58 protein-coding genes and 2 riboswitches (2 of these 60 only partly in view) are annotated in these 57,512 nt (G+C 48.2%); of the genes, 28 read left to right on the top strand and 30 right to left on the bottom strand.

From position 1 onward, the window contains the following. Positions 1-823, bottom strand: the 5' portion of a protein-coding gene (gene rlmF / locus J3B89_RS16025; RefSeq protein WP_215398606.1) for a 23S rRNA (adenine(1618)-N(6))-methyltransferase RlmF. It extends 107 nt beyond the left edge of the window; the window shows 823 of its 930 coding nt (coding positions 1-823); its start codon is at positions 821-823; the stop codon falls past the left edge of the window. A 137-nt stretch (positions 824-960) separates the two neighbouring features. On the opposite strand from rlmF, the gene J3B89_RS16020 reads away from it, so the two are divergent. Then, positions 961-1,794 (top strand): CvfB family protein, encoded by an 834-nt coding sequence (locus J3B89_RS16020; protein ID WP_215398605.1) that lies wholly within the window; start codon positions 961-963, stop codon positions 1,792-1,794. Between the two features lie 33 nt (positions 1,795-1,827). Here the strand turns inward: J3B89_RS16020 and J3B89_RS16015 are convergent, their stop codons facing one another. The 15 genes from J3B89_RS16015 to dapA form a co-directional block, all read right to left on the bottom strand. Continuing rightward, positions 1,828-2,019 (bottom strand): CsbD family protein, encoded by a 192-nt coding sequence (locus tag J3B89_RS16015; protein WP_215398604.1) that lies wholly within the window; start codon positions 2,017-2,019, stop codon positions 1,828-1,830. 229 nt (positions 2,020-2,248) lie between these two features. Beyond that, entirely contained in the window at positions 2,249-3,490 is a 1,242-nt protein-coding gene (locus J3B89_RS16010; RefSeq protein ID WP_215398603.1) for an SAM-dependent methyltransferase, read from the bottom strand. Continuing rightward, positions 3,487-4,251 carry a DUF1365 domain-containing protein gene (locus tag J3B89_RS16005; RefSeq protein WP_215398602.1) on the bottom strand — a complete coding sequence of 255 codons (765 nt, stop codon included), beginning with the start codon at positions 4,249-4,251 and terminating at the stop codon, positions 3,487-3,489. The genes J3B89_RS16010 and J3B89_RS16005 overlap by 4 nt, the downstream gene beginning before the upstream one ends. Further along, positions 4,251-5,507, bottom strand: a complete 1,257-nt coding sequence (locus tag J3B89_RS16000; RefSeq protein WP_215398601.1) for an NAD(P)/FAD-dependent oxidoreductase — start codon at positions 5,505-5,507, stop codon at positions 4,251-4,253. Before J3B89_RS16000 ends, J3B89_RS16005 begins: the two co-directional genes overlap by 1 nt. Before the next feature lie 35 nt (positions 5,508-5,542). Further along, the gene (locus tag J3B89_RS15995) at positions 5,543-5,986 is read right to left on the bottom strand and encodes a nuclear transport factor 2 family protein (protein WP_215398600.1); all 444 of its coding nucleotides are present in this window, start codon (positions 5,984-5,986) and stop codon (positions 5,543-5,545) included. Beyond that, positions 5,983-7,404: a deoxyribodipyrimidine photo-lyase gene (phrB, locus tag J3B89_RS15990; RefSeq protein WP_215398599.1), complete on the bottom strand. Its 1,422-nt coding sequence runs from the start codon at positions 7,402-7,404 to the stop codon at positions 5,983-5,985. The genes J3B89_RS15995 and phrB overlap by 4 nt, the downstream gene beginning before the upstream one ends. 1 nt (position 7,405) lies before the next feature. Next, positions 7,406-8,347, bottom strand: coding sequence for a YbgA family protein (locus tag J3B89_RS15985; RefSeq protein ID WP_215398598.1), 942 nt, complete (start codon positions 8,345-8,347; stop codon positions 7,406-7,408). Between the two features lie 147 nt (positions 8,348-8,494). Further along, positions 8,495-8,791, bottom strand: coding sequence for an integration host factor subunit alpha (gene ihfA, locus J3B89_RS15980; protein WP_068235786.1), 297 nt, complete (start codon positions 8,789-8,791; stop codon positions 8,495-8,497). A 2-nt stretch (positions 8,792-8,793) separates the two neighbouring features. Beyond that, entirely contained in the window at positions 8,794-11,181 is a 2,388-nt protein-coding gene (gene pheT / locus J3B89_RS15975; protein WP_215398597.1) for a phenylalanine--tRNA ligase subunit beta, read from the bottom strand. A 15-nt stretch (positions 11,182-11,196) separates the two neighbouring features. Then, positions 11,197-12,177, bottom strand: a complete 981-nt coding sequence (pheS, locus tag J3B89_RS15970; protein WP_068235781.1) for a phenylalanine--tRNA ligase subunit alpha — start codon at positions 12,175-12,177, stop codon at positions 11,197-11,199. A gap of 124 nt (positions 12,178-12,301) precedes the next feature. After that, positions 12,302-12,997, bottom strand: coding sequence for a DnaA inactivator Hda (hda, locus tag J3B89_RS15965; protein ID WP_215398596.1), 696 nt, complete (start codon positions 12,995-12,997; stop codon positions 12,302-12,304). Continuing rightward, a complete protein-coding gene (locus J3B89_RS15960) occupies positions 12,997-14,055 on the bottom strand; it encodes a DUF2066 domain-containing protein (protein ID WP_215398595.1) in 1,059 nt (352 codons plus the stop codon). Before J3B89_RS15960 ends, hda begins: the two co-directional genes overlap by 1 nt. 85 nt (positions 14,056-14,140) lie before the next feature. After that, positions 14,141-14,857, bottom strand: coding sequence for a phosphoribosylaminoimidazolesuccinocarboxamide synthase (gene purC / locus J3B89_RS15955; protein WP_092796529.1), 717 nt, complete (start codon positions 14,855-14,857; stop codon positions 14,141-14,143). A gap of 91 nt (positions 14,858-14,948) precedes the next feature. Continuing rightward, on the bottom strand, positions 14,949-16,007 hold the full coding sequence (gene bamC / locus J3B89_RS15950) for an NlpB/DapX family lipoprotein (RefSeq protein WP_215398594.1): 1,059 nt from the start codon (positions 16,005-16,007) through the stop codon (positions 14,949-14,951). Positions 16,008-16,037: 30 nt separating this feature from the next. Further along, the gene (gene dapA / locus J3B89_RS15945) at positions 16,038-16,922 is read right to left on the bottom strand and encodes a 4-hydroxy-tetrahydrodipicolinate synthase (protein ID WP_215398593.1); all 885 of its coding nucleotides are present in this window, start codon (positions 16,920-16,922) and stop codon (positions 16,038-16,040) included. 179 nt (positions 16,923-17,101) lie between these two features. Here dapA and J3B89_RS15940 point away from each other — a divergent pair, with 179 nt between their 5' ends. The 4 genes from J3B89_RS15940 to J3B89_RS15925 all read left to right on the top strand — a co-directional run bounded on the left by J3B89_RS15940 (position 17,102) and on the right by J3B89_RS15925 (position 21,388). After that, entirely contained in the window at positions 17,102-17,629 is a 528-nt protein-coding gene (locus J3B89_RS15940; RefSeq protein WP_215398592.1) for a glycine cleavage system transcriptional repressor, read from the top strand. Positions 17,630-17,642: 13 nt separating this feature from the next. Next, positions 17,643-18,107 (top strand): thioredoxin-dependent thiol peroxidase, encoded by a 465-nt coding sequence (bcp, locus tag J3B89_RS15935; protein WP_215398591.1) that lies wholly within the window; start codon positions 17,643-17,645, stop codon positions 18,105-18,107. 133 nt (positions 18,108-18,240) lie between these two features. Next, a complete protein-coding gene (locus tag J3B89_RS15930) occupies positions 18,241-19,347 on the top strand; it encodes a PQQ-dependent sugar dehydrogenase (protein WP_215398590.1) in 1,107 nt (368 codons plus the stop codon). A gap of 4 nt (positions 19,348-19,351) precedes the next feature. Beyond that, positions 19,352-21,388 carry a TonB-dependent receptor family protein gene (locus J3B89_RS15925; protein WP_349814230.1) on the top strand — a complete coding sequence of 679 codons (2,037 nt, stop codon included), beginning with the start codon at positions 19,352-19,354 and terminating at the stop codon, positions 21,386-21,388. Between the two features lie 22 nt (positions 21,389-21,410). On the opposite strand, the gene J3B89_RS15920 is transcribed toward J3B89_RS15925, so the two are convergent. Beyond that, a complete protein-coding gene (locus tag J3B89_RS15920) occupies positions 21,411-22,484 on the bottom strand; it encodes an AI-2E family transporter (protein WP_215398589.1) in 1,074 nt (357 codons plus the stop codon). A gap of 205 nt (positions 22,485-22,689) precedes the next feature. On the opposite strand from J3B89_RS15920, the gene bepA reads away from it, so the two are divergent. From bepA to J3B89_RS15900, 4 genes are read left to right on the top strand one after another with little or no spacing between them, the layout of a single operon-like run. Next, positions 22,690-24,135: a beta-barrel assembly-enhancing protease gene (gene bepA, locus J3B89_RS15915; RefSeq protein ID WP_215398588.1), complete on the top strand. Its 1,446-nt coding sequence runs from the start codon at positions 22,690-22,692 to the stop codon at positions 24,133-24,135. 32 nt (positions 24,136-24,167) lie between these two features. Continuing rightward, positions 24,168-24,515, top strand: a complete 348-nt coding sequence (arsC, locus tag J3B89_RS15910; protein ID WP_215398587.1) for an arsenate reductase (glutaredoxin) — start codon at positions 24,168-24,170, stop codon at positions 24,513-24,515. Further along, positions 24,512-25,090, top strand: coding sequence for an NAD(P)H:quinone oxidoreductase (wrbA, locus tag J3B89_RS15905; protein ID WP_215398586.1), 579 nt, complete (start codon positions 24,512-24,514; stop codon positions 25,088-25,090). The genes arsC and wrbA overlap by 4 nt, the downstream gene beginning before the upstream one ends. 3 nt (positions 25,091-25,093) lie before the next feature. Further along, positions 25,094-25,513 (top strand): DUF2069 domain-containing protein, encoded by a 420-nt coding sequence (locus J3B89_RS15900; RefSeq protein WP_251372484.1) that lies wholly within the window; start codon positions 25,094-25,096, stop codon positions 25,511-25,513. Here the strand turns inward: J3B89_RS15900 and J3B89_RS15895 are convergent. Beyond that, positions 25,510-26,262, bottom strand: a complete 753-nt coding sequence (locus tag J3B89_RS15895; RefSeq protein ID WP_215398585.1) for a substrate-binding periplasmic protein — start codon at positions 26,260-26,262, stop codon at positions 25,510-25,512. The genes J3B89_RS15900 and J3B89_RS15895 overlap by 4 nt on opposite strands. A gap of 76 nt (positions 26,263-26,338) precedes the next feature. Continuing rightward, positions 26,339-27,538, bottom strand: a complete 1,200-nt coding sequence (locus J3B89_RS15890; RefSeq protein WP_215398584.1) for a DNA recombination protein RmuC — start codon at positions 27,536-27,538, stop codon at positions 26,339-26,341. A 77-nt stretch (positions 27,539-27,615) separates the two neighbouring features. On the opposite strand from J3B89_RS15890, the gene J3B89_RS15885 reads away from it, so the two are divergent. Further along, positions 27,616-28,194 (top strand): LON peptidase substrate-binding domain-containing protein, encoded by a 579-nt coding sequence (locus tag J3B89_RS15885; RefSeq protein WP_215398583.1) that lies wholly within the window; start codon positions 27,616-27,618, stop codon positions 28,192-28,194. On the opposite strand, the gene J3B89_RS15880 is transcribed toward J3B89_RS15885, so the two are convergent. Both J3B89_RS15880 and queE read right to left on the bottom strand, forming a co-directional pair. After that, complete coding sequence (locus tag J3B89_RS15880) at positions 28,185-28,598, bottom strand: DUF6841 family protein (RefSeq protein WP_215398582.1); 414 nt, start codon at positions 28,596-28,598, stop codon at positions 28,185-28,187. The two genes, J3B89_RS15885 and J3B89_RS15880, sit on opposite strands and share 10 nt — an antisense overlap. Further along, on the bottom strand, positions 28,599-29,264 hold the full coding sequence (gene queE / locus J3B89_RS15875; RefSeq protein ID WP_215398581.1) for a 7-carboxy-7-deazaguanine synthase QueE: 666 nt from the start codon (positions 29,262-29,264) through the stop codon (positions 28,599-28,601). A 113-nt stretch (positions 29,265-29,377) separates the two neighbouring features. On the opposite strand from queE, the gene queC reads away from it, so the two are divergent. Next, the gene (gene queC, locus J3B89_RS15870) at positions 29,378-30,046 is read left to right on the top strand and encodes a 7-cyano-7-deazaguanine synthase QueC (RefSeq protein WP_215398580.1); all 669 of its coding nucleotides are present in this window, start codon (positions 29,378-29,380) and stop codon (positions 30,044-30,046) included. Between the two features lie 94 nt (positions 30,047-30,140). Further along, positions 30,141-31,385, top strand: a complete 1,245-nt coding sequence (locus J3B89_RS15865; RefSeq protein ID WP_215398579.1) for a dicarboxylate/amino acid:cation symporter — start codon at positions 30,141-30,143, stop codon at positions 31,383-31,385. 21 nt (positions 31,386-31,406) lie between these two features. Here J3B89_RS15865 and lysC read toward each other — a convergent pair whose 3' ends face one another. Both lysC and J3B89_RS15855 read right to left on the bottom strand, forming a co-directional pair. Beyond that, positions 31,407-32,759, bottom strand: a complete 1,353-nt coding sequence (gene lysC, locus J3B89_RS15860; protein WP_215398578.1) for a lysine-sensitive aspartokinase 3 — start codon at positions 32,757-32,759, stop codon at positions 31,407-31,409. A 91-nt stretch (positions 32,760-32,850) separates the two neighbouring features. Beyond that, positions 32,851-33,023, bottom strand: a riboswitch (Lysine riboswitch). A gap of 177 nt (positions 33,024-33,200) precedes the next feature. Next, positions 33,201-33,470, bottom strand: a complete 270-nt coding sequence (locus J3B89_RS15855) for a DUF3081 family protein (RefSeq protein WP_068235709.1) — start codon at positions 33,468-33,470, stop codon at positions 33,201-33,203. 98 nt (positions 33,471-33,568) lie between these two features. Between J3B89_RS15855 and J3B89_RS15850 the strand changes: the two genes are divergently transcribed. The 9 genes from J3B89_RS15850 to J3B89_RS15810 all read left to right on the top strand — a co-directional run bounded on the left by J3B89_RS15850 (position 33,569) and on the right by J3B89_RS15810 (position 44,363). Beyond that, on the top strand, positions 33,569-34,171 hold the full coding sequence (locus J3B89_RS15850) for a hypothetical protein (protein WP_215398577.1): 603 nt from the start codon (positions 33,569-33,571) through the stop codon (positions 34,169-34,171). A gap of 134 nt (positions 34,172-34,305) precedes the next feature. Further along, a complete protein-coding gene (locus tag J3B89_RS15845) occupies positions 34,306-36,021 on the top strand; it encodes a M28 family metallopeptidase (RefSeq protein ID WP_215398576.1) in 1,716 nt (571 codons plus the stop codon). Between the two features lie 157 nt (positions 36,022-36,178). Further along, positions 36,179-38,797 carry an intermembrane phospholipid transport YdbH family protein gene (locus J3B89_RS15840; protein WP_215398575.1) on the top strand — a complete coding sequence of 873 codons (2,619 nt, stop codon included), beginning with the start codon at positions 36,179-36,181 and terminating at the stop codon, positions 38,795-38,797. Further along, positions 38,794-38,982, top strand: coding sequence for a YnbE family lipoprotein (locus J3B89_RS15835; RefSeq protein ID WP_215398574.1), 189 nt, complete (start codon positions 38,794-38,796; stop codon positions 38,980-38,982). The genes J3B89_RS15840 and J3B89_RS15835 overlap by 4 nt, the downstream gene beginning before the upstream one ends. Before the next feature lie 10 nt (positions 38,983-38,992). Next, entirely contained in the window at positions 38,993-39,346 is a 354-nt protein-coding gene (locus J3B89_RS15830) for a YdbL family probable chaperone protein (RefSeq protein WP_215398573.1), read from the top strand. An 88-nt stretch (positions 39,347-39,434) separates the two neighbouring features. Beyond that, positions 39,435-41,324, top strand: a complete 1,890-nt coding sequence (locus J3B89_RS15825) for a tetratricopeptide repeat-containing diguanylate cyclase (RefSeq protein ID WP_215398572.1) — start codon at positions 39,435-39,437, stop codon at positions 41,322-41,324. A gap of 95 nt (positions 41,325-41,419) precedes the next feature. Continuing rightward, positions 41,420-43,099, top strand: a complete 1,680-nt coding sequence (locus J3B89_RS15820) for a carbon starvation CstA family protein (RefSeq protein ID WP_215398571.1) — start codon at positions 41,420-41,422, stop codon at positions 43,097-43,099. Beyond that, entirely contained in the window at positions 43,096-43,368 is a 273-nt protein-coding gene (locus J3B89_RS15815) for a cory-CC-star protein (RefSeq protein WP_215398570.1), read from the top strand. Before J3B89_RS15820 ends, J3B89_RS15815 begins: the two co-directional genes overlap by 4 nt. Beyond that, the gene (locus tag J3B89_RS15810) at positions 43,359-44,363 is read left to right on the top strand and encodes an ArsA family ATPase (RefSeq protein WP_215398569.1); all 1,005 of its coding nucleotides are present in this window, start codon (positions 43,359-43,361) and stop codon (positions 44,361-44,363) included. Before J3B89_RS15815 ends, J3B89_RS15810 begins: the two co-directional genes overlap by 10 nt. Positions 44,364-44,708: 345 nt before the next feature. Here J3B89_RS15810 and J3B89_RS15800 read toward each other — a convergent pair whose 3' ends face one another. From J3B89_RS15800 to J3B89_RS15780, 6 genes are all read right to left on the bottom strand, one after another. Next, positions 44,709-45,086 carry a cupin domain-containing protein gene (locus tag J3B89_RS15800; RefSeq protein WP_251372482.1) on the bottom strand — a complete coding sequence of 126 codons (378 nt, stop codon included), beginning with the start codon at positions 45,084-45,086 and terminating at the stop codon, positions 44,709-44,711. A gap of 77 nt (positions 45,087-45,163) precedes the next feature. Next, entirely contained in the window at positions 45,164-45,409 is a 246-nt protein-coding gene (locus J3B89_RS21605; RefSeq protein ID WP_491009107.1) for a DUF8617 domain-containing protein, read from the bottom strand. 254 nt (positions 45,410-45,663) lie between these two features. Further along, positions 45,664-46,086 (bottom strand): hypothetical protein, encoded by a 423-nt coding sequence (locus J3B89_RS15795; protein ID WP_215398568.1) that lies wholly within the window; start codon positions 46,084-46,086, stop codon positions 45,664-45,666. A gap of 47 nt (positions 46,087-46,133) precedes the next feature. After that, entirely contained in the window at positions 46,134-46,793 is a 660-nt protein-coding gene (locus J3B89_RS15790) for a DUF6000 family protein (protein WP_215398567.1), read from the bottom strand. Between the two features lie 760 nt (positions 46,794-47,553). Continuing rightward, on the bottom strand, positions 47,554-48,093 hold the full coding sequence (locus tag J3B89_RS15785) for a hypothetical protein (protein ID WP_215398566.1): 540 nt from the start codon (positions 48,091-48,093) through the stop codon (positions 47,554-47,556). Between the two features lie 100 nt (positions 48,094-48,193). Then, positions 48,194-49,120: a DUF3667 domain-containing protein gene (locus tag J3B89_RS15780; RefSeq protein WP_215398565.1), complete on the bottom strand. Its 927-nt coding sequence runs from the start codon at positions 49,118-49,120 to the stop codon at positions 48,194-48,196. Between the two features lie 217 nt (positions 49,121-49,337). On the opposite strand from J3B89_RS15780, the gene J3B89_RS15775 reads away from it, so the two are divergent. The 6 genes from J3B89_RS15775 to J3B89_RS15750 are packed head-to-tail and all read left to right on the top strand — an operon-like array spanning position 49,338 to position 56,511. Further along, complete coding sequence (locus J3B89_RS15775; protein ID WP_215398564.1) at positions 49,338-50,606, top strand: efflux RND transporter periplasmic adaptor subunit; 1,269 nt, start codon at positions 49,338-49,340, stop codon at positions 50,604-50,606. 31 nt (positions 50,607-50,637) lie between these two features. Continuing rightward, on the top strand, positions 50,638-51,336 hold the full coding sequence (locus J3B89_RS15770) for an ABC transporter ATP-binding protein (RefSeq protein ID WP_215398563.1): 699 nt from the start codon (positions 50,638-50,640) through the stop codon (positions 51,334-51,336). A 9-nt stretch (positions 51,337-51,345) separates the two neighbouring features. Next, positions 51,346-52,644 (top strand): ABC transporter permease, encoded by a 1,299-nt coding sequence (locus J3B89_RS15765; RefSeq protein ID WP_215398562.1) that lies wholly within the window; start codon positions 51,346-51,348, stop codon positions 52,642-52,644. Between the two features lie 5 nt (positions 52,645-52,649). Beyond that, a complete protein-coding gene (locus J3B89_RS15760; protein ID WP_215398561.1) occupies positions 52,650-53,843 on the top strand; it encodes an FtsX-like permease family protein in 1,194 nt (397 codons plus the stop codon). Positions 53,844-53,846: 3 nt separating this feature from the next. Next, positions 53,847-55,187: a sigma-54-dependent transcriptional regulator gene (locus tag J3B89_RS15755; RefSeq protein WP_215398560.1), complete on the top strand. Its 1,341-nt coding sequence runs from the start codon at positions 53,847-53,849 to the stop codon at positions 55,185-55,187. Further along, the gene (locus tag J3B89_RS15750) at positions 55,111-56,511 is read left to right on the top strand and encodes a sensor histidine kinase (protein WP_349814229.1); all 1,401 of its coding nucleotides are present in this window, start codon (positions 55,111-55,113) and stop codon (positions 56,509-56,511) included. Before J3B89_RS15755 ends, J3B89_RS15750 begins: the two co-directional genes overlap by 77 nt. 7 nt (positions 56,512-56,518) lie before the next feature. Here J3B89_RS15750 and J3B89_RS15745 read toward each other — a convergent pair whose 3' ends face one another. Beyond that, entirely contained in the window at positions 56,519-56,848 is a 330-nt protein-coding gene (locus J3B89_RS15745; protein WP_215398559.1) for a DUF1840 domain-containing protein, read from the bottom strand. Positions 56,849-57,094: 246 nt separating this feature from the next. Further along, a riboswitch (cyclic di-GMP riboswitch) is annotated at positions 57,095-57,190 on the top strand. A gap of 129 nt (positions 57,191-57,319) precedes the next feature. Between J3B89_RS15745 and J3B89_RS15740 the strand changes: the two genes are divergently transcribed. Further along, positions 57,320-57,512, top strand: partial view of a DUF3718 domain-containing protein gene (locus tag J3B89_RS15740; RefSeq protein WP_215398558.1) — the 5' portion only. Its footprint extends 179 nt past the window's final position; 193 of the gene's 372 nt are visible here — the first part of the coding sequence; its start codon is at positions 57,320-57,322; its stop codon lies off the right edge, out of view.

Here is a 57,512-nt window from a genome sequence, read left to right as displayed (position 1 = left end):
CAGCGCCGACACTGCGCAACAACTTTTTCAGTATACTCACATGCTTTTGCTGTGACACCAAAGTACTGAACCAGCACACCTGCTGTTTGAACAGCTGGCTTTCAATGATCATCTGGCTGATAAATTTAAGCTCTCCGCCTTCGCACCACAGCTCATGTTGTTGTCCGGCAAAGTTACGTTGATGCCCCTGATCGGCTTTACCAAGATTAGTCCATTTTCTGCGACTTGCCGCTTCAGCTTCTGCCTCGGATGCAAAAAACGGCGGATTACACATTGTCAGGTTAAACCGTTGCCCGCTTTTTATTACCCCACTGAAAATTGCCTTTGTGTCGTGCTGCTGCACAATATTAATATGCGATTTAAGCGCCGGGTTAGCCGCAACAATAAGTGCTGCTGCCTTAACAGCCACGGCATCAATATCGGTGCCATATACCTGCCAGCCATAGCTCTGGCTGGCAATAACCGGGTAAATCACATTAGCTCCGGTGCCAATATCAAGTAATTTAATGCGCTTGCCCTTTGGTAAATCGCTATAGCTGCGCGCCAGTAAATCTGCCAGATAATGCACGTAATCTGCCCGTCCCGGGATCGGCGGGCATAAATAGCCTGGCGGTAATTGCCAGTACTTCACCTGATAATATTTTGCCAGCAAAGCCTGGTTAAGCAGTAACACGGCCTGGTTATCGGTAAAATCGATGGTAGCCTCTGCCGACGGGGTCAACCTTACATAAGTTGCCAGTTCAGGCAAGGCAGTAATAAGCGCAGCAAAGTCGTAACGGCCCTGATGAAGATTTCGCGGATGGAGTAACGATAGTGAAGACACTTGATGGCAGAGCCTGTATCAGGAAAAATTGCGCTAAGTTTACCATGCTATGGCTAATATGAAGCAGTACCGCAAAAAAACCGCTACAATAGCCGCCATTGTAATCTGCCCGCTTGGGGCGCACTTTTGGATACGGCATGCTGGCTCTTGGAAAAATTAACCGTTTAACGGTAAAAAAACAGGTTAAATTTGGCTTTTATCTGGATGGTTTAAGCTGGGGTGAAATTCTGCTGCCCAATAACGTAGCACCAGCGGGCCTGGAGATTGGCCAGCAGTTGGATGTCTTTTTATATCTGGATTCAGAAGATCAGCTTATTGCAACGACTGAACAACCGAAAATTAAAGTGGGCGAAGTGGCACAGCTGCAGGTTATTGCTACCACTAAAGTAGGCGCTTTTGTTAACTGGGGCCTGAAAAAAGACCTGCTGGTGCCTTTTAGTGAACAGCAAATTCCACTAAAAGAAGGCAATAAATACTTACTGTATTGCTATGTCGATAACAGCAACCGCATCGTGGCATCCAGCAAACTCGACCGGCACTTGCACAAAACCACTCCTGAATATAAGCCTGGAGATAAAGTCGACATTATTGTCAGTGAACAAACCGACATTGGCTATAAAGCCATTGTGAATCATCAGCACTGGGGCGTATTGTACAAAAATGAGGTGTTTAAACCGCTACGCCGCGGCGAAAAAATGCAGGCATTTATTGTTAAAGTACGCGACGATGGCAAAATTGATCTGCGCTTAAACGCCACTACTTATAAACAAGCACTGGAGCTTACCGAGCTGGTGCTGAAAAAGCTGCAACAAAACGGTGGCAAACTGGCGTTAACCGACAAGAGTTCTCCGGAGCTGATTTATGCAACCTTTGGTGTTAGCAAAAAGGCTTATAAGCAAGCTATTGGTACTTTATACAAAGACAAGAAAATCGTTATTCTGGAAGCTGGCATCATTCTGGTAAACAGTTAAAAAGGGCCATACGGCCCTTTTTAACTGGTGGCATCACTCTGTGAAGCGCCTGAACTCATCTTCAGCTTCTTCGCGGGTCATGCCATAATGTTCCTGCATTTTGCCACAGAACTTTTCAAAGCGGCCGTTTACTTCTGTCAGATCGTCATCGGTTAACTTACCCCATTTCTCTTTAACAGAGCCTTTCACCTGACGCCATTTGCCTTCTGCAATATCACTATTCATAATTTGCTCCACTGTTAGTTACCAAACACTGCAAATACGTGTGAATTACCCAGCCGCGTATTGCAGTAGCCACTTGAATAAAGCAAAGCATGTACCATAAATAAAAATAGAAATAACACTCTGTTTTTCATAGTGTTATTTGTTAACCTTGCTTAGTGGTTAAATGCGGTTTAATAAAGGTAAGTAGCTTTTACCGGCGTCATTGCAACTTTTGCCGACTAATCAACAGTTAAGCACTGCGGTTTTGTGGTTTAGACAACACCAAATGTACCGCACTGGTTGCCCGCTCTCTAAACCCGCCCTCACAGTAGCAAAGATAAAAGTGCCATAGCCGGACAAAGTTATCGTCATACCCCAACTGATGCACCTTGTCGCGGGCATGCATAAAATTATCGCACCAGTCTCTTAGCGTTCTGGCGTAATCAAAACCTATATCCTGCAAATGACGCAAAGCAAAGTCTGTTTTACGGCTAATGGCATCGGTCATCCGACTGACTGACGGTAAACAGCCACCGGGAAATACATAGCGTTTAATAAAATCAACCTCACGCACATACTGGCTATAACGTTGGTCAACGATAGTAATAGCCTGCAATACCATTAAACCATCAGGTTTTAGCAGACTGGCGCATTTTTCAAAATAAGTATCCAGATAGTCTTCACCGACAGCTTCTATCATTTCTATCGACACTAATTTGTCATATTGGCCTGTCAGATCGCGGTAATCATGCAGCAATAATGTAATTTGCTGCTGTAGCCCCAACGTTTCAATACGGGCCTTGGCGTAGTCATACTGCTGCTGTGAAATAGTTGTAGTGGTGACTTTGCAGCCATAGTGCTGAGCGGCAAATATCGCCATACCGCCCCAACCTGTGCCAATTTCAAGCAAATGATCTTCGGGTTTTAACTGCAATTTTTCGCAAATTATCTGCAGTTTATGCTGCTGTGCCCGGGCCAGATCAGCTGTCATATCAGGATAAACAGCGCTGGAATACATCATGCTACTGTCTAAAAACAGCCGGTACATATCGTTGCCAAGATCATAGTGTGCTGCAATGTTCTTTCTGGCTTGCTGTTTCGAGTTACGGTTGCGCCAATTCAGTAGCTTTAGCAACGGGCGCCCTAAACGGGTCATCGCCGAATCCAGTTTGTCCAGAGCAGTCAGGTTAAGAGCAAAAATACGCACCAGTGCTGTTAAGTTGTCGCAACGCCACCAGCCATAAATATAAGCTTCGCCTCCGCCTACAGAACCTGCCATGACTATTTTCTGGTAAAAGCCGGGATCAACGACGGTAATAACAGCCTTTAATTCAGCGTGCTCATCACCAAAACGCAGACGTTGATTACCTTCTACCACGGTAATATCGCCATGTTTCAGCTGGTTGATAAAATCCAGCGCAAATTTCCGGCATAAGCGGTCAAACCAGCTCAGATTGTCAAAAACTGAAACTTCAGTAAGGCTCATGGTCATGCATTGGTATCCTTCGTTTTGGGGTGGGCATGCACAGGGATCCCTTTAAAATAAAGCTTTACAGCATGCCAGTATATTCGCAGTACTATCTGTACGTTTTGCCATGGCTGACGGATCAGCCATTTTCGCCGCCATAACGCACTGAGCTCATACCGCGTTAAGTTAATCCAGGCGCTGAAAATGTGTTTATCTGCCTCAGTATTGCGAATACTGCACTGCAGACTCTGAGCCGGAGTGCTGATTTGCCAGTGGTATTGCATATTCATTGGATGAAATGGCGATACATGAAAGGCTTTATCGTGCACAAAATGATGTAAACCGGTGTCTGTTGCTTGCAGCGGTATGGTCTGTAAATAATAATGCCGCTCGTTCCAGGGTGTGTTGCTTACTTCGGCCAGTAAATAACAAAAACGCCCCTGTTCGTCATAGCAGTAGTACAGTGTCAACGGGCTGAAATACAGGCCCCAGTTGGCCAGCGGCGTGAGTATAAATACCCTTGCCACCGGAAGAGTACCGCCAAGCTCAGCAACCTTTTGGCACACAGCGCTATATACACTGCCGCTGCCAGGCAGATAATCTTTGCGCCTAAAGCTCAGCGCGCCAAAGCGTTCATACTTAATGCCACAGGCTTGCAGTGCGGTTTGCTCCAGCTTGCTGCAATCAAGCCAATATTGCGCCAGCGGGTAACTAAAACCATGTTCGCGCGGGGCCAGCCGTAAATGCCCTACCTCGCCCTGATATACCGCATGACCAGAGTACATTAATAATCCACTCCTAATAACGCAGCAACTTCTACTGCGCTTCTGGCGCCGTCCTCATGAAAACCGTTATGCCAGTATGCACCGCAGTAATAGGTATGATGATGACCATTGATTTTATGCCGTTGCTGCTGTGCAGCCAGAGTGTAATGGTTGTATACCGGATGGTCGTACTGGAAAACACGGATAATTTTAGCCGGATCAATAGCCTGAGTATTATTCAGCGTGACACAAAATGTGACCGGGGCGCTGATACCCTGCAGCAGGTTCATGTTATACGTAAGCGTGGCGCGATCATTGGTATTAGCATCCAGGTTATAATTCCAGGCAGCCCAGGCCCGCTTGCGTTTGGGTAATAAACGGGTATCGGTATGCAACACAACCTCGTTCTGCTGATACGCAATACCACCTAATATTACACGCTCTTGCTCTGTGGCATTATCTCCAAGCAATCGTAGCGCCTGGTCGCTGTGGCAGGCCAGAATCAACTTGTCATATTGTTCGGTGCGTCCGTCAGCAAAGCTTAATGTGACACCATGTTCATTGCGCGAAATATCACTAATCTGCTGCTGCAGTTTTACTTTATCCTGCCCCAGTTTTGCTAACAAAGCCTGCACGTAGCTTCTGGAACCCCCTTTAATAACTGACCACTGCGGCCTGTCGGTAATATTCAGCAGACCATGATTATTAAAAAAGCGCAGAAAAAAACGTACCGGAAATGCCGGCATATCTGCCAGGCCAGCCGACCAGATTGCGGCACCCATTGGCATTAGGTAGTTATCACGAATGCCATTACCAAAATTATGCTTTAGTAAAAAATCCCCCAGGGCCAGATCCAGATCGGCGTCATTAGCTGCCAGCAGGCGTTTACCCAGTTTATTAAAACGCACAATGTCGCTAAGCATTAACCAGAACGATGGCCGCAGTATATTGCGGCGCTGAGCAAATAAACTGGCAAGGGTATTTCCGTTATACTCCAGGTTTTGTGCACTGTTTTTGACTGAAAAGCTCATTGTAGTGTGGTTAAATGCAACACCAAGCTCTGCAATAAAGCGGTTAAATATAGGATAAGTCCAGTTATTAAACACAATAAAGCCGGTATCAATGGCGTACGACTTGCCGGCAACTTCAACATCTGTTGTTGCTGTATGGCCACCAAGGTAATCGTTCGCTTCAAGCAGCGTTACATCATGCTTTTGCTGCAACAAATACCACGCCATCATGCCCGAAATACCACCACCCACTACCGCTATACGCATACTGCTCCTTTATACCACTCTATGTTCTGGCTGCTTTACTGACCGTTGGCCATGCGTTGTTTTACTTTATCGGTTAACCAGCCAATAACCGGTAAGTGCTGGTACACCATTTCACTTAAGTCATAGTAATCACGGTGATAAATAATCAAACCATCCTGCCAGCGTAATACGCTGCAACCGTTTACTACTATAGTTTTACCTTTACCTATTGCCGGATGGCTAAACTGCATCAACCAGCTGATAAACCCTTGGTCTTCCTGCTCCATTTGCTGCAAAGCAGTAAACTCACAGCACTGTAAACGGGCATACGCATGAGCAAAATATTCTGTCAGTGCGTTGCGGCCATGTAGCTCGTGTACCGGATCAATAAAGCTGACATCAGCATGATACAGCTGTGGCAGTGTCTGCATATTCTGGCCGGACAAGCCATTATAAAATGCCAGAAATTGTTCAATGCGTGGGGCTGCTGCAGTACTCATGCTGTTTTCTTTACCTCTGCAAAAAGCGCTAATGTATGTTTACGGGCTTCAGCGTGATCAACAACCGGCGCAGGATACCCGATAGCAATGCCTGCTCCATGTGGCCAATGTATCGCTTTACCTTGTAGTCTACTTAGCTCTGGCACATAGAAACGGATAAAATCACCGTTTGGATCAAACTTTTCACTCTGGCTGACCGGATTAAAAATACGGAAATAAGGTGCTGCGTCGGTGCCGGTAGAAGCGGCCCACTGCCAGCCGCCATTATTGGCAGCAAAGTCACCATCAATCAGCTTTGACATAAAGTAACGCTCACCCCAACGCCAGTCGATGTGCAAATCTTTAACCAGAAAACTGGCCGTGATCATGCGCAGCCGGTTATGCATCCAGCCGGTTTGGTTTAACTGCCGCATCGCTGCATCAACAATCGGATACCCGGTCATACCCTCACACCAGGCTTTAAACAGCGAAGGATGGTTACTCCAACGAATAGTGGCAGTTTCAGCCTGAAATGGCTGATGTTTTATTAAATCGGGGTAAGCCAGCAAAATATGTTTATAAAACTCACGCCAGATAAGTTCAGACAGCCAGACTTCAGCACCGCTTTTATCTTGCTGCCAGCTGTCGGCAGCTTCCAGTTGCAAACGTGCTATACACTGCGCTGCAGAAACAACGCCGATAGCCAGATAAGCCGACAGCTTTGATGTACCTTCTATGGCCGGAAAATCACGGGCATTTTGGTAGTCGTGTACTTTTTCACGGCAAAAAGCCCGCATTAACTGCAATACCTCATGCTCTGCTACCGGCCAGGCCGCAGAGCTGTTATCGCCTGGTTTTAACGCCGGAAAATCAGGCAATTGCAGTTCCGTCTGCACCAATGCATTGGGACGGGCATAGCAGCTTATACCTTGCTGCTTTAACTGCGCCAGCCAACTGCGTTTAAACGGGGTAAACACTTTATAGATATCCCCCTGCTGGGTACGCACAGAGCCCGGAGGCATAATGCACTGCGTATCAAAACGGATAAACTGGCCATTTAGTTCCCGCACAACATGCTCCACTGCGTTATCACGCAACTGCTCGCGCAACTCGTACTCACTTTGCACAAATACTTTTAATAAAAAGTGCTGGCCAAGCCGGGTAAAAATTGCGGGAATTTGCTGGTAACTGCTGCCTTCTATGGCTAACAAAGGGATATTAAGCGTTGCCAGTTCTTGTTGTAGTTGCTTAACCCGCCGGCGAAGCAAATCCTGCTTAATGGCTGCCATATCATGTAACTGCCAGGTGTCTGGCGCAGCGATATAAAGAGCCAGTACAGCCGCTCCGGTTCTGGCTGCATCTTCTGTTGCACTGCTTAATACTGCATTATCAAAACTACGTAAATCGTTGCGTAACCACACCACATTCAGCTGCTGCATATCAGGCCCTCAGCCCAAGATTTTCCGGATAAGGTGAAAAATACCGCTGGGCGCCGATATAAGCATTAGGGTATTGCTTTAAATGGTGCTGTAACAGCGTAAGTGGAGCCATAAGCGGCACAAAGCCCTGACGGTAGCGATGGATCAGCTCAGACAGCTCCTGCTTTGCCGCAGAAGTTAAACCATGTTTTAAAAAGCCCTGTAAATGCTGCAGCACATTGGTGTGTTGTTTACGGGTAGCGATATTCTTCAGCGCCTGCATTAAATCATGCAGATAACGCTGCTGTAATTCCTGCGCTGAAAACAGTTTAGCCCTGGCTACCAACCGGCCGAGCTCACGGTATGCTACCGGGCTGTGCGCCATAACCAGAAATTTATAACGGCTGTGAAATGCCACCAGCTTACCGACGGAAAAACCATCCTGCATACTCTGCTGATAGTCGTAGCAACTAAACACCCGGCAGATAAAATTTTCTTTTAGCTCCGGATCAAATAAACGGCCATCTTCTTCTACCGGCAACCAGGGGTAGTGCTGCATCAATTGGCGGGTATAAAGACCTACCCCCAATTTACCAAGCGGCTGGCCTGAGGCATCAAATAACCTTACCCGCTCCATACCACAGCTGGGTGATTTAGCGCAGACAATATAACCGCTAAGATCAGCTAACTGCGGCAGCTTTTTCGCAGTAAAATCCAGCATGGCTGCCGTGTGGTCAATGGCGCTGTTATTGCTTTGCACCAGATGAACACCATGCCCGGCATCTAACTGCAGCCTGATTGCCGGTCGCGGTGAGCTCATACCAATGGCCATTTCCGGACATACCGCTACATATTCAACCCAGGGAGCCAGTTGCTGCAAACAAAAGGCCGACGCTTTATGCCCGCCATCGTAACGCACTTTCTCGCCTAGTACGCAGGCGCTGATCCCTACTTTTATTGTCATAATGTTACCGTTGTATATAAGCTCATTTTATTTACAGCAGTTGAAACAGTTTGGATCGGAATTTTTTTGCAGAGCAGTGCTAAATGCATAAAAAAACGGCAAGTTGCCTGCGCAACTTGCCGCTTTGTTATTCTGAATAACACTAGCTTATTTTTTGCTGGTACCAACCTCAACACGGGATTTTAACTTTTGTCCCGGCCGGAAAGTCACAACACAGCGGGCAGAAATAGGAATATCCTCACCCGTTTTTGGATTACGGCCTGGGCGCTGATTTTTAACCCTAAGGTCAAAGTTGCCAAAGCCAGATAACTTTACCTGATCACCGGCCTCTAGTGCTGCGCGGATCTCTTCAAAAAAAGCTTCCACTATTAATTTGGCATCGCGTTTGCTAACACCAAATTTTGTAAACAGACGTTCTGCTAAATCGGCTTTGGTAAGCGCCATTCTTAATCCCTCAACGTTGCGTTGAACTCTTCACTAAGCGCGTTAACTACTTGATTTACCAACTGTTGGATATCTTTATCTTCCAGGGTACGCGCTATATCCTGCAGGGTCAGTGCAATGGCAAGCGATTTAAAACCCTCTGCCACACCCTGTCCTGTATACACGTCAAACAATTTTAGGTCAACTAATTGATTTCCGCCAACTTTTTTTATAGTAGCAGCTATATCAGCAAAACGCACCTCTGATTTTACTACCACAGCTAAATCACGCCGGTTGGCAGGGTATTTAGACAGCTCACGTGCCTGCACTATATCACGCAGACCAAGCGCAACCACATTAAGTTCAAACAGATAGGTTTTACCTTTAATGCCAAGTTTACGCTCGGCTTCCGGGTGCAGTGCGCCCACATAGCCGGCTAATACATCGCCGCGATAAATTGCGGCAGTTTGACCAGGATGCAAAGCACTGTGCTCTGCAGTAACAAAACGGAACTGCCCGCTTGCTGATGTTTGTGCTAACAGCGCTTCGACATCGCCTTTCACATCATAGAAATCTGCAACACGGTTTTCCATATTCCAGTGCTCGTTGTGCATTGAGCCAACAATAACACCGCCGATCACCGCCTCCTGGCGTACACCACCTTCTGCTGTAGCATCAGGTATAAACTTAAGACCATACTCAAATAAACGAATACGGCTTTGCTGGCGGTTCTGGTTATATTGCACTGTTTGCAACAAGCCAGGCCACAGATTTAACCGCATAGCCGACATGTCGGCTGAAATAGGGTTAGGCAGCACCAGTGCCGTTTGCTGTGGGAACAGCAGCTGCTGCACTTTAGGGTCAACAAAGCTATAGGTAATGGCTTCCTGATACCCTCGGTCTACCAGCACCGTGCGCAGACGCTGAACATTCAGTTCTGCCTCGTTAAAGTTGCGCATTTTCAGTGCGGCCTGCGGTGCAACATTCGGAATACTGTTATAACCGTATACCCGGGCAACTTCTTCAATTAGATCTTCAGCAATGCTGATATCAAAACGGTAACCCGGCACGCTAACCTGCCAGCCTTCGGCTGTTTCACTGACATTCAGCCCCAACCGGCTAAAAATTGCCGTTACCTCAGCTTTAGCAATACTGATACCCAAAATACGCGCCAGCTTGGCTTCAGTCAGGCTGATATCAGCCGCTTTGGGTAAATGAGCTTCAGACACTGCCTCAACAACAGGCCCTGCTTCACCACCACAAATTTGCAGTAATAAAGCGGTTGCGCGCTCCATTGCAACATGCTGTAGCTGCGGGTCAACACCGCGCTCGTAGCGGTGCGATGCATCAGTATGTAAACCATACTGGCGTGCTTTGCCGGCAATGGCCAGCGGGGCAAAAAACGCGCTTTCTAAAAATACATCTTTAGTTTGTGTAGTAACACCGCTGTGCAAACCACCAAATACGCCTGCCATGGCCAGTGCTTTGCTGTTATCGGCAATCAGCAGAGTGTTAGCTTTTAGTGTTACTTCGCTTTCATCCAGCAATACCAGCTTTTCACCTTCTTCAGCCAAACGCACATTGATATCACCGTCGATACAGGCCAGATCAAAGGCATGCATCGGATGCCCCAGCTCCAGTAACACGAAGTTGGTAATATCAACCACCGCATCAATGCTGCGCACGCCACAGCGACGCAGTTTTTCAGTCAGCCACAACGGGCTTGGTGCCTGTACATTTACATTACGTACAATACGGCCCAGATAGCGCGGGCAGGCATCAGGTGCACTTAACGTAATGCCTTTTTTGTCGCTGATTGCAGCAACGACCGGAGTGATCTGTGGCTCGCTTACAGCTTGCTTATTTAACACGCCAACTTCACGTGCCAGGCCTTTAATACCTAAGCAATCAGCCCGATTTGGTGTTAAATCTACTTCAATAATACGGTCGTCCAGTTGCAGATACTGGCGTATATCCTGGCCTACCGGAGCATCCTGCGGCAGTTCAATAATGCCATCTGAGTCATCTGCCATACCAAGTTCAGATAATGAGCACAACATGCCATTTGAAGGCTGGCCGCGTAACTTAGCAGCTTTAATGGTAAAGTCGCCCGGTAATACGGCGCCTACCGTAGCCACTGCCACTTTTAAGCCTTTACGGCAATTTTTTGCACCACACACAATATCCAGCAGCTCACTGCTGCCAATATTCACTTTGGTTACCTGTAATTTGTCGGCATCCGGATGCGGGCCGCACTCAACCACTTCACCCACCATCACGCCGTGAAATTGGCCGGCTACGGTTTCAATGCCGTCAACTTCCAGGCCAGCCATAGACAGCTGTTCAGATAAGGTGTTGGTGTCAATGGCTGGATTTACCCATTCGCGTAACCAGGCTTCACTGAATTTCATCTAAATTAACTCCGCTTATCTGAACTGTTTTAAAAAACGTAAATCGTTTTCGAAGAAGGCGCGCAAGTCAGTAACACCGTAGCGCAACATAGTCAGGCGCTCTACGCCCATACCAAAAGCAAAACCGCTGTACACTTCAGGGTCTATACCCACAGAGCGCAGTACATTAGGATGCACCATACCGCAGCCCAGTACTTCTAACCATTTGCCGTTTTTGCCCATTACATCTACTTCAGCTGAAGGCTCGGTGAACGGGAAAAACGATGGCCGGAACCGGATTTGTAAGTCTTCTTCAAAAAAGTTATGCAAAAAGTCGTGCAGTATGCCTTTTAGCTCGGTAAAGCTGACTTTGGTATCGACCATTAAACCTTCAACCTGATGAAACATCGGCGTGTGAGTTTGGTCGTAATCGTTACGGTATACCCTGCCTGGCGAAATAATCCGCAGTGGTGGCTGCTGTTGCTCCATCGTGCGGATTTGCACGCCGGAGGTTTGGGTACGCAACATCAGTTTCGGATTGAAATAAAAGGTATCGTGATCAGCCCGTGCCGGATGGTGTTCCGGAATATTCAGTGCATCAAAGTTATGAAAGTCATCTTCAATTTCCGGGCCTTGTTTTACTTCAAAGCCAAGTTCAGCGAAAAACGCCGAAATACGCTCAATAGTGCGGGTAACCGGGTGTAAGCCACCGGTTTCCAGCATGCGGCCCGGTAAGGTTACATCAATTTGCTCTTGCGCCAGTTTAGCGGCCAACTGCGCATTTTGCAGCAGATCGCGGCGTGCATTTAGTGCATCCTGCACCTGCTGTTTTAACTCATTGATCTCAGCACCGGCTTGTTTGCGCTGTTCAGGATCCATCGCACCGAGGGATTTTAATAATTCAGTAATACTGCCTTTTTTACCAAGAAACTCGACCCGGATAGTCTCCAGAGCCGGAATATCTGCGGCGCCGGCAACGGCCTGCAAGGCGTTTTCCAATATTGCTGTTAGGTTCATGCGTGTCCTCAAAGCAGCTAAGGGTTAAATCGTGTCAAAGCCGCCAATGATACACCAGAATTGCAGCTAAACGCAGGCTGTTAAGGCATTTTTTCTAAAAAGCAGGCTGAAATAATATTACTGATTAGCTGAGGATTTCTTTAACAAAGGGAATGGTCAGCTTACGCTGATGCACTATGGTGGCTTTATCCAGTTTATCCAGAGTAGACACCAAAGCGCGGATGTCACGATCCTGATGGTTTAATAAATAACGCGCTACCTCATCCGGCAGCTCCATGCCGCGCAGACGGGCTTTTTGCTGTAACAACTTATGCTTGTCGTCGTCGGTCAGCAAACGCAGCTGAAACCCGGTACAAGCCTGCAGCCTGGAAACCAAATCGGCCAGTTGCAGGCCAAGTTGTTGCGGTGCTTCATTGCCAACAATAATCAGGGCTTTACCCTGCTCTGCCATGCGGTTGTATAAATCGAACACTGCCGTTTGCCAGCTTAACTCACCGGCAATAGCCTGAATATTATCCAGACACACCAGATCAAGTTGCTCTAAATCATCGAGCAAACGTGGGCTTAACAGTTGCCAGTCATCCAGCGTCAATAATTGGCTGGTCAGGCCCTGCTCTTGTGCCTGTACGCAGGCAGCATATAACAAATGTGATTTACCACTGCCACTGGCACCAAACAAATAAACCGGACTTTGATTGGCCGGTTTTTGCAGATAATTTTTTAAAAACGCTACCGCAGCGGTTTGCCCGGCAGCATAAAAACTGTCGAGCGTTTCATCTTCCGGCAAGGTTACTGCCAGCGTATATTGTAGCGGCTGCATCAGGGCCTCAGATAGCGGTACGTCGCCAGCGTTGGCTGCCCGGGATCATTCACTGCGATAGCACCGTCAGCGGATTGCGGCTGTAACTGCTTATTAAACCGCAAGGCATTAAGCAAGCCGTCAGCAGAAATACCTGCCTGTACAGCAAAGCGCGCCACGCCGGCGTGATAGCTGCTGACAGTCACCTGCGACACGCCGACAACCTGTTGTAACAAGCGCTGCACCTGTACGATATCTGCCAGATCGCTGAGCTGTTGTACTTGCAGCACAAACTGCGCCGCGTTTTCACCCGATAGTACACTGGCATAACGCTCAGACAGCTGAGCTGCCAACACCCTTGTAAAGTGTTGCATCAGTGTGGCTTCATCAGCAGCAGTAATTTCCTCGCGTAAAGTCCGGCCGTCATCCTGGCGCTGCCAGTTTAGTCGCAGCTGTTCTTTACCGTCCACTGTCTGGCGCTCAACAGTGCCTATGATCACAATATCTGCAGCGTAACGGCTGCTGGCTGCAACCACAGGTTGCCAAAAGCCTGCCCAGACATCAGTTTCCGCTAAATTAAGCAGATCATCCATATCGTATAATGGCAGCATTAATGGCAAAGCCGCCTGCCGAAATGCCTGCTGCATTGCAACGTTCAGTTGATGGCTACTCTGGCGCACAAACTGACGCTCTGCACCATTTTGTTCAACCAGCCAGACTAACGTATCCGGGCGTAATGCGCCCCACACCGGCACCCCCTGCTGCTGTAGCAACTGATTTACTTTATCGGCATCCAGCAATACCCGCATCCGGTTACCGCCGGCCTGGCGCACGTTTTCAAATTGTTTAACATAGCCGGCAGCTTTGGCCAGTTCAGCCTTTATCTGGGGTAACTCTGTTACTTCAGCTTTACCACTGACACGCACCAACACCTGCGCGAGCGCCTGGCGCTGCCATTCATTACCTGATGTGGCAGAGTCAAGATCCGCCTGATATAAGCCGGCGATTTGAGTAGCAAAAACGGCCTGTGCCGAAAAAATGCCCAGTAAAAATCCAATAAGCGAAAAATAGTGTTTCATCAGATGTAACCTCAGGCCAATACCGGAAAAATACCTTTATAAAAAATAAAGCCACCTTATGGTGGCTTTATCGCGAACTTAGTCTTTAATCCAGTTTAACACCAAGACGGTTAGCCACTTCTTCATAGGCTTCTACCACACCACCCAGCCCCTGGCGGAAACGGTCTTTGTCCAGCTTTTTGCGGGTAGCTTTATCCCATAAACGGCAGCCATCCGGTGAAAACTCATCGCCAAGCACAATTTCGCCGTTAAAAACACCAAACTCCAGTTTAAAGTCAACCAGCATCATACCGGCTGCATCAAACAACGCAGCTAATACTTCATTGGCTTTAAAAGTAAGTTGTTTCATTTTTGCCAGTTGTGCTTCTGTTGCCCAGTTAAAAGACACGGCCAATGATTCATTTACCATGGGATCATGCAGCGCATCGTTTTTCAGGAACAGTTCAAAGGTTGGCGGCGTTAACGCCATACCTTCAGTTACGCCCAGACGGCGCACCAAAGAGCCGGCAGCAAAATTACGCACTACGCATTCAACCGGGATCATCTTTAACTTTTTTACCAGCACTTCATCGTCAGACAGCAGTTGCTCTACCTGGGTAGGAATACCGGCAGCCTGCAATTTTTGCATAATAAAATAGTTAAACTTGTTGTTGATCATCCCTTTGCGGTCAAGCTGTTCAATACGCTCGCCATCAAAAGCTGAAGTATCATTACGAAAGTGTAACACCAGCAAGTTATCATCTGTTGTGTTATATACCGTCTTAGCCTTACCACGGTATAACTCGGTTGTCTTCTGAACCATTCTAAAACTCCAGCCGCGCAGCGAAAAATTCAGCCGCAGAGTATAAAGATCTTTGCTCTTTATTCAACTGCGTTTTCTGTTTGCTGTGTAATTAAAGCTCAACCCTTGCCTGCCGTACAGCCTGTACGAACGGCTCATGCAGTGTAAGCACGGTTTCAGGGCTTAGCGCTTCGCCACTGCTGTTCTGCATAACAATAGCCGTACCGTTGTCATTACGTTTCAGCATTAGCTGATATTCACCGTCCTGTAATGGTAACTGAATGGGTGCATCTTTACCCCAAATACGGCTCCAAAAACCCTGCGTCGGTTTTTCGTAAGTCAGATAATAAGTAAACACCGAGCGGTTCATATCGGTTACTGACAAATTTAACGCTGCAAATACCGCTTCAAGTTGCGACCACACCACATCAACTGACTGGCTACTTAATAACGCTGCGTTACCGTCTTTATCTAAGCCTGGCTCAACAGAAACATCAGGCGCTTTGGCCCTGTTTGCCATCGCAACCGCAATTTCCTCTTTGCCCACCCGGTCAATAATCTGGTTTAGTAACGCGACCTCCTGGCGATGTGCTTCGCGGCCAGCCAGTTTGTTTTCGGCAACAAAATGTTCATGCTCGAGCATAGTTACCGTTAAACTGGCAGAACGGCCGTGCGGACGTGGCTCAAATAACAATTTAAAGCGGGCTTGCTCGGTTACATTGGCTGACTTCCAGAACCAAAAACCGGTTTCATCTGAGCGCGTTATCCAGCCGGTAGTATATTCCAACCCTTTTTCGTCCGTTTGCTGCAGGGTTACACCTTTCTCCGCAAATTGTGCCGTTAAAGCCTGCTGTAAAAAGGGGATCAGGTCGCCGGTAAAATCATTACGATCAAACCAGACACGTGCCAAACGCTCACCTTCTTCTACCCGGCTGCTGGACGCCGTTGCCAACACCAGTGATGGTGCTTTTATTTCAACATCAACCACTGCAGCATCTGTGGCTGGGATATCGAACTGGCCTGGCCTGGCGGGTTGTTGTAAGCCAGCTGGCACTTTAATGCTTTCAACACTGCGCTGCTCTTTGCCGGTATCAACCTGGCTGCTGTCAAACATGGAACAACCTGCCAGCAACACGCTGACAGCAATACTACTTTTGGCCCAATATTGCACTTAACTACTCCTAATAAATAACGCTATGCATTATGGCAGCTCAATATCAGCCTGCTTTAATGCCTGTTCGATTACTGCCGCATGAATTGGTTCCAGTTGCGTTAGTGGTAACCGCATCATGTCAGAACCTATCAAACCCATTCTGTGCAATGCCCACTTGGCTGGAATGGGGTTAGCTTCAATAAATAAATCGTGGTGCAGTGCCTGCAGCTTCTGATCAATGGCTTCAGCTTCTGCACGGTTGCCCTGCATAGCGGCCTGACATAAGGCTGCCATTAAACGTGGTGCTATATTGGTGGTAACAGAAATAACACCATGGCCTCCCCGCAGCATAAATTCAGCGGCCGAGGCATCATCGCCACTTAATAACGCAAAATCAGCCGGGCAGCGCTGCTGTAACTCAGCCAAACGCTGCATTGAACCAGTGGCTTCTTTAATACCAACAATATTTTTTGTTTTTGCCAGCTCAGCTACGGTTTCAGGTAATAAATCTACTCCGGTACGGCCAGGTACGTTGTACAGTAATACCGGTTTGTCTGTCGCCTGTGCCACCGCATTAAAATGCAATACCATGCCTTTTTGCATGGGTTTGTTATAAAACGGCGTTACCGTTAAAAAACCGTCGATGGGCAATTTAGATAACGCTTTAGTGCGCTCTACTGCTTCTGCAGTGGCATTAGCGCCATTGCCGGCAATAACAGCAATAGCGCCATTAACCTGTTTGCATACCGCAGCAATAACTTTTAGCTGGTCATTAAAAGTAATAGTGGCAGCCTCTCCGGTAGTGCCCATTATTACCAGGCCCTGAGTGCCATTTTTCAAATGAAAATTAACCAGTGCAGTTAAGCCTGTGTAATCAATTTCGCCCTGAGCCGTCATCGGCGTTATCAGTGCAACCCAGCTTCCTGTAAACATGTAAAGCACAACCCTTTTTACGTTAAGGGCGCCTATGTTAAAGACAGCAGGCAGCAAACACAAGAATGGATCCATGCTTATTGCAACTTGGTGCCCGGGGATGAAATATTTCAGCCGTGTGCTACACTGCCGCGCACTGTTTTACTTAGTCTGTTTTACGTTTCTGCCGGGATTTTATTATGTCGCAACAACTTGTTGTCACCGCCATCGGAACCGATCGTACTGGTATAGTCAGTAAACTGGCACGTCTGGTTACCGACTGTAATTGCAATATTATTGATAGCCGCATGGCTATTTTCGGCGGCGAATTTACCTTTATTATGCTGTTATCCGGCGATTCTGCAGCTATTAGCCGGATAGAATATTTATTGCCCAGCCTGGGGCTGGAACTTGATCTGACCACCATGACCAAACGTACCAGTGCCCATCAGCGCAAACCGGTAGCAGCGCACTACGTGCTGGAATATACCGGGCCGGACCGGGTTGGTACCCTTGGCGCTATTACCGGCTTGCTGGCAAGCCGGCAGGTATACATTGGTGCCCTGCAATCAGAAAGCCGGCCTGACGCCGATACTAACCAAACCATAATGCACACACTGATGACACTGGAGTTACCTGAAGGCGAACAGCCAGAGCAGATAAAAGCAGACATTACAGCGTTAATGCAAACAATGAATTTAACCGGCAGCTTTCATGCCCAAACCTGAATTGGAGTACCTAATGACCTATTTAAGCGCCGGCGCCAACGCGCCTGACTTTACTTTGCAAGATCAACACAACAATCCGGTACAGTTATCTGCATTGCTAAAACAACAACGGGTATTAGTGTATTTTTACCCCAAAGCAATGACACCGGGTTGCACGGTACAAGCCTGTGCTTTGCGCGACAGTAAAGCCGAGCTGGCAGCTAAAGGCGTAACCGTGGTGGGGATCAGTACAGATGCCCCTGCCAGGCTGGCGAAGTTTGCAGAGCGCGATAAGTTAAATTTCACACTGCTTGCCGATGAAGATCATAAAGTTGCTGACGCCTTTGGTGTATGGGGCGAGAAAAAGTTTATGGGCAAAGTGTATGACGGTTTACACCGCATTAGTTTCTTAATTGCCCAGAATGGCAAAGTAGAAAAAGTCTTTGATAGCTTTAAAACAAAAGATCACCATCAGGTGGTGTTAAATTATTTAGGCTAACCTTGTTAACAATACGCCGTGCCTGCACTGTATTTGGTCTTAATTTTAACGTAGTGCATGGCGTAACCTGCTATGGTTTTTACCGTTTAATTTGTTTTAATCGCTGATTATCCAATCTTTACAGGAGTACCACATGCAAAAACATTTAATGGCAGCGCTTATTGCTCTGACAATAGCTCCGGCTACACAGGCAGCTGATCTGACAACGGAAAAAACGCCTCTGACCATAAGCAGTGTGACCTCAGGGCTGAAACACCCCTGGGGTATGGCTTTCTTGCCTGACGGCAAAATACTGGTTACTGAGCGTAATGGCGGTATGCTGATTGTTGACGCAGAAGGTAACAAAAGCGCACCGCTGGCGGGTTTACCTGACATTGAAGCCCGTGGTCAGGGCGGTTTGCTGGATGTTGTATTGTCACCGGATTTTGCTACCGACAACACGGTGTACTTTAGTTTCAGTGAACCCGGTGCAGATGGTAACAGCACAGCAGTGGCCAGCGCCAAATTAGGCGCCGACAAACTGACAGACGTAAAAGTGATTTTTAGCCAGCAGCCAAAATATAAAAGCAACCATCACTTTGGCAGCCGCCTGGTATTTGATAAAAACGGCGAATTGTTTATTACCACCGGTGATCGCGGCAGCCAGCGGGATCAGGCACAAAAGCTGGACAACCATATAGGTAAAGTGATCCGCATTAATACCGATGGTACACCGGCACAAGACAACCCTTATATTAAAGACAGCAAAGCCAAGCCGGAAGTCTGGTCTTATGGCCACCGTAATATTCAGGGCGCGGCACTGCACCCGCAAACCGGCGCACTGTGGACACACGAGCACGGCCCTCAGGGTGGTGATGAAATTAATATCGCCCAGCCGACTAAAAATTACGGCTGGCCGCTAATCACATACGGCGAAGAGTACGGCGGCGGCGTAATTGGCAAAACAGAGCAGGATGGCCTTGAGCAACCGTTACACTACTGGGTTCCTTCCATAGCACCAAGTGGTTTAATATTTTACACCGCCGATCTGTTCAGTGAGTGGAAAAACAACATGCTGGTAGGCTCATTAAAGTTTGGTCAGCTGGTGCGCCTGGAGCTTGATGGCGATAAAGTAAGCCATGAAGAGCGCATTATGATTGGCCACCGCATTCGTGACGTTGAACAAGGGCCGGATGGTGCCGTTTACTTACTGACTGACAGCTCTGACGGCCAGTTATTACGTTTAACGCCGGCGAAATAATCCAGTGAAAAAAGTAAAATCTACCGCCAGCCTGCCAGCATGGTCAGCGCTGGCGCTGGCTTTGCCATGCCTGTACAGCCACAGTTTACGCGCTGAAGAAACCGAAGTTATTGTGATCAGTGCCTCAGCACAGCCAGAAGCATGGTTAAACAGTGCGGCTTCGGTAGAACTTAGTCCTTTGCCTGCGCAAGGAATTATCATCGACAGCGCACAGATATTTGGCGCCATTAGCGGAGTGCAGGCAGACAGCAGAGCTAATTTTGCCCAGGACACCCGTGTCAGTATCCGTGGTTTTGGTAGCCGGAGTGCTTTTGGCATTCGCGGCCTGCACCTGCAGCAGGATGGTATACCGCTGTCTACGCCTGATGGCCAGGGCCAGTTATCCAGCGTTTTACTAGACAGCGTAGCACAGGTAGAAGTGCTAAAAGGCCCGCTGGCGGCGCTGTATGGCAATGCCTCTGGTGGCGTTATCTCGCTGTACAGCCGCACACCGGTGCAAAACGCTGTTACTGCCAATGTGGCAGGCAGCGAGCAGCACCGGCAATACCAGTTGCAGGCTGACTGGGTCAGCGGTGATCACAGCTTAAGCTCAACAGTAAAACAGTTTCGCACCGATGGCTACCGGCCGCACTCTGCTGCAGAAAAACAGCAGGCGCAGTTGCTGTACAAAACGGTACTGGCAAACAGCATTAGCATTAGTGCAAGGCTTGATTACGCCCGAGATCCTACGCTGCAGGACCCACTCGGTATCACACTGAGCGCCTGGCAGCAAAACCCACAGCAAACAGACAGCGCAGCTGAGCAGTTTGACACAGAAAAAACCAGCCGCCACCGCCAGCTTAGCCTGAGTTTATCAGCCTATGATGATCCGGACCGCTGGCAGTTCGGCAGTTGGTTTGGTGACCGCCATGTAAACCAGCGTCTGGCCTTTACCGGCAGCGCATTATCCTCTGCCGGTGGCGAAGTGGTGTTGCAGCGTCAGTTTAAAGGTATTAATGGCAGTTACCGGTTATTGGCCGGTGATAACTACAGCATACGCGCTGGCGGTAGCCTGGTACAAAGCGACGATGAGCGCCTGGGTTTTGTTAATAACTTTGGCCAGCGTGGCGACTTGCGCCGCGACCAGACCGACAGTGCTGATAATACCGATGCCTTCGTCCGCTTTAACTGGCAACCGGCAGCATTGTGGCAGGTACAGGGAGGCTGGCGTTACAGCGAGTTAAAACTCAGTATTGCCGATCGCTTTATTTTGCCAGAAAACCCTGATGACAGCGGCGTTAAACAGTTTTACAACGATGCCTTTGCGCTGGGGTTAAGTTACCGCATTGCACCGGGTTTCAGCTGGTTTGTCAGTGCAGGTACCGGCTTTGAAAGCCCCACTCTGGCAGAAATTGCTTACCAGACAGGCGATACCGGCGTGAATCTGGCATTAAATGCCAGTACAAACCGGCAATGGGAAAGCGGCTTTAAATGGTTAAGTGACGGCCTAAGCGCCAGCCTGAGTTATTTTAGTATTGACAGTAAAAATGAGCTGTTAGTTGACAGCAACACAGGCGGCAGAACCAGCTACCGTAATGCCGCTAAAACCGAGCGCCATGGCGCTGAGTTGCAACTTAACTGGCAAACTAATGCTTATTTGCGCCAGCAACTGACAGCCAGTTATCTGTCGGCAAAGTTTGCTGATGCCGGCCTTGATGGCAAACGCCTACCAGGCATAGCCGACAGCCAGCTACATTGGCAACTGGCTGTACAGCCCTGGCAAGACAACACTGAGTTTGCCCTGCACAGTCAGTATCGCAGTCAGGTGTATATTGATGACGCCAATAGCAACAGTGTCCCCTCAGCGCTGACATTCTCACTTAGTGCACGCCATAGCCAGCAGTGGCAACAGCTTAACCTGGCTTACTGGCTGGTACTGGATAATGTCAGTGATAAAGATTATGTGGGTTCAGTTATTGTAAACCAGAGCAATGGCCGCGCCGTTGAACCGGCACCGGGCCGCCAGCTCAGTGCAGGTATCAGCATCGGCTATAACTGGTAACCTGGTGTTAGTCGGTCGGTTCCTAATCGGTCGGTTCAGAGTAAGGATGTACTCTGGCCGACCACGCATTAACAGTAGCTTTAACCAGTGATGCCAGTGGAATGGCAAAGAAAATACCCCAAAAACCAAACAGACCGCCAAAAAACAGCACAGCAATAATAATAAATACCGGGTTTAAATCTACCGCCTCAGAAAACAGCAGCGGCACCAGCAAATTACCATCCAGCGCCTGAATAATGCCATATGCCAGCATCAGATAACCAAATTCAGCTGTTGGCCCCCACTGAAAAAACGCCACCAATGCTACCGGCAAGGTCACTACCGCAGCACCAACATAGGGAATTAACACTGATAACCCTACCAGCACACCCAGTAATAACGGATAGTTCAGCCCAAACAGCGCAAACACGGCATAGCTAACTGTACCAACAATCAGGATTTCAAGAATTTTGCCCCGGATATAGTTCATGATTTGGGTGTTCATTTCATGCCATACCTGGGTAATAAGCTTACGCTCTGTTGGCAGCCACTGGGCAAAACTGGCAGTTAACTGCGCCTTATCTTTAAGCATAAAGAATACCATTAGCGGCACCAATACCAGATAAATCAGCAGCGCCACCAAATCAACAATCGAAGCCAGCGACAAATCCAGCATATTACGGCCAAATGCCATCACCCGCTCATCAACCGAGTGCATTAAAATATTCACCTGTTCAACACTAACAATACCGGGGAAGTTTTCAGGCAGCTCAAGCATATAAGCCCGCCCCTGCTCTATCATCTGAGGTAAATCGCGCAGTAAATTACGCCCCTGATACCAGAAAATGGGAATAATCCACATCAGGGTCAGCGTAGCCAGGCCAACAAAACCTGCCACCACCGCAATGGTACTGACACCACGTGATAAGCCTAACTTACTAAGCCGTACAACAGGCCATTCCAGCAAATAGGCAAATGCAACGGCCACTAATACCGGTGCCAGGATACCGCTTAGCCAGTAAATGGCCATAAAGCCGATCAGTAATAACAGGAATAATGTAACAACCTGAGGATCAGAAAACTTATTGGCGTACCATTTCTTCAGCCAGTCCAGCATATTATTACTCCGTGTTACAGGGGGTTAAACAAGTACTGTAATATTTTGAGTATACCGGAGACACAGATAATTTGGCAGTTAACACTCTGAGCTGACAAAATATATGGTAAATTAGCATGACACAGACACTGGAACTAATCAGCAAAATAGCAGACAAAGTCTGCATTGTTGATCTGACACACAGAAGAGCCCGGGCGTTGTTATCATGAAATTTTCAGCAGTAATCAACTCTTTAACATCCTGCCTGTTTGCAGCCAGCCTGATTAGCTCAGTGTGCGCTGCCAGTAGCTTGCCGGATTTGGGTGGCAATGGCTTTAGCGTCATTACACCGGATAAAGAAAAACAGCTTGGCGATGTAATGATGCGCCAAACCCGTGGCAGTTTGCCTATGGTGTACGATCCGCTGCTTGACGAATATATAAACTCTCTGGGTAACCGTTTAGTCGCGCGCTCCAACGATGTGCGCTTTCCTTTTAAATTCTATTGGGTGCAAGACAGAAACATAAACGCCTTTGCCACCCTGGGTGGCAATATCGCATCCCACACCGGCACCCTCGCCATTGCCGATACTGAAAGTGAGTTTGCCTCTGTTATGGCGCACGAAATTGCCCACGTAACCCAGCGTCATATCGCCCGTTTTGTTGAAGCACAAAGCCAGAAAGCGCCGCTAACGCTGGCCGGCGTGTTAGGCGCTATCGTACTGGCTACGGTTAACCCTGACGCTGGCATGGCCGCCATGATGGCAACTCAGGGCGCTGCGCAGCAAAGTGCAATAAACTTTACCCGTAGTAACGAGCAGGAAGCCGACCGCATTGGTATGCAGGTTTTAGCAGATGCCGGCTTTGACCCTTATGCCGTACCTAATTTTTTCCGTAAGCTGACAGAGCAAAACCGTTTTATCAGTCAGCAGCTGGCTTTTTTGCAAACCCACCCATTATCGCAAAATCGGGTAAGTGACACACGGATGCGGGCTGAGCAATTCCCGCAGCGCTTTGTTCCTGACAGCCAGGATTTTACTTTAAGTAAAGCCAGAGTACTGGCGCGTTATCATTACAATAAAAAAGATGCCGAGCAGGTGTTTCGCAAAAAACTAAGCGAGCCCGGCGGTAATACCAAAGCTAACCAGTACGGTCTGGCCATCACCTTGCTTGACAACGGTAAACTGGATCAAGCCCGTAAACTTATCGAACAGTTGCTGGAAAAAGACGAGCATAACTTATACTACGTTGATGTTTATACTGACATTTTACTGGGGCAAAAAGAGTATCAGCTTTGTCTTGAGATGCTGGAACAGCAATACCTGCTGCGGCCCAATAATCAGGTGGTTACACTAAACTATGCTAATGCGGCGATGAAATCCGGCGGCCATCATCTGGCAATCCATTTGTTAAAAAGCCTGTTGTTCTACAAAAATGACAACATACTGGCCTACGATTTACTATCAGATGCTTACAAAGCCTTAGGGGATTTTGGCAAATATTATGAAGCCAGAGCCGATTTAGCTTACCAGATGGCTAACTACCCCAAAGCCATTGACGATCTTAACGAAGCGTTAAATCATCTTAAGCCGGAGCAAAAGCTGGAAAACCGCCGGCTGGAAGCAAAGAAAAAACAGCTACAGGCCGAATTTAACCGCCTGCAGCGTATGTAACGCTCAGGCCCTGCCACAACAGGAACACACTAATGATAAAAATTTTGCATAACCCGCGCTGCTCAAAAAGCCGCGAAGCGCTGGCTTTGCTGCAACAACAAGCACAAGCTGTTGAGGTAGTAGAATATTTAAAAAACCCACCGACAACAGATGAGCTAACAACCTTATTAGGTATGTTGGCTATACCGGCACGCCAGTTGCTGCGCAGCAAAGAAGAAGAATACAAACAACTGGGGCTGGACAATATGGCCCTGAGCGAACAACAACTAATTGCCGCTATGGCACAGTATCCCAAACTGATTGAGCGCCCGGTGATTATTAAAGGGAATAAAGCCGTTATTGGCCGCCCGGCCAGCAATATTCTGTCGTTGTTATCATGAGCTGCCGCGTCCTGATTTTGTATTATTCACGCCACGGTGCTGTGGCTGCACTGGCAGATAAAATCGCTATTGGCGTGCAGCAAAGTGGCGCCGAAGCGCTGGTGCGTTGTATTCCGCCACTGGACAAACAACATGCCAGCCGCCATGCCCTGGTGGATATTAAAGAGCTCGCCAGCTGTGACGGCCTGGCCTTTGGCAGCCCGGTGCGGTTTGGCAATATGGTAGCGGATGCTAAAGCATTCTGGGACAGCACCACCAGTGTCTGGCTTAAAGGTGAGTTAATTGACAAGCCTGCCGGTGTTTTTACGTCGTCCGGCAGTATGCACGGCGGTAATGAAGCTACCCTGCTTAGTATGAGCCTGCCACTGCTACATCACGGTATGCTGCTAACGGGTATACCCTACAGCGAGCCAGAGTTGCATCAGACGCAAACCGGTGGCACACCTTATGGCCCAACGCATGTCAGCGGCCACCACAGCGATGACAAACTCAGCGTTGATGAACAACGGCTGGCCATCGCCTTTGGTAAACGGCTGGCTGCGTTAAGCCTGCAATTAAAACAACACAGGTTATAAATTATGCAATCAGGCAGCACTGTGCCGATGTCGGTTAAAACAACACGTTACTTATTACTGGGCCGCATTGGTTTTTTTGGTTTGTGGTTATTACAACCGCTATGGATTTTATGGCTGTCGCCACCACAAATGGGTAATGCTTATATATTACTTGCTTTACTCTGGCTGCCGTTGTGGCTGCCATTGTATGGCATTGTCAAAGGCCATGCTTATACCATGGCCTGGGCTAACTTTATTGTGATGATTTATTTCTTGCACAGCCTGACCAACCTGTGGGTAAGCAGCGGTATGCATCAGCTATTGTCAGTAGTGGAGCTGGTACTGGCCAGCCTGATGTTTGTTGGTTGCACATACTATGCCCGTCACCGTGGCCAGGAGCTTGGGCTAAAAATACCGAAGCTGAAAGACGACCCCAGACGTTAATGCTCTAATGGCCGCCCCATATAAAACGCCAGCCGTTGCTGAATAAAGCCGCTGGCGGTTATCTGCTGCAACGTATCGTACAACAACTGCGCATTTTCCGGGTTATGCCGGCTTAGGCCGCAATATACTGTTGGTGCTTTTGACCATAGCGGATCCGCGCTAAAACTCTGATCATCCAGTGTTTTGACAAAAAAATGGTAAGACAAATCAACTGTCATCACCACATCAAGCCGCCCTTGTTTTAAGCGTAATAAATTGCTTTCTAACGAGTGTGCATCATCACGGATCACATCACCACTTTGAAATACCTGCTCCAGCTCCGGGTAGGTAAAACCACGTGTAGTCCCTACTCTTTTACCTGCCAGATGTTGTATGGCAGTAATCGGCTCGCTTTCCCGGCGGCGCACCAGCAGTTGCCGGGTACTAAATAGTGCCGTGCTCCACAACAGCTTGTCAGGTTCATTTACCCAGTCCGGGTTTAAAAAACAGGCAATTTCAGCCCGCCCTTCAATCAGCCAGGGCTCAACTCTGGCCCGGGGTAAATTAATATATTGCACTGTGCGGTTAGTACGCAGACCCAGCTCGTCAATAATATCTTTGCTCAGGCCTGCTTGCAGTTCGTTGGCGGCATTAAAAATTGCATAAGGAGCAGTATTGGTTTCACTGACAATGGCAGAAAGCGGCGCTTTATCAGGCCATGCTGCAGCAGCATAAAACAGCAGAATCAGTAACAATGCAGCTGTTGGCATTAGCTTAACTCCCAGGGCAGGCTATTACTGGCTTCTGCGTTAGTTTTTAACTTAAATTGTTGGTTACAAATACAGCCTAGTCGCTTTCTTCCAGCCATTCCACTTTTTCTATCTGGCTGAAACGGCTGCTTATTTTATGCGCTGACGTATGGATCTGTTTTACGTCAGTCGCGGCCTGATCAATATGCTTAGCCAGGTTATCAAAGCGGCCACGGAAGCGATCAAAGTCTTCTGCCAGCTTAATCAGGTGCTCCTGAATTAAATGAATTTGCCGGCGGGTGGCGTCATCTTTTAGCACACTGCGGGCAGTGGTCAGCACGGCCATTAACGTTGTTGGTGAGGTTAACCATACCCGGCGCCGGTAGGCTTCTTCTACAATGTCGGCATGATAGGCATGTAATTCAGCAAAAATAGCCTCTGCAGGTAAAAACATGATTGCGCCATCTGAGGTTTCATTGGCAATAATATATTTATCGGCAATATCGTTAATATGCTTTTTGATATCCAGCTTAAACTGGCGCTGCGCCAGCTTGCGTTCTTCCGGGCCAAATTGTGGTTCGGTCATCTTTTTATAGCTTTCCAGCGGAAATTTAGCATCGATAACAATGTTGCCACTGGGCTTGGGTAAAAACAGCACGCAGTCGGCAATACGGCCGTTGCTCAACGTATGCTGCAGTGAAAAATGCTGCTCGGGCATCACATTACGGATCAGCGCGCTTAACTGCACTTCGCCAAAAGCACCGCGTGAGCGCTTATCAGCCAGTACTTCCTGCAGGCTGACAACGTTAGTAGACAACTCGGTAATTTTTTTCTGCGCATCATCAATCAGCGCCAGCCGTTTAACAATATCGGTAAAAGTTTGGTTAGTTTTTTCAAAACCTTCACTTAAACGGCGCTCGACCTGACCGGCGATGTCTTTTAAACGCTGATCAATGCTTTGTGTTAATTGCTTTACCTGCTCGGCCAACATAATTGCTTGCTGCTGCAGGTTTTTACTCAGTTCAAAACGGGCTGATTGCTGGGTGTCAGTTATTTTTTGTAATACCTGTAGTAAATGCTCTTGCTGCTGTTGTTGTAAGTGCTGGCGCTGTAAATGCTGCTGCTCCAGCAACTGCTGCTGAAACTGCCCCTGCTGTTGCACCAGTTCAAGCTTATGCCGGGCCAGTTGCTCTGCCAGGTCACTGCCCGGTGCGCGGCGTAATAATAACAGTAGTAATAAAGCGATATTCAGTGCCAGCACCGCTGTTATCAGATAAATCCAGTGTTGTAATGCCATAAAACCTCTGCTGTGGCCAAACCATTGCCGCTCATGTTACGTATAACAGGCAACTATACAACTTTATCAGCAGCACTATGAAAGAACTGGCATTATTTCCGCTAAACAGTTTTATCTTACCTGAAGGGCGCATGCGCCTGCGTGTATTTGAGCCACGCTATGTACGTTTGGTAAGCGAAGCCAGTGCCGGTAAACGCGATTTTGCCCTGGCGCAAATTAACCCTTATGTCAGCCAGCAACATGCTGATCATATTTTGCCACTGGCAACACGGGTGCAAATTGAAGATTTTGAGCAGTTAGAAGATGGCTTGCTGGGTATTACCATTGCTGGTATTGAGCGGGTGAAAATAGTTAAGCGCTGGCAGGAGCCTGATCAGTTACACGTTGCGAAGACCGAACCTATGGCAAATTGGGCAACCACAGATGTCAATACAGAATACACCCCACTTATCAGGCAACTGCAAAAGCTGTTACAGCAGTACCCGGCAATAAACCAGCTTTATCCAGCACCTAAATATACTGACGCGGCCTGGCTGGCATCACGCTGGCTGGAGCTTATTCCCATGCAGCCGGCACTTAAGCAAAAACTGGCACAGGAAAACAGCCCGGCACCTTGCCTGGACAGCTTACAAGCCTGGTTATCACATCAAACCTGAGCGTTGCGCACCCGTTGATAAGCCGCTTGCTCGTCGTCAGTCACTAAGGCAACCAACTGCCAGTTACCTTGCTGTGACTGCAATGTATAAGAGGTATGGCAGGTAAACAGCACCTGATCGCCCTTACCATAGAAATACCAGTACAGACTGACAAACCTTAAGCTTTCTGACAACCTTACCTGACTTTGCAAGCGGAAACTCACCCGGCTTACCCCTACCTGGCGGTATTGCTCAAACTGCTGCTCAAAATACTGGTGCAGGCTTTCAGGCTCAGAAAACATTATTTTGCTTTCATCGGCTAATAACATGCAGGGCAATGAGACTAATTCCAGCAAAGGCGACAATTGGTAATTGGAATAGGCGTCGGCATAACGCTGAAAAAACGGCTCAATATTTTGTGGCATTTAGCTGATCCCTAAATATTTATGCACCTGTACACTAAGCCGCCAGTTATATTTTTTACACATTGCTATTGCCAGTTCTGTGGCACGGCGCTGCTGACTGATTGGCTGCAGATAAATCAGCTTAGCTTTAATATCAGTATGTTGCAATAACTGCAACAACTCATCGACATGTTTTTCCATCGCAACCGGGTGTTTGATTTCATTGGCTCTGTCCAATGCACTTTGCAATACAGTATAGCCACCGGCCATATTCACCTTTGGTGATACGGTAACCCAGGTTTGTGCGGGTGCCTGAATAGCAAAAGTACCGCTGGTTTCAATTTGCGTGTTATAACCATTCTGGTGTAGCAGTTCGCATAAAGGGTTAAGGTCGTACATACATGGCTCACCACCGGTAATGACCACATGTTTTGCCTGATAGCCTTCTTTAACAAACAGTGCCAGTAAATCCTCTGCCGTAACCCCTGCCCAGTGCTCTGTCTCGGCAGTTTTGAGCACTATATCGCCCAGCGGTCTTGCCAGCTCGTCTTTAATGTCCCAGGTGTGTTTGGTATCACACCAGCTGCATCCTACCGGGCAGCCCTGCAACCGGATAAAAATAGCTGCGACGCCGGTAAAACTGCCCTCGCCCTGAATGGTTTCAAAAACCTCGTTAACTTTATACACTCTGTGCTTTGCCCTTTAGCCTGTGGCTGAATTACAGTACAATGCGCGCCCGGCTTCAGGGCCGGCAGCATTAATTGAAAATTTAAGCCGTATTATACAAGAGAGAGCCTGCTATGCCGAACAAAGTTGTGGTGATTTACTCCGGAGGGATGGATTCCTTCACCGTGTTACACAAAGCCGTGCAGGCCGGCCATGATGTATACGCTTTGTCTTTTAATTATGGCCAGCGCCATGTAAAAGAGCTGCAGTGTGCCGCACAGGTGTGTCAGGAGCTGGGTATCAAACATAAAATTGTTGATATCTCTGCTATTAACCAGCTTTTAGCCGGCTCGTCTTTAACCGATGATATTGATATTCCGGAAGGCCATTACGCAGCGGATAATATGAAGTCTACCGTGGTACCCAACCGCAATATGATTTTACTGTCGCTGGCAGTAGGTTACGCGGTATCGCTGGGCGCATCGCAGGTATATTACGGTGCGCACTCGGGCGATCATTTTATTTACCCCGACTGTCGGCCGGAGTTTGTGCAAAAAATGCATGATGTCTGCCAGATAGCCAACTATGAACCTGTCGATATTATCAGCCCTTATCTGGCGCAAACCAAAATAGAAATCCTGGCTGATGGCCTGGCAATGGGGCTGGATTACAGCAAAACCTGGACCTGCTACAACGGCCGCGAGAAAGCCTGCGGTAAGTGCGGCTCCTGCCAGGAGCGGTTAGAAGCCTTTACACTGAATAACGTAGCAGATCCGCTGCCGTATGAGCAAAACCTGAGCTAATACCACACAACTGGTTATAACATATAGAAAAGCGGCCTTGTTGCCGCTTTTCTTGTCTCTATAATGGCGTAAATTTGAATTTGGGTGCTGGTTTATGTTGGCTTTCTGGTTTGCAATTCCGTTTTGGCAAAGAGTACTGGGTGCCTTACTGCTGGGTGTCACTACCGGTGTACTGCTGGGCGAAACGGCCACTGTCTTTAAACCGTTAGGCACCTTATTTATTAATGCCATTCGCATGCTGGTAGTGCCGCTGGTATTTTTTGCCCTGATAAGCAGTATTACCTCACTGGCCGACAGCGGTAAAATGCAGCGTCTGGCATTTAAAACTGTGGGGTTATTTTTACTGACTGCCTTTATTGCCAGTTTAATTGGCTTAACAGTAGGCTCGCTGGTGAACTGGGGCGATACCGTGCAATTAACTGCTGCAGAGATAAAACCGCGCGACATTCCGCCGGTAGCCGATGTGTTAACCAACCTCATTCCCACTAACCCGCTGGCGGCTATGGTAAACGGTAATATTCTGCAAATTATCGTCTTTGCAGCTTTAGTGGGTATCGCCATTAACAAAATAGGCGAAAAAGCGGTGCCGATGAAAAAAGTGCTGCTGTCCGGTGCCGATATTATGTATCAGATCACCCGCATGGTGCTGGAGCTAACCCCGCTGGGTGTCTTTGGTTTAATGGCCTGGGTGGTCGGTAATTATGGCCTGGACACCTTACTGCCGCTGGGCAAGTTTATTCTGGCTATTTATCTGGCCTGTATTATCCATATCGTATTTACCTATGGTGGCCTGGTTAAGTTGTTTGGTGGTATGCGTGTGCGCGATTACTTTAAAGCCATTTTACCGGCACAACTGGTAGCCTACAGTAGCGCCAGCAGTTACGGCACCCTGCCGGTAAGCCATAAAGTGGTAACCGAAAATTTAGGTGTATCAAAAGATTATGCCAGTTTTGTATTGCCATTGGGCGCCACCATTAATATGGACGGCTGTGGTGGTATTTACCCGGCTATTGCCGCCATTTTTATAGCCCATCTGTATGGTATCGACCTCACTGCCTTTGATTACCTGCTGATTGCCGGTACCGCGACATTAGCATCCGTTGGCACTGCAGGTGTACCGGGTACGGCAATGGTTATGCTAACGGTAACGTTAAGCGTAGTGGGTTTACCAATTGAAGGTATTGCCTTTATTGCCGCGGTAGACAGGATTATCGATATGATGCGCACCGCCACCAATGTAACAGGCGATACCATGGTAGCGCTGGTGATTGGCCGTTCAGAAGGTTTGGTACAAAATCCCGCAGAGCAGCCGCAACAAAATACTGCAGTAGCATCTTAAATGATGCTACTGCTGTGCTCATTACGCTGCACTAAACAAACTTTGATGCAGCTGTTTTACTACTGCCGGGGCATCGGCATCCTGCACTAAAAAGCATAAATTGTGCTTTGATGCACCATGGCAGATCAGCCGCATGTTAATGCGCTCCAGTGTGTTAAATAAATCACCGGTTACCCCTTTGCTGCTGTGCAGATGGTTGCCAATCACGGCAATCAGGCTTAAGCCTTGCTCTACAGACACCTCACAAAAACTGCGCAGCTCGCTAATTGCAGGTTCTACCGAGGCACTGAAGGCACTACTCATACCGCCTTCATCTAATGTTAGCGCCACACTGATTTCAGAGGTAGTCACTAAATCGACCGAAATCTGATGCCGGCTTAAAATATCAAACACCCGGGTTAAAAAACCGGCAGCATGCAACATGGCCGGGCTTTTAACAGTGATCAGCGTTTGAGACTTTCTGAGCGCTATAGCGCGATATGGCGGGCGCTCTTTTACCTCTTTGGCTATCCAGGTACCACCGGCTTGTGGCTCGCGGCTGGAGCCGACAAACACACCAATATTACGCCGCATTGCCGGTATTAAGGTTGCCGGGTGTAGTACTTTGGCACCAAAGGTGGCCATTTCGGCGGCTTCATCAAAGCTGATTTCTTTAATGCAGCGCGCCTGATCGGTTAAGCGCGGATCGGTAGTAAAAATACCAACCACGTCGGTCCATATTTGTACCACCGCAGCATTTAGTGCTTCACCCAATAACGCTGCACTGTAATCGGAACCGCCCCGGCCAAGCGTGGTAGTCTGGCCGATATCATCAGCACCAATAAAACCTTGCGTAACCACTACGTTATCTGCCAGCAAAGGTTGCAATTGTATGGCACACAGCTCGCTAATTTGCTCAATTTGCGGCTCGCCTTTACCAAAGCGGCTGTCGGTACGCAACACACGGCGGGCATCAAAGCATAACCCTGCCGCACCTCGCTCACGCAGTACCTGAGCAAACAGTACTGAGCTTAAGCGCTCACCGAAAGATTGAATCTCGTCTTTATGTGCACCGCTGTATACCGCGCCGCCCTGCTCTATCAGCTCTTTGAGCGCCGAAAGCAACTGATCAATATCGGCTGCTACGGCATCGGGCTGCTGCAAACGGTTTAATACGGCCAGCGTAATACGCTCAATGCCCTGATAACAGGCATAGCGCTCGGCAATATCGGTATGTTTGGTAATATCGACTAAAAGGTTGGTAACGCCGGAACTGGCGCTAACCACCACTAAACGGATAGCGGGTTCTGCCAGGATAATGTCAGCACAACGCGACATAGCATCGTAGTCTGCGACACTGGTGCCGCCGAATTTTGCAACAATAAGTTTGGACAAGGGTGCCTCTCCTTATAAAACATAATAAGCAGAGCATGGCATTTGCTAACAGCAAAACGAGAATGGCAACAGACCGCTTGTGTAATTAACAAAGGCCAGAAGCTCTCCACCGAAATTCAGGTGACAGTCGCAAGGATTCAGCCTTAACGACCGAAAAGTGCAGCTCTATAACTGCACTTCTCTCGGCGTTAGTCCCCCTTATTCAGGCTGCGATGTATAGACATCTGTCCTGAACTACCTGGCTAACGCACCTCTTCTGGTCTATCAGATATGATTGACGGGCGACACCTTACCTTGTTTTGCCTGAACAGGCAATAGCCTTTTAGCCGTCTAAAAAAATAGTTACACAGTTAATGCCCGCTGCTGCACCTGCCAGCGCTTATAATTGTGCGCTATGGTAGCGGTTTAAGCTGAACAAATCCTTAGGCGTAGTAAAATAATTTAGTGCTGCCGGTTAATTTTACGCAACTGCGCCATAAATTCATCCATATCGGTTTCAGATTTCGCATCACTGTGCCATTTGTTATGAAACCCCAACGTTAACTGCACCTTACCATTGCTAAAATATACCTCGTAACCGTCAAAGCCGGAATTTACCGTTACGCCTTCCAGCTCAAAGCCAGCACCAAGCTCGTTGTTTATTGCCTTGCCGTGCTTTTCTATTTTACTAAACACGCTGAATAAAAATTTAGCATCCAGTTCATTTTGCATCTGTAGTTTGCTCCTGTATCTGTTGCCTGAAGAGTAACACTGGTTTGCAGCCAATACGTACAAAGGTTATAGTCCGGCCGTCTTATAAGGAGAAATATATGCAAAAGACCTTCATTACAACTGCTATTGCCCTGACATTTTCTGCTACCGTTGCAGCAAACGTTGTGCAGGACGCCCCTTTGGTTTCTATCGCCAGCCACGACGCCTATTTCGACAACCTGCGAGCCCATTGTGGTAAAGCCTATGAAGGCAAAATCAGTGTTGATAACCCGCAAAGTGGTGGCTTTGAAGGCCGCTTAGTAATGCATGTACGTAATTGTACAGACACTCAATTACAAATTCCGTTTCATGTTGGTGATGATCACTCCCGCACCTGGATTATTACCAAAACCGGCTCAGGCCTGAGTTTAAAGCACGATCACCGCAAAAAAAACGGCAGCCATGATGTCTCTACCATGTACGGCGGCCACACTACAGATGCAGGCTGGGCTAATGTGCAGAGCTTTCCGGCCGATCAATATTCAAAAGAGCTGTTCTCGCGTTTAGGTAACCCGCAGTCAAATACCAATATCTGGCAAATGTATATTTACCCACAAACCTTTAGCTACCGTCTGATCCGCGAAGGTCGCGAGTTCCGGGTAGATTTTGATTTAACCAAACCGGTCGCCCTGCCGCCAACGCCATGGGGCTATAAAGACTAATACCCGGGCACAGGCGACCGGTAAGCTGGTCGCCTGATTTCAGTTACGCTAAGATAAACTGATTTTGCCCAACTGGCGCCGCTACAAAGCGTCAGCTACCGAAGCAAACAACAAGAAAAAACCACGGAGCCACTATGATTAGCCTTTCCCGCTTTAGCGCACTTGCTACTGCGCTGACAGCACTTGCGGTATTAACCGCCTGCTCAGAGCAACCAGCCAACGAAAAAACAGCAGAAGTTAACTCTACAGTCGTAAGCGAAACTGAAGCTAAAAGCAGCGAATTACAGTTTACCGAAGTCAATCCGCGTTTAGGTGAATACATTAAAACACTATCAGCGGACGAATTTCAGGGCCGCGCACCGGCCACAAAAGGTGAAGAATTAACCGTAGCTTTTCTGGAAGACAATTTCCGCCGCATCGGTTTAAAACCTATTGATGGCGACAGCTATAAACAACCGGTATCACTGGTACAGATTGACCCGGTTCAGGTATCAGCCATGACATTAAAAGGCGATAAGTTACCGGCGCAGTTTAACTACCGCGACGACATGACAGCCTGGACCACCCAGGTAACCGAGCAGGTTGAGGTAACTGATAGCGAAATGGTGTTTGTCGGCTACGGTATAGTAGCACCTGAATACGGCTGGAACGACTATGAAGGTCTGGACGTAGCAGGTAAAACTGTGGTGATGTTTGTAAACGATCCGGGCTTTGCTACCCAGGATCCGGCATTATTTAACGGCAATGCCATGACCTACTACGGCCGCTGGACCTACAAGTTTGAAGAAGCAGCCCGCCAGGGTGCTGCTATGGCGCTGATTATTCATGAAACGGCGCCGGCAAGCTACGGTTGGGGTGTGGTAGCCCATGGCTCACCGATTAAATTTGATCTAATCAACGAAAACAAAAATATGGATCGTGCCAAAGTAGAAGGCTGGGTAACAACTGAAGCCGCCGAAAAGCTGTTTGCTAACATTGGTACCGATTTAGCCAGCATGCATAAAAAAGCACTGGAAAAAGATTTTGCACCAGTAGCGCTAAATGCCACTGCATCTGTCAGCATAAATAACAACCTGCGTGAGCTGGTATCCAGCAATGTGGTGGGTTATATCGAAGGCAGCAAATATCCGGATGAGTATGTGCTGTATATGGCACACTGGGATCACCTGGGAATGGACTTCTCTAACCCGAAAAACAAAGTATTTAACGGCGCTCAGGATAATGCATCCGGCACCGGCGGCTTACTGGCGCTGGCGGAGTACTTTACCCAGCAGCCTCAGCCAGAGCGCTCAGTGGTATTTGTTGCGGTAACAGCTGAAGAGCGTGGTTTATTAGGCTCTGCCTGGTATGCCGCTAACCCGGTATTCCCACTGGAGAAAACCGTGGTAGGCATTAATATGGACGTAATGAACGTTTATGGCCCGATGAAAGATATGGTGATTGTTGGCCTGGGCAATAATAATGCTGAAGATATTTTGATCAAGTATACCGAACAACAAGGCCGTTATGCCGTGCGTGAGCATAACCCGGAAGCCGGTATCGCTTATCGTTCAGATCACTTTAATCTGTCGAAAAAAGGTGTACCAATTCTTTACGCAAAAGGCGGCAACGACCACTTTGAAAAAGGCATAGAATGGGGCAAAGCCCAGCGTGCTGAATACAATGCCTGCTGTTACCACAAGGTAAACGACGAGTGGAGCGACAACTGGGATTTACGCGGCGCCCAACAAGACTTATTCCTGTTTTATCAGGTTGGCAACGAGCTGGCTAACAGCCGCCACTGGCCAAACTGGAATCAGGGTAACGAATTTAAAGCAATACGCGATGCCTCAGCCGATGCGCGTAAATAAAAAACCTTAAGGTACCGGGGCAGCTAAGGCTGCCCTTTTTTATTGCAGCTATTTTTATCCCACTGCTACATAGAGATAACCCGGCCCAGCTGATATATTCATAATCTATTCAGTAAGTTCAGCTTACTGTCGGCTTAACTGACTAAAGGATAATTTCATGCGCTGGTGGCATAAAACACTGCTTACAGCTTTAGTGCTAATGCTGCTGTTAGTGGCTACGGGTTACTGGTACCTGCAGAAAACGCTGGCAGCCCTGCCCGTGCAAAACCTGCATTATGAGGTTAAAGCTCTGTCGCTGCACCAATTGCAGTTAAGCCAGGTTAGCTTCAATATTGATACTGCAGATGTTCACGTACAGTTGAACGACATTGCAGTTAGCTGGCAGTTTCCGGCCTGGTTTAGTGTGGCGCTTAATCATGTGCAGTTGGGCAGCGGCAATATTACCCTTACCCACTGGCCACAGCATGACACCAATGCAGAAACACCATCAGAGCCTTCTTTTAGCCTGCCGGAAAACTGGCAGTTGCCAGCCATATTACCCGGCACCGTTTCGCTGCAACAGCTTGGTATTAACCTGCCCTGCGGCCAGAGCCGATGCAGTTATCAGCTACAGGCTGAACTGAGCATAGTGCAGCAAAAACTGCAGTACCAGCTTACTGTTGCTGATGCTGCCAGTACCGCTGCAGCCAATACCGACACAGCCAATACCGATGCAGCCAGCAGCAATATCGCGCGGCTCAAACTAAGCGGCGATTACCAGACCATACAAAACCTGCCTCTGCTTAATATCCAACTTATGCTGGATGACAGCGCCAGGCTTGAGCTTAGCCAGCAACTTTCAGCCCATAACGGCGTTAACGCCAGTGGCGAATTTAAGCTGGATATTGCTCCGCCCTCCCCCTGGCTACAGCAACAATTTAAGCTGTGGCAAGTTGAGCTGCCGGCAGATGCTTTAGCCCAGTTTACCGCACCGGTAACGGTGCAAAGCAACTGGCAATTGGCATTGCCGGATCAACTCAGCCTGGCCAGCTTTAGCCAGCAAGCCAGTGGTAGCTGGCAGCTAAGTGCTAACCTGCCCGCACCACTTAGCCTGCCGGGTATAGGCCAGTTACAAGGCACGGTAGCCGCTAAACTTGCTCTTGAGCAAGGCGAGCTAAGCCAGTATCAGTTAAACAGCCAGCTAACCTTATTAAAACCACAGTTATCCGGTGATGCACTGCAATTGGGCCTGAATGCCGATGCCCTGCATATTACCGTTAATGCCGACGGTAAAAGCCAACCGCAACTTAACGCTCTGCCACTTTATGTTGCACTTAACAGCGAAGGTAAAACCGTGCTGGGTTTAACCAGCAATGTAATGCTTAACCTTACCCCGCCTATCAGTGCGCAGCTGCAACAGGCCAGGCTAAGCCTTAAACAACAGCTGTTTAACCCGGCACCAGACACTAAACTGACCGATATACAACTTAACAGTAACTTTAACGCTTACTGGCTGGCCGACAGCTGGCAGTTAGATGTACAGCAGTTAACCGCCAGTGCCGCGACCCTGAGCGCACCGGATATTCATGGCCGCAATATTAAACTCAACATTAGCCCCGGCCGGTTTAGCGGTGATGAGCGCTTCAGCCAGATTCAGCTGCATAGCGATATCAACCTTAGTGTGGCCGGGCTTGAACATCCGCAGCTGAAAACCCAAAGCTGGCAGTGGCAAAGTAAACTCAGCGGCGAACTTAGCGCATTAACGCTTGACGGCCATGTAAGCAATGCTGCAAGCCTGGGACTAAAACATCAACTGCGTTATCAGCAGGATCAGCTTGAGCTTAGCTGGCAACTGGATGATATGTTTTTGCTGGCTGGTAATCCGCTGGCCGCAACCTTAACCACCTGGCCCGATTTACTCGAGTTTAGCCGTGGCCGCATTGGTGGCACCGGTGAACTAACCCTGCTACCGGCAATCAGTGCCAGTGCTAACATTAATTTCTCTGGTGTCAGTGGTATTTATGATCGCAGCCTGTTTAAAGAGTTAACCGCAGCGCTGCAGCTACAATACCGGGCAGATACGCTGCAACTTGGTACAGCTGATGCCACTGTGGCCGAAATTGAGCACGGCGTGGTGGTGGGGCCGCTAAAACTGAATGCACAGTATACCGCCAGTAGCGATGCCATTACTGCCGGTAAACTGGATATACAGCAGTTACAACTGCTGGCCATGGGAGGGCAGGTACAGGTGCAGCCGGTACTACTGGATTTAACCCTGGCAGAGCAGCAGTTATTACTCGAGTTAAAACAAATAGACTTAACCCAGTTGCTGCAACAACACCCTACTACCGATCTTACCGGCAACGGCCGGATCTCCGGCACTATTCCACTGCTGCTGGGGCGTAATGGTGCCAGCGTAAAAGATGGTAGCATTGCTGCAGAAAGCCCCGGCGGCAAGTTACAGTACCGGCCACCGACAGCACAATCTATGGCAGCAACCAACCAGGGCATGAAAGTGGTGCTGGAAGCACTGGACGATTTTCATTATTCGGTGCTGTCGAGCAATGTCAGCTATGATACCAGTGGTAAATTGTTGCTGGGTTTGACCCTCAGAGGACAAAACCCGGCGCTGGAAGCTGGCCGGGCAATAAATCTGAATATTAATTTAGAAGAAGATATACCGGCACTGATCACCAGCCTGCAGCTTAGCAGCAAAATCAGCGATAAAATAAAGCAACGGGTGCAACAACGTTTACAACAGTCAGGCGCAAAACGCGCTAACGGAGTACAACCATGATACAACAACTTAGCGGAGCAGTCGTGCTGGCACTGTTACTGGCTGCCTGCACCCCCAAAGTGCAGGTGGCTATGCCAGCCGAACCGATTAACATCAACCTGAATGTGAAAATTCAGCACGAGATCTATATTAAAGTCGATAAACAGCTGGATGAATTGTTCAGCGATGACAGTGGTTTATTCTAAGGAGCACAAGATGAAACGGTTTAATAAATTAAAACTGCTACTGTTACCTGCACTGTTTGCCATTAGCCTGCCGGTATTGGCAATGAATTTACAGCAAGCGATGTCGGCACTGGGCCAGGCCAAAGCACAAGGCCTGGTTGGCGAGCAGGCTAACGGCTATTTAGGTGTAGTTAACAACAGCGGCGACGCAGCCAGTATTGTCAAACTGATTAACGACGCCCGCCGCGCTGAATATGCCAAACTGGCACAACAAAACAACATAGCGGTAGCAGATGTAGAAGCAATGGCAGGCAAAAAAGCCCTCGAGCGTACCAGCGCCGGCCATTATATTCTGCTTGACGGTAACTGGATTAAAAAGCCCTGAGCCCTGGCCCTTTAAGCCTGACATATACCAAGCCGGCATCTTCAGACAAGATGCCGGAGCCTGTAACTTATTGGCATAGGGCTTATTTATGCCAGTAAAACCTTATATCGGCTTTCTTTGTTTGTTTTGCGGCAGTTTATACGGCGCCAGTGAGCGGGCACAACCGCAGCAGTTTGACGCCCTGATTAAACAAATAGAACGAGGCGAACGGCCATTTTTTAGCATTGCTGATTATCAGCAAACCCTGCTTGAACTTGAAACCGCCCTACCCGCAGATGACATCAAACGTAGCAGTATGCTCAACCGGCTGCGCTGCACTTTGGCGTATTTTGATAAACCAGAGCAGGGCATCAGCTTTAGTGATGAAAAAATCAGCCAGGCAAAAGCAAAACAGGATCACGAAGCATTGGCCGACTATTATGTCTGCCGCTATTATCTATACAGCCAACTGGGGCAAATCCAGCTGGCAGAGCAAAATGCCCGGCTTAGCTATGACGCCGCCAGTGCCAGCGAAAACCCACTTAGCATTGCCATTAGTTTAAGTTTACTGGGCAATATTGCCTCTTACCGCGGCAATTATGCCGATGCCATGCAACATTATGTCAGCGCCTATCAGCTGCAGCTTAGTTTGGGATATCGCCCTTACATTAATGATTTAGTGTTATCCATCGCCGCCACTTACCGCCGCATGGGTTTGTATCAGGATGCACTGAATTATCTGCAACAAGCTGAGCAGGAATTTACTGCGCCCCAGGAGCAATTTCGTTTGGCGATGATCCTGAACGAAAAAGCCTTTTCTTACGCTGAGCTTGGCCAGCCACAACAGGCTCTTGTTCTGCTTGAACAAGCTTTACAGGCATATCAACAGCTGGATGAGCCGCTATGGCAAACCCATATAAAGGTAAACCTGGTGTGGATATATAATCTGTTGCAGCAATATGATAATGCTTTGCTGTTTCACCAGCAGGCATTTGCCGAGCTGGAGAGCAGCACAGTACCGGATCAGTCTTCGCTTGCCACCTACAAAGGGCTACTGGCGCTGTACCACAGCGAAACCCTTATTGCGCTGCAACAGCCCGAAGATGCGCTGCATCAGATTTCACTGGCAGAGCACTATCTCAGCATTGATGACAACCCACGCTACCGGTTGATGCTGTATCAGGTAAAAGCGGCGGCTCTGGCGGCAACCGGTGATGGTATTGCAGCCTACCAAATGCTGCAGCACTATGTCAGCAGTAATCAGCAACAACAGCAACAAGCCAAAGAGCAACAAAGCAATTTACTGCGCATCCAGTTTGACTCAGCCCGCCAACAAGAGCGCAACCAGCAACTGGCGGCAGAAAAAGCCCTGATGCAACAGCATGTCAGCACCCTGCAGCTGGCTCAGCGCTGGCAATATGTAGCGTTAAGCTTAATTGCTTTACTACTGCTGATTTTATTTAGTGCGGCTTTATCGCTAAAACAACGCAACCGCAGGTTGCATAACCTCGCCATGACAGACGAGCTAACCGGCATAGCGAACCGTCGGCGTATTATGTTGCTGGCCGAGCAGGAACGGGTAAAAGCACTTGATACCACCCTGCCACTGAGTTTTCTAATCCTCGATTTGGATCACTTTAAACAGGTAAACGACCGTTACGGCCACGAAGCCGGTGACCTGGCTCTGCAGCAGTTCAGTCTTACAGTCAGCAGTTTATTGCGTGAGCAAGACCACTTCGGCCGTACCGGTGGCGAAGAGTTTTTGATTGTGCTGCCCGATACCAAACTACAACAGGCAGAGATAATAGCCGAGCGTTTGCGTCATGCCGTAGCAGCTATTGAGGTAAACGACAGCAAGCAGCCGTTTTCTATTACCTGCAGCTTGGGTATTGCACAAAGCCGCCACGATGAGTTATTAAACATTACGCTGGGCCGTGCAGATGATGCACTGTATCAGGCCAAAGCCGCCGGCAGAAACCAGGCTGTCAGCCTTGTATAGCCCGACTTTAGTCTAATACCTTCCCTGTTAACATTTTTGTACTATGCTGAGCTGACCCTAACCATAATTATATTAATACCTACAGAGGCTATAAGATGAATGCCATTTTTCTGATGTTGATGGGGCTTGGCGCTATGGCGCTTGGTTACTTCGTCTATTCCAAATTTATTTGCGAAAAGATCTTTAAAGTTGACCCGAACTTTCGTACACCTGCCCACGAAATGCAGGATGGCGTAGATTACGTTCCCACTAACAAATACATTCTTTGGGGCCACCACTTTACTTCTGTCGCCGGTGCTGCGCCTATTATCGGCCCTGCTATTGCAGTGATCTGGGGCTGGGTACCGGCCTTCTTATGGGTAGTATTTGGTACCATTTTCTTTGCTGGCGTGCATGACGCCGGCGCTATCTGGGCCAGCAGCCGCAACAAAGCAAAATCTATCGGTGCCTTAACCGGCGATATCGTGGGCAACCGGGCCCGTAGCATCTTTATGATTGTTATCTTTTTAGTATTGCTAATGGTAAACGCGGTTTTTGCCGTGGTTATTGCCGGCCAGTTAATTAATTTCCCCAGCGCTACTATTCCGGTATGGGGTGCTATTGTTGCGGCACTGATTATCGGCCAGCTGATTTACCGCAAAAATATGAGCCTGTTATTGGTAACTATCGTTGGTGTGATTGCACTTTATGGCATGATTTATGTTGGCCCTATGTTACCGCTATCTCTGCCAGACACTGTTGCCGGTTTATCTGACCGCCAGACATGGATTGTGCTGTTGTTTGTCTACGCCGCTATTGCCTCCTTACTGCCGGTATGGATGCTGCTGCAACCGCGTGACTACATCAACGGCATTCAGCTGTTTATCGGCTTAATTCTGTTATACGGCGCGGTAATAATCTCGGGCCCTGATATCGTGGCACCTGCTTTTAATAACGACGTACCAGAAGGCACCCCGTCATTAATACCACTGCTGTTTGTTACCATTGCCTGTGGTGCAATTTCTGGCTTCCATGGCCTGGTATCCAGTGGCACAACCTCCAAACAAATTGATAAAGAGCCGGATATCCGCTTTGTTGGTTATTTCGGTGCTGTTGGTGAAGGCTCATTGGCATTGGCCGCTATTATTGCTGCTACTGCCGGTTTTGCTACGCTGGCCGACTGGCAATCTATTTACCACAGCTTTGGCCAGGGTGGTGTGTCGGCCTTTATTACCGGTGGTGCGAATATTCTGCAAGCCGGTATCGGTTTAGACACTGTGCTGTCGCAAACACTGTTAACGGTAATGGTCGTGTTATTTGCCGGTACCACTATGGACACCGGCTTACGTTTGCAGCGCTATATATTCCAGGAATGGGGCAGTATTTATAACATCGGCTGGATGCAAAAAGCGGCACCTGCCACGCTGTTGGCGGTAGGGTCTTGTTTACTGCTGGCCTTTGGTGCCGGTGGTGACGGCTCAGGCGGTATGCTGATATGGCCACTGTTTGGTACCACCAACCAGTTACTGGCTGGTTTAACACTGCTGGTGATCACCGTTATGCTGGTTAAACTGGGCCGCCCTATGTGGTACACCCTTGCGCCATTGGTGTTTCTGCTGATTATGACCACCCTTGGCCTGCTAATTCAGCTTAAAAGCTTCTATGACAAAGGCGACTGGTTCCTGTTTACGCTGGATCTGATTATTCTGGTTGCTGCGGTACTGGTTATTCTGGAATCAAGTTCTGCCCTTACCCGGCAAATTAAAGCGAATAAAACCGCTACAAATAAAGCATGAGTCTGGATAAATTTAAGGCCTGGTTCCGCCAGGCCAGTTTTTACGCTGAAGAAGCCTACAATGCGCCCTATCGCAGTGCGATAGCGCGCGCAAAGCGTGAACAGGACGACCTGTTTATGCTGCTGATATTCTCTGAAATGATGGGCGTGCCCAACCCCGCCAGTTACTACACCCTTGAGTTACAACCATTATTAATGGAACGCTTCCATGACTGGCACACCCGTATGGGCATGGAGCATTCACCACTGGATAATTTCAAATGTTGTTAACCGACAAACGTGTGCTGCTGTTTGGTGGCAAAGGCGGTGTGGGTAAAACCACCAGTTCCTCTGCTATGGCAGTACTGGCAAGTATGCGCGGCAAAAAAGTGTTACTGGTATCTACCGATCCGGCGCACAGCCTGGCCGATGCCTTTGACCGTGAAATTGGCGACAATATCACCCGGTTAGCCCCTGATTTAGACGGTTTAGAGCTGGACCCGGACCGCGAGGTAGAGCAACACCTGGCCAGAGTAACCGCCCAGCTAAAGCGCTTTACCCGGCCTGAAATGTACAGCGAAATTGAACGGCAAATGCGCTTAACCCGTCAATCGCCCGGTGCGCAGGAAGCAGCAATGCTTGAGCGCATTGCTAACGTGATTGAGCTGGGGTTAAAAAACTACGACTTAGTAATTTTCGACACCGCCCCTACCGGCCATACACTGCGGCTATTAAGTTTACCCGAAGCCATGGCGGCCTGGACCCAGGGCCTGCTAAATGCGAATAAGCGCTCAGAAAAACTCGGTGACGTACTGGGCCATTTAACACCCAAAGCCGGGCGCGATATCGACAACCCGCTGGCTGATCCTAATCAAAACGCCACCGACGGTATGGACGCACGCAATAAAGCTATTACCGAAGCCTTACTGGCCCGCCAGCGCTTGTTGCAACGCACCCGCGAAGTGTTAACCGACAGCAGCCGCACTGCCCTGCTATTTGTGTTAACACCGGAGAAACTGCCAATACTGGAAACCGGCCGCGCAGTACAAAGCTTATTGCAGGAAAAGCTGCCACTGGCAGGTTTAATAGTAAACCGCATATTACCCGACAACGCCGATGGCGACTTCCTCGCCGCCAGGCGCAGCCAGGAAAAGGTGCATTTAGCCCAGATAGAGCAGGATTTTGCCAAACTACCGCGCTACAAAGTACCACTGCAAGCTACCGATATTCAGGGTTTAACGGCACTGCAACATATGGCAACCTTACTACAGCAAGCCGGTTTATAGCCGGTTTGCTTATCTAACACTGCTGACCACTGGCTGCTCTTACCTAGCATCACAATTTCTGCGTATATGCGCAGCAGCAGGTAACGGGCGCATTCATTAAATGAATGCCCATGATAATAACCAGAATAATAACTATAACGGCCAACTTTAATATGGGGTTCTTAACCTGTTCTGTAACAGGTTTTCCTTTAAATGGGCTTTCAAAATAATTCTTCGTATAATTCCACACCAAAAATCTGTAACAACATCGCGGCCTAACGTATTGTTAATTTTTTGTCACAGCTTAGGGTAGGCCGTCAGAAAATGCCGCGTCTTTTGTTGGCCAGAACAACATTAAACAGTACATTACACCCAAACATCATTTTCCGCCGTTAGCTCACCACCCGAGTCACCTGTATTAACAACACCTTTAGGCTCTACAATCATAATTTTACATTCATAGGCAGCAGCAGGCTTATGCTCTACCCCTTTTGGTATCACAAACATTTCACCGGCATTCAAACTAACAACACCGTCCCGAAATTCAATATTCAGAGTGCCTTCAATCACAATAAAAACCTCATCTGTATCCGGGTGGTTATGCCAAACGAACTCCCCCTCTACTTTCACCAGCTTAAATTGATAATCATTCATTTCTGCGATAACACGAGGGGACCAGTGCTCAGAAAACTTAGAAAATTTATCTTTAAAATTTATAGCATTAAACGTCATTTTTTTATCCATACATTTATGCACTGCCCGCGGGAGTTAGCAGTGTACACCCTTTTACAGGCAGCATTTGAGAATTACATCCAAAGCACTTAAAGGCTAACTTTTACATATTTCTCATATAGATTGGCATTCGGATCCCATAGATAGAGGCAACCGCAGCCCTTACATCTTATTACTTCCTGAGAACCAAGCCATAATTCAACGAGGTCTTTTGCTTTATCCGAATCATCAATTGAGTCGACATCGTTATCGCTTAACATTCTGTATATAGAATGTCCTTCAAACATGTTCGTCCGCACTTGATATCCACACTCGCATAAAAATTTGCTTCCCATTTTTATAATCACCGCCCAGATTACATACCAGTTTTTAATTCCAAGTGCATGCCTTGCGAGCAATTGCGCGCTCCCCCACACGGTGCTGACATCCGGGAGCATGGCTGAGCTTTGCAGCCAGAGCCATACCGTATTTGATGAAGATGCAATACTGGCAGTTAGCAGGGATGCTCAAATCAGCAGGCACTCACTGAGAGTGAGATACGAGAGCCCAGATATATGTGTGTTTCTCATGGTTACCCAATGTCTGTGTTTTACCAAAGTTTCCACCAGGGTTTATGCATTTTTTCATTCGGTGCAGCTACGGGAAACAATATCTCGCCATTGTCAGCACTAACATCAAAAAAGCCTACCGAGTGTTTTATTGCCAGATCTCTCATTGCAGGATATGCATCGTCGGCCACAGACCATGCAAAAGCAGAATAAATAACATTTTTTCCAATGCAATGATCTGTAACTTTCGGGTCATCAACATCATCGGACGCAAGTGGACCATTCATTGGTGGGAAATATTCAATCATTTCCTTAAACCAGTTTTGCAATGCAACAGAAGCTACAGTGTGGTCTTGGTAATTATGGTCTTCAGACCATTTAATTTGCTGTGCATACCAAACCATAAATTCTTCTCTTGATTTTGGAGCTGCCGAAGGCTCAAAAACCATTAAGTCATAACTCACCGGCTGCTACTCCTTCTTTGCATATAACGCCGCCGTAACTGTGATTGTTAGGTGTTAATTTCACGTTTAAATTCATTTAAAGCGTTCATTTGTTGGGAAAACAGCTCAATAGATTCAGCCAAGTCCCAATCCGGTTTGTTAGCGATAAACTTCTGCCACAAAGGTATATAGGGAGTTACCAAGTCTTCACCTTGTTTTGCTCCAATGTATGATAATGCCGCCATTGCTGAGTTTTGATCAAACCATAAGTCAGACTGTTCAAGATAGTATTCCAGGTACTGCTTCAGGTATTGAACGGCTGCTGGAGACGCAAAAGAAGCTAGTGCCAAACAGTAATTATTGCCCGCATAACAAACATCACTACGCAGTAGCAATTTCCCAATATGCTCCTCAAGCTCAATCATGCTACCTAGAGCAGCAAAATATGCACCGACAGATCTTGGTCGCCAGTTAAAATCACCAAGCAATTTTGAAACAAGCTTGCTATCTATTGAAGATTTTACCGCTAAGTACTTCTGTCGGAATTCATCAGTATCTTTTCTCTGCAAATAAAAAGGAGCTACATAGGTCGCTATAAACGTGCTATCTAAAGGCTGTGTATTTTCATCAACGTTCAGTTCAGAATAGGGGCTGGTATGCCTCACTGTCGCACCAGCGACATGAAGATAAATCAAATCGTTAGTACTATCGTTGATCTTTTTGGTCACTCATTACTCCATCAGCTAACTCGGTTATTTGACGCCCGGCTCTGCGGCAGGCAAAAGTGGAGGCCGCATTTTTGGCCGGAGCTGTTGAATATCCGGCAGCAGCTTGTTAACAGCGGACTAGGCACAGATTTCTGTGAACTCATTCAGAGCACTCTCCACTATTGGAATGATTCGTTCTCTCTTTGACCATGGCTTGATACTCGAAGGTAAACGACTTAACCAATGTCTATTTGGACCATAGTTGCTCGTTCGCTGCCTTGAAAGCTGCTGTGTTGTAGGCATATTCTTCTGACTGATTACAGACAAAAAGTGTTGAACTTCAGCCACGGATGCAAACTTTAATTCAATTCCAAACACATTCACAATGAGAAGTGGATAACCCTTGCAGGGTACAGCCTTTGGCAGTGCAGGCTCAAATTGTTTCGCGTAACACCAAGTTTCATGATCTACGTGCTTATGCACCCAGAAACTCAAAGGAGTTTCAGTGTAGTTTGGATTATATTCGATGCGCCACTTCTTCATGATGTATAACTACTAACACTTATTCAACGGAAACATCCGTATTTAAACACAGACGCTTCCGCTTTTGTAAATCTTATGTACAAGACATTACCCATTTTTTTGCGAATTTACAATAAGTTATAGTTACAGTTGAGCGTAGTTCCGGTAAATATTATGGATGAATCCGTCTGACAAAACAGGCTGGCCGTTCTGTACTTCGTATACCGCCAATACTTTACTGTTTAATAAAAACGCCAACTTACACACCATACAACGCTTGCTGCAAGGCGTGAAACTCGTCTTTAAATGCCTGTTCTGCTTTGGCTGGAAACGGATACCCTGCCGGGCCGACAAAAACGAAATCGGTTTGCGCGGTCAGGTTATTGTCATTGCGAATACGGTTATAGGCTTCTATCCAGGCGTCGTAGTGTTCTATCAGGCTAACGGCGTGGGTCATAAGATGCGCCGGGATCAGGTGGCCTTTGGCCAGTAACAGATCACGAATTGCGATATTGCCCTTTTGAATAACCTCAGCCTCTAAATGCAGGTTTTTGTTATCCCAGCGCTGAAAGGCGCGCTTGGTGCGCTCTAACTGCATTTGCATCGGGCCAAACAGCTCGGCCAGTGCTTGCTCTTTCCAGTTACGGGTAAATTCAAACACCTTTAAGCCCTGGCTAAACTGGGCTTCTATCTGGGTTTCAATGGTTTTATTACGCCGTAAAAACAGCAAACCCAGCAAGGCCGTTACCACGCTGCTGCCAAGAAAACTGCCGATAATCACATCCAGAAACTGTGCCATTTGCCAGCCACCTGTTACTTGTTGATACTGGCAATAAAGATAGCAGGCCGCTATACGCTGCAGCGCAAATTTTATGCGTTATCTTTTTGTGCTACCCATTTTAAGACCACAAAATACTTAAGATAATTAAGCCAATAACTGCCGACATAAACAACACGCTATACAACGAGCTGGTAAGCCAGAATTTCAGTAGGGTTTTACCCCAGCCTTGTTGATAATAAAACTTCTGGCATAACAATAAATATGTTGGGATCCAAATCAGGGTGGCGGTGGCCAGCCATTCAACAGGCTGCACCAGCCAGGGCCAGCTAACCGCTGCAAGTGCCTGCAATGCCAGATACAACACTGAGAATTGCAGAATAAAACTATGGCTGTGCAGCGCTACAATTAAATGCTCGGTATAGTAACGCTCAGAGCGGACATACAGCAGCTTAAGCAGCAGTGCAAATAGCGGCAGCAGCAAAAACATCATTTGCGGTGCCAGGCTGAAGAATTTATTTATTGCCAGTTTCGGGTTGGCAATAATCGCATCCAGTTTGCTGTAAAAGATGTCTTTGTCATCATCGGATAAAAACATCAGATCGTTATCAGCCGGCCCCTGTTTTTTTACGCCTTCATTAATGCCACTGATCAGGCTGCTAATGTTTTCTGCCTGCTGTACTGTAACACCATCAACAGCAAGCGGAGCATTAGCATTTGCTGGATTTACCGTAACCACAGATTCAGGCATTAATTGAGCAAACAGCAAAAAGGCAATAATTGAGGTAAATAAATACAACCGTAATGGCGGAACATAAGGTACCCGGTGGCCCTGCACATAACGGCGGCTTAAATAGCCGGGCCGGAACCATAGCGGCACCAGTGTGCGCCATACGCGGGTATCCCAGTTACTAAACTCACCGAAAAACTCTGTTACCACACCACTGACATTACGAATGTAGCTTTTCTTTTCCTGGCCACACTGATGGCAAAAATCACCTTGTAAGCTGGTATGGCAGTTATCACACTGCCTGGCTTGTAAATCCATTTTAGTCTCATGGTTTATTATTATCTGCCCCCCGATTCTACGTTAAGCAATTGTTTTGGCAACTGTTGTCCGCAACGTTGCCGCGGACACAACAATTGTCCGCGGACACTGCAAAAAGCCAGGCTAAAAACAATAAAACATTAATATTCAACAAGTTAAATATTGGCATTAAAGCTGCTATATCACAGCATTGCTAACAGACAAGAGCACTGCAACGATGATCCAGGGTACAGCACAACAAGACAATATTATTCAGCGCCCGCCTAAAAGCGCGCTGCGCCGGTTTCTCCCAGCCGTTGCCATCACCGGTACCACTTTGGTACTGGCGGTGGCGTTTTTTCAATCGGTTGGTGAAAGCGCCAGTTTAGTTTTACCACGCAGCCAAATGCAGTTTGCCAGTGTGCAACGCGGTGATTTAGTGCGCGATATCGCGGTGCAGGGCCGTATTGTAGCGGCCAATGCCCCTACCCTGTACAGCCAGGAAACCGGCCAGGTGCAGTTATTTAAACAGCCCGGCGAAGCGGTAACCCTGGGAGATTTACTGGCTACCATTACCAGCCCGGCACTGCAAAACGATTTACAGCAACAGCAGGCGGTACTGGCTGGTATGAAAAGTGAAGCTGAACGTGCAGAGTTAGATGCGCGTGAACAACAGCTGGATATGGAACAGGTAATGAACGCCGCTCAGGTAAATTTGCTGGCAGCCCGGCGCGAGTTGCAACGGGCCACCCAGTCGATTGAGCTTGGCGTCATCCGCAAACTGGACTTCGATATCGCCACCGACAATCTCACTAAAGCGGAATTGGAGTTTGATCACGCCAGGCGCAAGGTTGAACTGGCAAAAGACAAGCTGAGCTTTGAACTGAGCTCAAGGCAGCAAGATATTCACCGCCAGCAACTGGTGGTGAACGAGCTGGAACGCAAAGTCACCGCATTAAATATTACCGCGCCGGTAACCGGCCAACTGGGAAACTGGCTGGTAGAGCAGCAAAGCCATGTACTGCCGGGCCAGGCGCTGTTAACCGTTATTGATTTAAGCCAGTACGAAGCCGAACTTGCCGTACCGGAAAGCTATGCCCGCGATTTATTGCCCGGCCAGCAGGTAGAAGTTGATTTAGGCAACCAGCAGTTAAGCGGCGCCATCAGCTATATTGCGCCGGAAGTGCGTAGCAACCAGGTCAGTGCCCGGGTGCGCTTTAGCCAGGCCGACAGCCGGCAACTGCGCCAGAGCCAGCGCTTAACCGCACGGGTAATACTGGAGCATAAAGAAAATGTACTGAAAATTGCCCGTGGCGACTTTATCAGCTCAGGTGGCGGCCGCCAGGCCTATCAGGTGGTTAATAACCAGGCAGTACGTAAACCGGTTGAATTAGGCGCCCTGTCGGTGCAATGGGTAGAAATACTCAGCGGCGCCACCGAGGGTGAGCAATGGGTCATTTCCAATTTAGCTGACTTTAAAGATCAAAACCGGGTAAACCTGAATTAACAATACAACGAATCAGATATAGGAATAACAAATGATCACGCTAACCAACTTAGGCAAAATTTTTCGCACCGAATTAATTGAAACCCATGCCCTGCGCGACGTTAACCTGCAGGTAAATGAAGGCGAGTTTGCCGCCCTTACCGGGCCGTCGGGTTCGGGTAAGTCTACCTTACTGAATATTTTAGGCACACTGGAAAGCTTTGACAGCGGTGACTATCAGCTTGATGGTAAATCGGTAAAGGGCCTGTCAGATGCGGCGCTGTCTAAACTGCGTAATGAAAAAATTGGTTTTATATTTCAAAGCTTTAATTTAATTAAAGATTTCAGCATTTACGACAATATCGAGCTGCCCCTGCGTTACCGTGGTTTAAATACTGCAGCGCGCAAACAGCGTATCGAGCAAGCGCTGGAACTGGTGGGCCTGCATGCCAGGCGCGATTACCTGCCAGGCCAGTTATCCGGTGGCCAGCAACAGCGGGTGGCTATTGCCCGCGCTATTGCCGGCGAGCCACGCATTTTACTGGCCGACGAACCTACCGGTAACCTCGACTCGTTAATGGCACGCCAGGTAATGGAACTGCTGGAACAAATAAACCGGCAAGGCTGCACTATTTTAATGGTAACGCACGACCCGGATCAGGCGCGGCGTGCCGGGCGTAATATCCAGATTATCGATGGCCAGTTACACGACTCTACCCTGTACGATCCACTAGCGCAGCACACTGCTTAAGGACATTTTATGGAACAGCTATTTTACTATCTCAAAGTCAGTTGGTTCAGCGTAAAGCGGGCACCGCTACCTTATATGCTGACAGTGCTGATCCTAAGCCTGGGACTGGGGGTATTTTTTAGTAATGCTACCTTCTATTACCGGATGAACAGTGACCCGTTACCAGATAAAAGCGACAAGCTGTTTTTTCCAATGATGATGTTGGTACCTTATCAGTGCAGTGATTGCAAACCGCCGTCTGTACTAAGTTATAGCAATGTTGCCAAGCTGGCTGCCAGCGATATTCCCAGCGCCAAAGCTGCTATGTACAGTGCAGACGGGTATCTGCGTCAGCATGCCGCGCAGCCCCCCACGCCGGTAACCGTTCGCATTACTCAGCGTGACTTTTTCAGCATGTTTGATGTACCGCTGCTGCATGGCAGTATCTGGGCAGACAATCAGGCACGCGATGAACTGCTGCTAAGTAAAGCTACGGCAGAAAAAATACTTGGCCGAACCGACGTAGTTGGGCAGCAGTTGCTGCTGGACGACAGGCTGTTTACCATTATAGGTGTACTCGATGACTGGCAAATGCTGCCTAAACTATACGACGCTTATAATCGTCAATACCTGAACCCGGCCGAAGATGTTTATCTGCCACTGGAAAGTGGCTACGACTACAACTATTTATCAAATACTAACTCATCTACTTATGACGATGCCGATTACCGTAAACTGGCCACAGATGGCCGTACCAAAGCCATACACCAATTACAATACTGGGTTCAATTAGACACTCCCGCACAGCAGCAGGCATACCGCCAATTTATGGCTAATTTGGTTACCGATGAGAAAGCCGCTGGCCGCCATCCCAGCCCGGAGGCTAATCAGTTAGTTATGTTGCGGGATATCGTGCGCTACTTTGGCGGTGAGTCTGCTGATATCAAAGCCTTTGCAATCGTTACCCTGCTGTTTTTGCTGGTAAGTGTATTTAATGCCAGCCATTTATCGTTAAACCGTTATCTGAGTAACCAGTACGAATTTAGCCTGCGCCGCGCGCTTGGCGCCAACCGCAGCCAGTTACAAATGCAGTTGCTGGTGGATATGAGTCTGATGAGCACCTTTACCCTGGCTGGCGCCGCAATTATTGCCTATGGCTGCACAAAACTAATGAACAGCCTGTGGCCTGCTAACCGGTTATTTGCCAGCTGGGACGTACAATTAATGCTGGCACTGGCTGTACTTACCTTATTTTGTAGCTACCTGGTAACGCTATATCCGTCATTACGCGCCTCTTTTGGCTCACTGAACAAGCAACTTAAGGAATAACGCTGATGCCACTACATTTACTGTTTAAATCTCTGCAACGGCGCAAAGTGGTAACCACTCTGCTACTGATCCAGTTGGCTATGACCTTTGCTTTACTGCTTAACAGTATACTGCTGGCGCAACAAACACGGCAGCAACTGCAGCAACCTACGGGGTTGCCGTTGCAACAAACGCTGCAGGTACAACTTAAACCGACAACTGTAACCTTACGCCAGTACCCGGCACTGGGCGATTTACTCACGCGGCAATTAGAGGCTATTCGCACTATGCCTGGAGTGGTTGCTGTGGCATACAGTAATCAGGGACCGCTGCTGCAAGGCGGCAGTAATGGCAACGTGCATGACCCCGATCGCGAAGAGCTCAGTAAGGCCAATGGCGTGCCGTTATACACCGTATCCGCCGATTTTTTTAATGTGTTGCAACTGCCAGTTCTGGCCGGAGAATTGCCGCAAAATGAAGTCGCTGTAGATGGCGTAGCAAAGTCGCCGGTGGTCATTACTCAAAGCCTGGCCAATAAGGTGTTTGACGATAAACCAGCGGTAGGCAGGCAGGTAAACCGTGGTCCGGTAGCGGCCGTAGTGGCAGACTTTTACGGCCAGCGCAGTGCCGGTACCATAAACTATAACTCCATTCAGGTAGCACCGCTATACGGTGTAGACTGGGGTTACAGCCTGTTGCTGCGCACAGACCATGGCAGTACTGATAAAGTCCGGCAGGCATTACCGCAGGTACTGCAGCAGGTAGACAGTAACATTGAGATCTTTTACATCCGCACGCTGGCTGAGCAACAACAACGTCTGTACAGTAATGAATTCGGCTTAGCCAGCTTGTTGAGTTTACTCAGTGCACTGATGCTATTGGTAAGCATGATTTCCAGCTATAGTAATGCCTATTTTCATACTTTAAAGCACCAGCAGGAAATCGGTATTAAACGTGCGCTGGGGGCCAGCAAAGGCCGCATTTTTACAGAGCTGCTAAGCGAAAATTGGTTAACCACAGTACTCGGGGCTACCGCCGGCGTTGGTTGTGCGCTGGTGCTTAATCAGGTGTTAGCGCAAGTAATCAGTATTCCCTCTCTAAGTTGGTGGTTACCGCTGCTAACCTGCACTATCTTACTACTTTGTGTCACTGTAGCCACATGGTATCCTGCAGCTATTGCCACCCGGATATCACCGGCCACTGCCACTAAAGCCTTATAATCTATGCTGAAATTATTGGTTATTGATGACAATCAGCCAATCTGCCAGGCCCTGCAAACGCTGTTTGCGTTGCAGGGTTATCAGGTGTTTTGTGCCAATACACCTGAGCAGGCCTGGCAAATACTTAACCAGCATGACGCCAGCCAGCACAGCATTGACTTGATACTGCAGGATATGAACTTTAGCGCCGGTGAAATGCAGGGCGCTCAGGGCAAAGCCTTATTTTATCAACTGCGGGGGCACTATCCGGCAATACCCATAGTATTGATGACCGCCTGGACCCAGTTAGAGATGGTGGTAGAACTGGTAAAAGCCGGTGCCACCGACTATATCGCCAAACCGTGGGATGATCAGCGCTTGCTGCTTACCGTAGCCAATGCCCTGAAACTAAAACAACTGACCGAGCAACAGCAACGCGCTGAGCGTGAGCGTAGTGCCGCCTTTGCCGGTAAAGACTTATGCGGTCTGGTCTTTGCCAGCAGCCAGATGCAGCAACTGCTGCAAATGGCACTGCAATTAGCACCGGCCAGTGCAGCGGTACTTATAACCGGCCCTAACGGTGCCGGTAAAGAAGGCATAGCCAATGTACTGCATGCCAATTCAGAGCGTAAAGATAAACCCTTTATCAAGGTGAATATGGGCGCCCTGCCCGCCGATTTAATGGAAGCCGAACTGTTTGGCGCTGAAGCCGGTGCATACAGTGGCGCCAGTAAAACCCGTATTGGCCGCTTTGAAGCGGCTGATGGCGGCAGTTTATTTCTTGATGAAATAGGCAATTTGTCGCTGGCCGGTCAGGCCAAGCTGCTGCGGGTATTGCAAACCGGCGAGTTTGAGCGCTTAGGCTCCAGCCAAACGCGCAAAGTGGATGTACGGCTAATCAGTGCGACCAACAGCGATTTAACTGACGCAATAACACGCGGCGAATTTCGGCAGGATTTATATTATCGCGTTAACGTGGTGCAACTGGTATTGCCGGCATTACATGAACGGCCGGAAGACATACTGCCGCTGGCGCGTTATTTTCTCGCCGGTAAAAAAGCCTTAAGTGCTGCAGCCGAGCAATTACTGTTGCACTACCCCTGGCCCGGTAATGTGCGCGAGCTGCAAAATGTTTGCCAGCGAGCCATGCTGCTAAGCAGCACTAATGACATTCAAAGCAGCGATCTGGGCTTACCACAGCTTGCCCAGGCCGGTAAAAGAGCGCTGGACGATATCGATCAGGTACAATTGCAGCAGGCGCTGACGCAAGCCGGCGGCGTAGTGTCGCGTGCGGCTAAACAACTTGGTATCAGCCGCCAGGCGTTATACCGGCGAATGGAGTATTACGGTATTGATACACCCTAAGCAGCGCTTTTATCTGCCGCGTTTCACAAAGTTAAGCACCAGTAGCCGGCTAAATGGGCTATGTCTGCTTATCGCTGTGTTGTTACTGGCAGTTCAGCATGCTTTTTTCACTGCCAACGCTACCGTTACTTTAGTGATATGCACGGGCGTTGTGGCTTTGGCGCTGTTACTGCGGCAGGCTTTAAAACCGTTAATGCTTGAAATTCAATCGCTTAACCTGCATGCACAAAACCTGCAGGATGGCAGTTTTAATACCAGCGCTAACCAGCAAAAAATTTACGAACTCAGTAGCCTGGCAGACAGCTTAAATACAATGTCGGCCCAGCTGCGGGCCGAACGCGCCACCTTGTATCAGCGTGAACTGCTGCTTGATACCGTATTACAAAGCAGCCCGACAGCACTGCTGCTAACCGATGCCAATGATACCGTATTAATGAGTAACCCGGCGGCGCGGTTGCTGCTTAACAACGGTAAAGCCTTTGACGGCAGCAAGCTGTTTGCCGTTAGCGGTATCCAGCCTGAACTGGCGGTGGCACTACAAAACCGCCAACAAGGCCTGATCCGGCTGGAAAATACCGAACAAGCAGTATGGCATTTGTCTGTCAGCCAGTTTCAGCTTAACCAGAAACAGCACTGGCTGTATTTGCTAAAACCCCTGACCCGTGAAATTCAGCGCGAGGAGCTAAACGCCTGGAAAAAACTATTACGGGTAATAGGCCATGAGTTAAATAACACTCTGGCGCCGCTATCGTCACTGGCATTTTCCGGTAGCCAGTTGGCACAGCAGCAACATAATGCCACGCTGGGGCAATTGTTTGACACCATCAGTGAACGCTGCCGACAGCTTAATCAGTTTGTGCAGGCCTATATTCAGTTTGCCAAATTGCCACCGCCACAGCGCAGCAGCATTAACTGGCCCAGGCTGATAAACCAGCTACAGGATCAGTATGAATTTGAACTACAAGGAGAACTGCCAGACACCAGCTGGCAAGCCGATCCGCAACAGTTAACCCAGCTATTGCTGAACTTACTGAAAAACGCCCACGAAAGCGGTAGTAAGCCGGAACAAATTTCACTACAGATAAAACAAAAGCCGGATAAGCTGCTGCTGATCCTGCAAGATGGCGGTGGCGGTATGACAGAAGAGGTATTGCAACATGCGCTGGTACCGTTTTATACCAATAAGCCCCAGGGTTCCGGTATTGGCCTGACATTATGCCGTGATATTGCCGAGGCCCATGGCGGCAGCATTAGTTTGCGTAATCAGCCGCCGGGGCTTGAAGTAACAGTACAATTACCCAAACAACCCCAGACAGAGCGCTAAGCAGGTGTTATTCCCACTGCACGGGGCATTGTTTTTTTACAGCTTTTTGCAGCATCTCTACTAACGGCATCGCCCTTATATTCAGGCTGACATAAGTTTTGCCTGCCCCGCTTTGCCCATTGCCTGGCGCCTCTTCAGCTTGTGCTGCTTTTTCCCGCTCGGTGTTGGCTATTGCAGCTAAGCCCTGCTGTAGTTGCGTTAACGCTGTTGCGACATCTCCGGCAAATAATGCCGATGGTACTTTTTCGTCACGGCCCATCAGTTTTAATAATTGCAGTGCCACATCTTTAAAGTAAATCAAGTCGCCGCTGGCCCTGGATTTAAAAGTGACTATCATGCTTCTTTACCCCTTTTGTATAAGTAATCAGGCTAACATTATTGCCTGGCTGCACAATAACTGCAGCATAACGCTAAAGATGGCTTATGTTGAAAGATATTTTAGCCGCTGGCTGCAGGCTTTAAAGCAACACATCAGCAGTATTACAATACGCTGATAAATAGCCTTAACCGGTTTATTTAAAAAATAATGTTGTTCCAGCGCAAATTAAGCTTGCATAAAAAACGAGCGCTAATTAAAATGCGCACGCTCGAAAGGCAAGTCTTCCGAAAGGAAGTACACGCAAAGCTTCAGGTCTAAGGGTTGTCAGGTAATGACATCTACGATAGCTGGGCTGCCGTCGCAAATGCGATGTTTATTCTGCTCTGTCAGAGTTACTCGACATGCTGCATGTCCTTTCGCGATAAGCACTTCAAATGATTGAAGCTGCTTAATTAAAGATTGTGAAATAACTCATTTTGGAGCACGACTATGAAAGCAAAATTAATCACCTTAGCTACTGTTATCGCCGCCACTTCATTTATCAGCACTCCAGTTGCAGCTAACGACCAGCTGGCACAATCAATCTGCTCTTATGTTGCTGCAGACAACAAAAATAACCTGCGTAAAACCTTAGCTGATAACCGTTTACGTTTACGCGCAGTATACGATGGTATCGTATGTG

This window comes from Rheinheimera oceanensis (assembly GCF_018831085.1).
GTDB lineage: Bacteria > Pseudomonadota > Gammaproteobacteria > Enterobacterales > Alteromonadaceae > Alishewanella > Alishewanella oceanensis.
Note: the sequence above shows the minus strand (reverse complement) of the source record. Positions and strands in the feature narration are given on the sequence as shown.

Coding starts and splice junctions, on each gene's coding strand:
- J3B89_RS16020 (WP_215398605.1), top strand. CDS start 961: ATGCTGGCTCTTGGAAAAATTAACCGTTTAACGGTAAAAAAACAGGTT.
- J3B89_RS16015 (WP_215398604.1), bottom strand. CDS start 2,019: ATGAATAGTGATATTGCAGAAGGCAAATGGCGTCAGGTGAAAGGCTCT.
- J3B89_RS16010 (WP_215398603.1), bottom strand. CDS start 3,490: ATGACCATGAGCCTTACTGAAGTTTCAGTTTTTGACAATCTGAGCTGG.
- J3B89_RS16005 (WP_215398602.1), bottom strand. CDS start 4,251: ATGTACTCTGGTCATGCGGTATATCAGGGCGAGGTAGGGCATTTACGG.
- J3B89_RS16000 (WP_215398601.1), bottom strand. CDS start 5,507: ATGCGTATAGCGGTAGTGGGTGGTGGTATTTCGGGCATGATGGCGTGG.
- J3B89_RS15995 (WP_215398600.1), bottom strand. CDS start 5,986: ATGAGTACTGCAGCAGCCCCACGCATTGAACAATTTCTGGCATTTTAT.
- phrB (WP_215398599.1), bottom strand. CDS start 7,404: ATGCAGCAGCTGAATGTGGTGTGGTTACGCAACGATTTACGTAGTTTT.
- J3B89_RS15985 (WP_215398598.1), bottom strand. CDS start 8,347: ATGACAATAAAAGTAGGGATCAGCGCCTGCGTACTAGGCGAGAAAGTG.
- ihfA (WP_068235786.1), bottom strand. CDS start 8,791: ATGGCGCTTACCAAAGCCGATTTAGCAGAACGTCTGTTTACAAAATTT.
- pheT (WP_215398597.1), bottom strand. CDS start 11,181: ATGAAATTCAGTGAAGCCTGGTTACGCGAATGGGTAAATCCAGCCATT.
- pheS (WP_068235781.1), bottom strand. CDS start 12,177: ATGAACCTAACAGCAATATTGGAAAACGCCTTGCAGGCCGTTGCCGGC.
- hda (WP_215398596.1), bottom strand. CDS start 12,997: ATGCAGCCGCTACAATATACGCTGGCAGTAACCTTGCCGGAAGATGAA.
- J3B89_RS15960 (WP_215398595.1), bottom strand. CDS start 14,055: ATGAAACACTATTTTTCGCTTATTGGATTTTTACTGGGCATTTTTTCG.
- purC (WP_092796529.1), bottom strand. CDS start 14,857: ATGGTTCAGAAGACAACCGAGTTATACCGTGGTAAGGCTAAGACGGTA.
- dapA (WP_215398593.1), bottom strand. CDS start 16,922: ATGTTTACAGGAAGCTGGGTTGCACTGATAACGCCGATGACGGCTCAG.
- J3B89_RS15940 (WP_215398592.1), top strand. CDS start 17,102: ATGTCGCAACAACTTGTTGTCACCGCCATCGGAACCGATCGTACTGGT.
- bcp (WP_215398591.1), top strand. CDS start 17,643: ATGACCTATTTAAGCGCCGGCGCCAACGCGCCTGACTTTACTTTGCAA.
- J3B89_RS15930 (WP_215398590.1), top strand. CDS start 18,241: ATGCAAAAACATTTAATGGCAGCGCTTATTGCTCTGACAATAGCTCCG.
- J3B89_RS15920 (WP_215398589.1), bottom strand. CDS start 22,484: ATGCTGGACTGGCTGAAGAAATGGTACGCCAATAAGTTTTCTGATCCT.
- bepA (WP_215398588.1), top strand. CDS start 22,690: ATGAAATTTTCAGCAGTAATCAACTCTTTAACATCCTGCCTGTTTGCA.
- arsC (WP_215398587.1), top strand. CDS start 24,168: ATGATAAAAATTTTGCATAACCCGCGCTGCTCAAAAAGCCGCGAAGCG.
- wrbA (WP_215398586.1), top strand. CDS start 24,512: ATGAGCTGCCGCGTCCTGATTTTGTATTATTCACGCCACGGTGCTGTG.
- J3B89_RS15900 (WP_251372484.1), top strand. CDS start 25,094: ATGCAATCAGGCAGCACTGTGCCGATGTCGGTTAAAACAACACGTTAC.
- J3B89_RS15895 (WP_215398585.1), bottom strand. CDS start 26,262: ATGCCAACAGCTGCATTGTTACTGATTCTGCTGTTTTATGCTGCTGCA.
- J3B89_RS15890 (WP_215398584.1), bottom strand. CDS start 27,538: ATGGCATTACAACACTGGATTTATCTGATAACAGCGGTGCTGGCACTG.
- J3B89_RS15885 (WP_215398583.1), top strand. CDS start 27,616: ATGAAAGAACTGGCATTATTTCCGCTAAACAGTTTTATCTTACCTGAA.
- J3B89_RS15880 (WP_215398582.1), bottom strand. CDS start 28,598: ATGCCACAAAATATTGAGCCGTTTTTTCAGCGTTATGCCGACGCCTAT.
- queC (WP_215398580.1), top strand. CDS start 29,378: ATGCCGAACAAAGTTGTGGTGATTTACTCCGGAGGGATGGATTCCTTC.
- J3B89_RS15865 (WP_215398579.1), top strand. CDS start 30,141: ATGTTGGCTTTCTGGTTTGCAATTCCGTTTTGGCAAAGAGTACTGGGT.
- J3B89_RS15855 (WP_068235709.1), bottom strand. CDS start 33,470: ATGCAAAATGAACTGGATGCTAAATTTTTATTCAGCGTGTTTAGTAAA.
- J3B89_RS15850 (WP_215398577.1), top strand. CDS start 33,569: ATGCAAAAGACCTTCATTACAACTGCTATTGCCCTGACATTTTCTGCT.
- J3B89_RS15845 (WP_215398576.1), top strand. CDS start 34,306: ATGATTAGCCTTTCCCGCTTTAGCGCACTTGCTACTGCGCTGACAGCA.
- J3B89_RS15840 (WP_215398575.1), top strand. CDS start 36,179: ATGCGCTGGTGGCATAAAACACTGCTTACAGCTTTAGTGCTAATGCTG.
- J3B89_RS15835 (WP_215398574.1), top strand. CDS start 38,794: ATGATACAACAACTTAGCGGAGCAGTCGTGCTGGCACTGTTACTGGCT.
- J3B89_RS15830 (WP_215398573.1), top strand. CDS start 38,993: ATGAAACGGTTTAATAAATTAAAACTGCTACTGTTACCTGCACTGTTT.
- J3B89_RS15825 (WP_215398572.1), top strand. CDS start 39,435: ATGCCAGTAAAACCTTATATCGGCTTTCTTTGTTTGTTTTGCGGCAGT.
- J3B89_RS15820 (WP_215398571.1), top strand. CDS start 41,420: ATGAATGCCATTTTTCTGATGTTGATGGGGCTTGGCGCTATGGCGCTT.
- J3B89_RS15815 (WP_215398570.1), top strand. CDS start 43,096: ATGAGTCTGGATAAATTTAAGGCCTGGTTCCGCCAGGCCAGTTTTTAC.
- J3B89_RS15810 (WP_215398569.1), top strand. CDS start 43,359: ATGTTGTTAACCGACAAACGTGTGCTGCTGTTTGGTGGCAAAGGCGGT.
- J3B89_RS15800 (WP_251372482.1), bottom strand. CDS start 45,086: ATGGATAAAAAAATGACGTTTAATGCTATAAATTTTAAAGATAAATTT.
- J3B89_RS21605 (WP_491009107.1), bottom strand. CDS start 45,409: ATGGGAAGCAAATTTTTATGCGAGTGTGGATATCAAGTGCGGACGAAC.
- J3B89_RS15785 (WP_215398566.1), bottom strand. CDS start 48,093: ATGGCACAGTTTCTGGATGTGATTATCGGCAGTTTTCTTGGCAGCAGC.
- J3B89_RS15780 (WP_215398565.1), bottom strand. CDS start 49,120: ATGGATTTACAAGCCAGGCAGTGTGATAACTGCCATACCAGCTTACAA.
- J3B89_RS15775 (WP_215398564.1), top strand. CDS start 49,338: ATGATCCAGGGTACAGCACAACAAGACAATATTATTCAGCGCCCGCCT.
- J3B89_RS15770 (WP_215398563.1), top strand. CDS start 50,638: ATGATCACGCTAACCAACTTAGGCAAAATTTTTCGCACCGAATTAATT.
- J3B89_RS15765 (WP_215398562.1), top strand. CDS start 51,346: ATGGAACAGCTATTTTACTATCTCAAAGTCAGTTGGTTCAGCGTAAAG.
- J3B89_RS15760 (WP_215398561.1), top strand. CDS start 52,650: ATGCCACTACATTTACTGTTTAAATCTCTGCAACGGCGCAAAGTGGTA.
- J3B89_RS15755 (WP_215398560.1), top strand. CDS start 53,847: ATGCTGAAATTATTGGTTATTGATGACAATCAGCCAATCTGCCAGGCC.
- J3B89_RS15745 (WP_215398559.1), bottom strand. CDS start 56,848: ATGATAGTCACTTTTAAATCCAGGGCCAGCGGCGACTTGATTTACTTT.